This is a genomic window from Paracoccus salipaludis, assembly GCF_002287065.1.
In the GTDB taxonomy this organism is placed as follows: Bacteria; Pseudomonadota; Alphaproteobacteria; order Rhodobacterales; family Rhodobacteraceae; genus Paracoccus; species Paracoccus salipaludis.
This window is the reverse complement of record NZ_NSJZ01000009.1, coordinates 55,016-110,235: the sequence shown is the minus strand read 5'-3', so window position 1 is coordinate 110,235 and position 55,220 is coordinate 55,016. Positions and strand designations below refer to the sequence as shown.

Below are 55,220 nucleotides of genomic sequence, written 5' to 3'. Positions count from 1 at the left end.
TGTGGCCGGTCACCTGACGCGCCTGGCCTGCCAGCGCCACCTGGACGATCTGAAGACCGGCGCATCCCGCGGCCTGGTCTGGGACGCTGCGGCCGCGCTGCACGCGGTCGAGTTCTTCAGCCACCTGCGGCATTCGACGGGCGAATGGGCGGGCCAGCCCTTCGATCTGCAGCCCTGGCAGCAGTTCGTGGTGGGCTCGATCTTCGGCTGGAAGCGCGCGGACGGCCTGCGACGGTTCCGAACGGCTTATGTCGAGGTGGCGCGCAAGAATGGCAAGTCGGCGCTGCTGGCCGGGATCGCGCTCTACGCGCTGATCGCCGATGGCGAGGCCGGGGCGCATGTCTATGCCGCGGCCACCACCCGTGACCAGGCGCGGATCGTCTTCGGCGAGGCGGAACGCATGGTCGCGGCCAGCCCGGCGCTGTCGGCCCGCGTGACCCGCACGGTCAACAACCTCGCGGTACTGCCGACCGCCTCGTGGTTCCGGCCACTGTCGGCCGATGCCAGCAAGATGGACGGGCTGAACGTGCACTTCGCCGCCGTGGACGAGGTGCACGAGCATCCGGGTCCCGAGATCATCCAGAAGCTCAACACGGCGACGGGCGCGCGCCGCCAGCCGCTGATCTTCGAGATCACCACCGCCGGGCATGACCGCCACTCGGTCTGTCGCCAGCATCACGAGTTCTCGGTCAAGGTGCTGGAGGGGACGCTGCCCCACGAGACGGCGGATCCGTGGTTTGCCTTCATCGCCACCATCGACGCCGGCGACGACTGGACTGACCCGAAGGTATGGGGGAAGGCCAACCCGAGCCTTGGCGTGACGGTGAAGCCGGATGATCTGAAGCGCCAGATCGACGAGGCGCGCGAGATGCCGGCGCAACAGAACGCGATCCGCCGGCTGCGCCTGAATGAATGGACCGAACAGGTCACCCGCTGGCTCGACACGGAGGTCTGGGCGGAAGGCGGGCTTGCGCCGGAGACCAGCGGCGCCACGATTGCAGCGGACCTGGAGCGGCTCGAAGGCCTGCTTGCGGGACGTGAATGCTATGGCGGTCTCGACCTCGCCCGGGTCAACGACCTCTCGGCCTTCCTGCTGCTGTTTCCGCCGACGCGGGATTCGGCGCTCGGGAGCCTGGCTGACAAGTGGATCGTACTGTCGCGCTTCTGGGTACCGGAGGAGGACATCGGGCGCCGCGCCCGGCGCGACCGGGTGCCCTATGATGTCTGGCGCGACCAGGGGTTCCTGGTGGCCACCCCCGGCAACGCCACCGACTTCGCCTTCATCGAGGCGGAGATCGTCAGCCTCGCCGGCCGGTTCGATCTGCGCGAACTTGCCTACGACCGTACCTTCGCCGGCGAGATCGTCCAGCATCTGCAGGACGAGGGGATCCCCCTTGTCCAGTTCGGCCAGGGGTTCCTGAGCATGGCGGCACCCACAGCGGAACTTGAGCGGCTCGCGGTCTCGCGGTTGCTCTGGCACGGCGGCCATCCGGTGCTGCGCTGGAATGCCTCGAACGTCGCCGTCCGCCATGACCCGGCCGGCAACATCAAGCCGGACAAGGAGCGCTCAAGCGAGCGCATCGACGGGATCGTGGCACTCTGCAACGCGCTTGGCCGGGCCATGATGCGCGACGAGGCGGCCGGTCGCTCGGTCTACCAGGCCCGCGGGCCGATGCTGCTTTGACAGGTTTTTTTGACGCATGTCCCTCTGGTCCCGTCTCTTCGGCGCGCGTGACAGCGCGGCGCCGGCTGGTGCCGTGCATCTGCCGCAGCCGGACCTGCACCCGCAGGCGTCCCTCAGCTCGATGGGCGGCACGGTGGTCCATACCTCCGCCGAGCTGGAGCAGGTCCTCCGCGGCGGGGCTGCCACGGCTGCCGGGGTGAGCGTCTCGCCCGAGACCGCGCTCACGGTGGCCGCCGTCCACGCCTGTGTGCGCATCATCGCGGGCGCGGTCGCCACGCTGCCGCTGCAGTTGCGCCGTCGCATCGACGACCGCACCCGGGAGGATGCCTCTGACGATCCGCTCTGGCACCTGCTGCGGCGCCGACCCAATCGCTGGCAGACACCCTCGCAGTTCCGCCGCATGATGCAGACCCATCTGCTCCTGCGCGGCAATGCCTATGCGATGATCGTCCGCACCCGGGGAGAGGTCCGCGAGCTGATCCCGCTGCAGCCCGACCGGGTGTCCTGTCGCCAGCGGGACGATCTGTCGCTGGAATATGTCTACACCCGCCGCGACGGGACGCGGGTCCGGCTCGGCCAGGGGGAGATTTTCCACCTCGTCGGCATGACGCTCGACGGCATCACCGGCGTCTCGGTCATCGCCCATGCCCGCGAGACCATCGGCCTGTCGCTCGCCATGGAGGAGCACGGCGCCTCGACCTTCCGTAACGGTGCCCGGGTCTCGGGCGTCCTGCGCCATCCCGGGCGACTTGGGCCGGAGGCGGTGGCCAATCTCAAGGCCGGGCTCGACGAGTTCCGCGCCGGCGGTGAGCAGGAGGGCCGGCATCTGATCCTCGAGGAGGGCATGGACTACGCGCGCATGGCGATGACGGCCGAGGATGCGCAATGGATCGAGAGCCGGAAGTTCACCCGCGCCGACATCGCCATGTTCTTCGGGGTTCCGCCGCACATGATCGGCGACACCGAGAAGTCGACGAGCTGGGGCACCGGCATCGAGCAGCAGTCGATCGGCTTTGTCGCCTACACGCTCGAGGATCACCTGACGACCTGGGAGGAGACCATCGCCCGGGACCTGATCACCCCGGGCCGCGACGATCTCTATGCCCGCTTCAACCGGGCGGCGCTGGTCAAGGGCGACATCAAGGCCCGCTGGGAGGCTTACGTCAAAGGTCTGCAATGGGGGGTGTGGAGCCCGAACGAGATCCGCACGCTCGAGGACGAGAACCCGCGTGACGGCGGCGATGTCTATTATCCGCCGCCCAACATGACGGCGCCAGCGACGCCGGACCAGGGCGCTGACAACACGCCGCCACCAACCGAGGAGAGAGGCCCATGACGCTGCGCAGCACGCCCGAGATCAGCCTGTCGCGCCCGCCGAAGCTACAGGCATACGATCCCGATCCGGCCCTGCTGGAGAAGTGGACGCCCGGCCTCCGCGCCAGCTCCGGTCCGGAGACAGCCTACGGCACCAGCACCATCACCGTCCTCGATGTCATCGGCGCCGATGGCCTGACCGGCGAGGGCGTCACCGCCCGACGCGTCGCGGCAGCCCTGCGCGCGATCGACGCCGATACCGTCACCCTAGACATCAACAGCCCCGGCGGCGACTTCTTCGAGGGGGTGGCGATCTACAACCTGCTGCGCGTCGATCCGCGCCAGATCACCGTCCGCATCCTCGGGCTCGCGGCCTCCGCCGCCTCGGTCATCGCCATGGCCGGGGACGAGCTGCGCATCGCCCGTGCGGGCTTCCTGATGGTCCACAATGCCTGGGCGGTGTCGGTCGGCAACCGCCACGATCTGGCAGAGGCGGCCCGGCTGATGGCACCGTTCGACGCCGCCATGGCCGAGGTCTACGCCGCCAAGGCCGGGGTCGATCCGGCAGAAGCGGCCGCCTGGATGGACGCCGAGCGATGGTTCGGGGGCGCCGAGGCCGTGGAAGCCGGGCTGGCCGACGGGCTCCTGGCCGCCGATGTGACCCGGGATGCAGGCGCGCAGCCCGAAGCCCAGAGCGCCTTGCGCCGGATCGACACGCTGCTCGCCCGCCAGAACATTCCCCGGTCGGAACGCCGCGCGCTCCTGGCCGAACTCTGCGGCACGCCGGGCGCTGCCACACACGTCATGCCGCGCGCTGACGACGACTGGACCGCCCTCGCGCGGTCCCTCATCCAGACGCTCACCTGAGAGGCAATCCCATGACCATGATGTCCCACCCTGCGTTCACGCGCGGGATCGTCGCCCTGCGCGCCGACGCCAGCGGCGATCCGAAGCTGATCTTCGCCGAGCTGCAGAAGAGTTTCGAGGCCTTCAAGGCCGAGCACAGTGATCAGCTGGCCGCGCTCCGCAAAGGCCAGGAAGACGTGGTCCGGGCCGAGAAGGTGGACCGCATCAATGCGGCCGTCGGCGAGCTGCAGGCAGCCATGGATGCGCAGGCCGCGCAGATCGCAGCCCTGCGGATCGGTGGCAGCGGGATGGCGGCCGGCCCGGTCGATGCCGCCTACAGCGAGGCCTTCCGCGCCCACTTCCGCAAGGGCGACGTCTCGGCGGCGCTGAACAAGGGCGCTGACGCCGAAGGCGGCTACCTGGCGCCGATCGAATGGGACCGCACTATCACCGACAAGCTGGTCGAGGTCTCGCCCATGCGCCAGATCGCCTCCGTCCAGACGATCTCGGGCGCGGGCTTCCGCAAGCTCTTCTCGGCCCAGGGCTTCGGCTCGGGCTGGGTCGGCGAGACCGCGCCGCGGCCGCAGACCAGCACGCCGACCTTCGGGCATCTCGACTACACCCCGGGCGAGATCTACGCCAACCCGGGCGCCACCCAGCAGATGCTCGACGATGCCGCGATTAACCTCGAGCAGTGGATCGCCAGCGAGATCGAGGCCGAGTTCGCCTACCAGGAGGGCATCGCCTTCGTGGCCGGTGACGGCGTCAACAAGCCGTCCGGGGTCCTGACCTATGCCGAGGGCGGCTCGAAGGCGGCAGCGCACCCTTGGGGTGCGATCCCGACCATCACCGCCGCGAGTGCTACGGTGATCACCGCCGACGAGCTGATCGACCTGGTCTATTCGCTCCCCAGTCAGGCGGCACAGAACGCCCGTCTGGTCGCCAACCGCAACACCCTTGCCGGCATCCGCAAGCTCAAGGACGGCCAGGGCAACTACCTCTGGCAGCCCTCCTTCACTGAAGGCCAGCCGCAGAGCGTGCTGGCCTATCCCGTGACCGAGATGGCGGCCATGCCGGACGTCGCACCCGGAGCCATGCCACTGGCCTTCGGCGACTTCCGCCGCGGCTACCTGATCGTCGACCGCACCGGTGTGCGGGTGCTGCGCGATCCCTTCACCAACAAGCCCTACGTCCACTTCTACACCACCAAGCGCGTGGGCGGCGGACTGCTCAATCCCGAGATGCTGCGGGTCCTCAGGATGGCCGCAGCCTGAGCCAGCGGCCCGGCGTTTGCGCCGGGCCGCCCACCCTTGTCCGAATGGAGGCCATCATGGCTGTGAAGAAGACTGATGCCGCAATGAAAGCCGATGCGGCTGCGACCGAGAACTGCACCCACGGTGTCGCTGATCCTGCGCCGGCGGCAGCGCTGGAGGACGCCTCGGGCGCGATCATCGAACCCGCAATCACCGACGCCGTCGATGTGAGCCACGAGAGCGCCGATGCCAATCCGCGCGCCGGAACCACGGCCGCGCAGAACGCCATTGACTGGAACGACCCCAACCGGGTGCGCCCTGATGAGGGCGACTTCACCGGACAGGGTATCGACCGGGCAGTCTATGGAAAGGCCCCAGACTGATGCGGCTGGTCCTCGTTACCCCGCCGGCCGCACCGCTGATCACGCTGGCCGAGGTCAAGGCGCAGGCGCGTGTCAGTCACGACGACGAGGACCTGCTGATCCAGCACTACATCGATGCGGCCACCGCCTGGCTCGACGGCCCGGCCGGGATCCTCGGCCGCTGCCTCGTCACCCAGACCTGGCGCGCGGAGTTGGCGGCCGTCCCCCGGTCGGTCCGGCTGCCGTTTCCGGACAGCGTGGTCGACAGTGCGATGTTCAGTGATGAAGAAGGGGGCGAGCTGACCCACGAGCTCATCCTGCAGGATCAGCGCCCGCTGCTGCGTCTGAGATCAGGTCTCGGGCGCCCTGCGGTAATTACCTTCACCGCCGGCTATGGCGCCCCCGCCGATGTGCCGGCCGCCATCCGCCAGGCCATGCTGCTGCTCGTCACGCAGTGGTACGAGCATCGACAGGTGACGGGCACAGGCAACGCCTTGCCCTTCGCCGTCGAGGCGCTGCTGGCGCCGTATCGCAGGATCCGGCTGTGAACATGGAGGCGGGGCGGCTCAATCAGCGCGTGACCTTCCAGGCCCATGTCCTGATCGAGACCGACATGGGCGGCGTCATCGAGGGTTGGGAGGATCGATTTACCCCCTGGGCGCATGTCCGCTATCTGCGCGGCTCTGAAGCCGTCATGCAGGCGAGGCTGGTGTCGAAGGCGCCGGTCATCATCACCGTGCGGCAGTCCGCGCAGAGCGTAGGGATCACCTCGGAATGGCGCGCCGTGGTTGGAGGGGTGATCTTCGATCTCAAGGAAGACCCCCGCCCCAGCGAGGATGGCGGGTTTTTCGAGATGCTGGGGGAGGGGTGACCGCGCTAAGGCTCGGTCAGGCGGGAGGCTTGCCGAAAGCCACATCCAAGGTTCTACAACGATCAGGGGGCGTTCGACGCCGCGAACAACCATCTCGTGGCGCCAGTCGGCGGCACCTACCTCTTCCGCGCAACGCTGCTCTACAAGATCAACGCCGGCGCCACGCCGCGCATGCGCGGGCGGCTCGTGCTGAACGGCACGACCGAAATCCGCGGCTCCCTCGGTGAAATCTCCGCCACCCACGTCTCGCTCGCCACTGCGATCTGGCTGCAGACCTTAGTGCCGCTGACTGCGGGCGATACCGTCGAGCTGCAGGGGAACTTCCGGGTCGCGGACGGCTACTTCGCCGCCGATCACACCTCCTTCTGGGGCTGCAAGGTCGGCTGAGCGGCGGAAGGAGGATCCGATGAACCCACCCCGATCCGAGGGCTTCGTGCGCAGGCGCGGCGCGGAGTTCGAGGGTGAACAGGCTTTCCGCGGAAACCGTCCAGTGGACGATTTCGCGGGTGAACGGGACTGCAACGAGAGGTGTGTTGCAGCGAAAGCCTTGGGGACGTAAATTGCAGCAGGTTCAACTACCGCCCACAGAGTCCAAGTATCGCCCGTAACGGAATGCCCCGTCTCCTTTTCTCCGTCCTGTTAATGGCCGCCATCATTCTAGCCGGCGTGCTGCCGCGCGCCGCGATGGTGCACAGCGCGGCGGCGGCACCCGTATCCTGCCATCAGGAAGTGGCGGGACTGCACGAGCAGAACGGACCTGCCAGTCATTGTGGCTTGGACGGCCAGCCCATGTCGGGCGCCTGCGTCATCGCCTGCGTCGGGTCTCTCGCAGACTGGCCGCAGCCTCTGGATGCACTGCCGGCGGATTTCGCCGTATCTGCGCTCTGGTTTCCGTCGGCGGTGGTCCTGCCGGGCCGGCTGACCGACCCGGACGACCGCCCTCCCAGATCCATCTGAACGCCTCCCGAGCGGAGCCGCACAGCGGTTCCTGTCCGAGCGTTGCCCTGCGGGGCTGATGGATTTATTGACATGACACTGACACGCCGCGGCTTTCTGGCCGCATCCGCCGCCATGGCCGCAACAACCGCATGGCCCCGCCTTGCTGCGGCCGGCGAACAACCGCTGTCCCTGACCGCCACGACCCGCGTGATCGAGGTCGATGGCCGCGCCGCCACCGTCATGGGGCTGACGAACGGCGCCGGCCGGCAAGGGCTGATCCTGGATCCGGGACAGCGTTTCCGGGTGGACCTGACCAACGCCCTGGACGAGGACACGATCATCCACTGGCACGGGCAGATCCCGCCCAATGCACAGGATGGCGTGCCGAACCTGCCGCTGCCGCTGATGAAACCGGGCGAAACCCGCAGCTTCGACTATGCGCCGCTGCCCGGCACCTTCTGGATGCACAGCCATGTGCCGCTGCAGGAGATGAGCCTGCTGGCCGCGCCCCTGATCGTGCGCCGACCCGAGGATCTGGCGGCCGATCGGCAGGAGGTCGTGATGTTCCTGCACGACTTCTCGTTCCGTTCGCCCGCCGAGGTGATGGCCGAGCTGGTGGAAGGCGGCGGGCACCACGACATGGCCGCCATGGGCGCGCCCGCGGCCGGGCATGGGGCCATGGCCGGCATGGACCATTCCGGCATGATGATGCCGGGGATGGCGATGGGGGCATCGGGGCATGCCGGCATGGGCGGCATGGCCATGGACCTCAACGACATCGAGTTCGACGCCTATCTGGCCAACGACCGCACGCTGGCGGACCCAGAGGTGGTCGCGGTCGAGCGCGGGGGGCGCGTCCTGCTGCGGGTCATCAACGCGGCGGCCGCCACGTCCTTCTGGATCGACACCGGCGGGATCGCCGCGCGGCTGGTGGCGGTCGACGGGCATCCGGTGGCGCCTGTCAACGGCACGCGCTTCGGGCTGGCCATGGGCCAGAGGCTCGGCCTGGAGATCGACATTCCCGATGCAGGGGCGTTCCCGATCCTCGCCCTGCGCGAAGGCGCACGCGAGCGGACCGGGATCGTCCTTGCCACCCCCGGCGCTTCGGTGCCCCGGATCGAGACGCTGAGCGACAGCGCCAGCGGCGCTTTCGACATGGACCTGGCGCAGGAGGGGCTGCTGCGCGCCGCCCTTGCCGATGCGGATACGTCGCTGGCGGCACGGCCCGCGGATCGCGCGCACATGATCATGCTCGGCGGATCGATGCAGCCCTACCTGTGGACCATCGACGGCCGGACCTGGGGCAACCACATGCCGATCACCGCCCGGACCGGCGAGCGCGTGCACCTGACCTTCCACAACATGTCGATGATGGGGCATCCGATGCACCTGCATGGCCATGTGTTCCAGGTGGTGAACGTCAACGGACGGGTGATTGCCGGCGCGCTCCGGGACACGGTCTATGTGCCGCCGATGGCAATGGTGACGGTGGCGCTCGACGCTGGCGAAGCCGCGCGCTGGATGCTGCACTGCCACCACATGCCGCATCTCTTCACCGGCATGATGACCGAGTTCGCCGTCACGGCCTGAGACAGCCGCCACCGAAGGCAGCCGCTTTCCGGTGGCAAGACAGGTTTACAAGGCGCCCTGTCGGTATGGCTGAAGGCCGACTTGGTCGGCCGTGCCGCCGCAGAGCGGGCGCAGGAAGACAAAGGATGAGATCATGAACAAGGGATTGATCGGCGTGCTGGCTGTTGCCGCCATTGCCGCCGCAGGCTGGTATTGGAGCGAGACCCGCAGCAGCGGCGCCACCAGCCTCGCCACCCGATCCGGCGCGACCGCCCCAGCCCCTGGGGCACCCATGGCGCAGGTCGTCGTGCCGGCGGAGCTTTCCGCACAGGCGCAACAGGGCGAGATCTTTTACACCGCAGCCTGCGCCTCCTGCCACGGCACGGATGCCGCCGGACAGGAGGGAATCGCGCCGCCGCTCGTGCACCGCATCTACGAGCCGTCGCACCACGGCGACATGGCCTTCGTGCTGGCGGCGCGGAACGGCGTGCGGGCACATCACTGGTCCTTCGGCGACATGCCGCCTGTCGAGCAGCCTTTGACGGATGGCGAGCTTGCCGCCATCATCGCCTATGTGCGGGAACTGCAACGGGCGAACGGCATCTCATGATGGGCGGGACAGGGATCAACATCACCGAAGCCGCCCGCGCTTCGGGCCTGAGCGCGAAGACCATTCGCTATTATGAGGAGATCGGCCTCGTGTCCCCGCAGCGGGGCGCGAACGGCTACCGGCATTTTGGCGCGGAGGATGTGCAGCGTCTGACGTTTCTCGGTCGCGCGCGGCGGTTGGATTTCCCGCTCCAGGACTGCCGCGAGCTTCTGACCCTGAGCGCGGACACCAGCCGCAGCAGTGCGGATGTGCGCGAGATCGCTTTGCGTCATCTCGCGCAGGTGGACGAGCGTCTGGCGGAACTCGGCCAGTTGCGTGAGGCCCTGCAGCAGCTTGTCGACAGCTGCGCGGGCGACGCGAGACCGGATTGCGCGATCCTCGACGCGCTGACGGGAGGGCCCCCCGACGCGAGCGGACGCTAGCCGCCGCTCCGCTCGGCCTGGATCGCGCGGATGCGCGGGGGCCACTGCGACTTGATGAAGGCGAGGATGGCGGCGATGTCGCCCTCCGACAGCACCTCACCGAAGCCCGGCATGCCCGAGGTCATCGCCACGCCCATGTCATCCAGCACCGCCTGCCCGCCGCGGCGGATGTAGTCGGTCAGCATGGCGTCGTCATGGTGCCAGGTATGGCCGGTCTCGTCATGCGGCGGGGCGGGCAGCACCCCGTCCGCGCCAGCCGTCTGCCAGTCCGGCTGCCCTTCGAGCCGCGCGCCGTGGCAGGAGGCGCAGTGCTGCGCATAGAGCGCGGCCCCGCGCCGCAGGTCGGGGGCCTTGCCATGAGCCCAGGCTACGACGATCACCAAGGCCACAAGGGCCATCAGGGCAAGGACAAGCGACCAGGCGACGGACCGGCGCAGGAGGATGGGAGGCTCCGGGATCATGCGTGCATGAGTGCCGCCGCCGACGCCGAGGTCAACCCGAGCGCGGATTTCCTCACCCGGTCTTGACCTTCCCGCGCTGGAACCCTCCACATGAGGTGGCATGAGACAAGCCGAGGAAGGTCCCATGCGCTTTCACATTCCCAACATGAGCTGCGGCGGCTGCGCCCGCGGCGTCACCCGCGCCATCGAGTCAGTCGATGCGAAGGCCCGCATCACCATCGACCAGGCCAGCCGGGAGGTCGAGGTCTGGACCGATCTGCCTCGCCAGCAGATCGCCGCCGCGCTTGCGGCCGCAGGCTATCCTGCGGCGCCGACAGCGGCCTGAGCGCGCCCGCGCCAGTGCGGGGCCCACCGATCCCCGCCTGGCCCGGCCCATGTCAAGGAGCAGCCCATGTCCCATGATGTTTCCCCGCGCCCTCTCGCGTCAGCCGAGGGCGTCCACGTCTGCCCCATGCACCCGGAGGTCCGGCAGCCCGGCCCCGGACGTTGCCCGAAATGCGGGATGCATCTGGTGCCCGAGGCGGAAGCCTCCGGGGCGGCCGCCGGTCCCGCGTGTCACGGGCACGAACATCATGGCCATGGCGCATCCGCACACCACGCGCGCGGCCATGACACGGCCGCCCGTTCCGAGCCGGGAAAGACCTATGATCACGTGCCGCCCGGCTGGAGGGGAGCGGTCTATACCTGTCCCATGCACCCCGAGGTGCGGCAGACCGAGGCCGGCTCCTGCCCGATCTGCGGCATGGGACTGGAACTCGAATCCGCCGCCATGGTGGATGACGGTCCCAATCCCGAGCTTGTCGATTTCACCCGCCGCTTCTGGGTCGGCGCCGCGCTGACCGTGCCGCTGCTGATCCTGACCATGGGGCCGCTGGTCGGCCTTGGCGGCGTGCGGGGCATCTTCGGCGAGCGGGCGACGCTGTGGATCGAACTGGTCCTGGGAACGCCCGTGGTGCTGTGGTGCGGCTGGCCGTTCCTGGTGCGCGGCTGGCGATCGTTCCGCAGCGGCAATCTGAACATGTTCAGCCTGATCGCCATGGGGGTCATGGCAGCCTGGCTGTTCAGCGTGGCCGCGGTGCTGGCGCCGCAGATCTTTCCGGCGGGCTTTCGGGACGCCGAGGGACATGTCGGCGTCTATTTCGAGGCGGCGGCCGTGATCGTGACGCTGGTCCTGCTGGGGCAGATCATGGAGTTGCGCGCGCGCGAAGGCACCGGCCGGGCCATCCGCGCCCTGCTCGATCTGGCGCCCGAGACCGCGCGCCTCATCCGCCCCGACGGCACCGAGGCCGAGGTGCCGCTCGATGCGGTGCAGGTGGGCGACCGGTTGCGGGTCCGCCCGGGCGACAAGGTTCCCGTGGACGGCACCGTCGTGGACGGCCGCTCGTCCGTCGACGAAAGCATGATTACCGGCGAGCCGCTGCCGGTCGAGAAGGTGTCGGGCGATGCGGTCACCGGGGCCACGATCAACGGCACCGGATCGCTGGTGATCGAGGCCACCCGCGTGGGCGCCGACACCATGCTGAGCCAGATCGTCCAGATGGTCTCGAACGCGCAACGCTCGCGCGCCCCGATCCAGAAATACGCCGACAAGGTGGCGGGCCTGTTCGTGCCGGCGGTAATCGGGATCGCGGTCTTGGCCTTCATCGCCTGGGCAATCTGGGGGCCCGCACCCTCGCTGTCCTATGGCCTGGTCGCCGCCGTGGCGGTGCTGATCATCGCCTGCCCCTGCGCCTTGGGTCTGGCCACGCCGATGTCGATCATGACGGCGACCGGGCGCGGCGCGCAGGCCGGGGTGCTGATCAAGAACGCCGAGGCGCTGGAACGCTTCGAGACGGTCGATACCCTGATCGTGGACAAGACCGGCACGCTGACCGAGGGCCGGCCGCGCCTTGTCGCCGTGCTGCCCGAACCGGGACATGACGAGGGTGCGATCCTGCGCCTTGCCGCCTCGCTCGAACGCGGGTCCGAGCATCCGCTGGCCGAGGCGATCGTGCGCGGCGCCGAGGAGCGTGGCGTGGAGATGGTCGAGGCCGGAGAGTTCGAGGCCGTCACCGGCCAGGGGGTGCGCGGCATCGTGGACGGGAAGCCAGTGGCACTTGGCAACATCCGGCTGCTGACCGACATGGGGCTGGATGTCGGCGCCCTGACCGCGCGGGCCGATGCGCGGCGGGACGAAGGCGAGACGGTGATGTTCGTCGTGGTGGATGGCGCTGTCGCCGGCATGGTCGCGGTCGCGGACCCGGTGAAGGAGACGACGCCCGCAGCCCTGAAAGCACTGCATGAACTGGGTTTCCGCATCATCATGGCGACCGGCGACAACGAGCGCACGGCCAAGGCCGTCGCGGCGCGCCTCGGCATCGACGAGATCCGCGCCGATGTGCTGCCCCAGGACAAGGCGCGGATCATCGCCGAACTGCAGGCCGCCGGACGCAAGGTGGCGATGGCGGGCGACGGGGTGAACGACGCGCCCGCGCTGGCGCAGGCCGATGTCGGCATCGCCATGGGCACCGGGGCCGACGTGGCGATCGAAAGCGCCGGGATCACGCTGGTCAGGGGCAACCTCGACGGCATCGTCCGGGCGCGGCGGCTGGCGCAGGCGACGATGAAGAACATCCGCCAGAACCTGTTCTTCGCGCTGATCTACAACGCGGCCGGGGTTCCGATCGCGGCCGGGCTGCTGTTTCCGTTCTTCGGCATCCTCATCAGCCCGATGTTCGCCGCCTTCGCCATGAGCGCATCCTCGATCTCGGTCGTGCTGAACGCCCTGCGGCTGAGAACGGTGCGGGTGTGACCCGGCATCACGCAGCCGCCCGCATCTGTCTTCGCGAGGGAAATCGCGCCGCCCCTCGCGGATGAAACCCGGCGCAGCAAACAGGAAAGGCGAACTCCATGCCCCATCAATCCGCCGACATGAAGGCCTGCATCGAGGCCTGTCTGGACTGCCACAAGACCTGCCTTGGCATGGCGATGAACCATTGCCTCGAAGTGGGCGGCAAGCATCTTGAGCCGGAGCACTTCCGGCTGATGATCGCCTGCGCCGAAATCTGCCAGGCCTCGGCCAACGTGATGCTGACCGGCAGCGACATCCACAAGCGTCTCTGCGCCGTCTGCGCCGAGATCTGCGAACAATGCGCCGCAAGCTGCGAGCAGGTCGGCGACATGCAGGACTGCGTAGACGCCTGCCGGCGTTGCGCGGAAAGCTGCCGGAAAATGGCGGCTTGAAATCAACTGGCGCGTGCCAGCGTCACCGCCCGCCGCAGCTTGGAGCTTCGGCGGGCGGAAGAAACCGGTATGGGTGCTGCAAGCACCTGCCGATCACGCCGAAAGTGTTGCAGGCAGAGTGGAGGGCAGCACGCGCACTGTCGCCCCGTGCCGTGCGCGCCGATACAGGTCGATGGCGTCCTGGTCCAGAAGCCGGACGCAGCCCGAGGACACAGCCTTGCCCAGGTATTCCGGCTCGCAGGCGCCGTGGATGCGGTAAAGCGTATCCTCGCCGTTCTGGAACAGATACAGCGCCCGCGCGCCCAGCGGATTGCCCGGTCCCGGCGCCATGCCGCCATTGGCGACCGAATAGGGTTCCAGTTCCGGCCGGCGCGCGATCATCTCGTCGGGCACTTTCCAGCGCGGCCATTTGCGGCGGAACTGCAGGCGCGCGTCGCCGGACCACGCAAAGGCATCACGGCCGGTCCCCGCGCCATAGCGCATCGCGCGGGTCTTGCTTTCGACGAGATGCAGCAGGCCCGCGTCGGGATCGACGATGATCGTGCCGGGGGCCTCATTCGGGAAGGGATTGGCGACCTCCTGCCGCCACAGATGCGGCGGCACCACGCCCGGCGGCACGGCCGGGATGGGATAGGGTTCGTCCGTAACGGCGCCGTAGAAGTCCGGCATCGGCAGAAAGGGAACGGCCGGCGCGGCCGGCTTCGGCGGCGCAGGCGGGGCGACCGGCGCCATCAGGGGGCGGGCGCAGGCGGACAGGAGCCCTGCGGTCCCCGCCAGGGCGAAGCTGCGTCGATTCATCATGTTGGGCGATCCTTCTGGAAGCTGGGGAAGTGCGCGCAAGCGGCGCGGCGGCGCGGCTCAGCAAGACCATGGAGGGCGGTAGATGGGCGATGGACTCTGCCCCGCTCCGGCATGGCTGCGATCAATGCAGCGGCCTTCCCGTGCAGGATCGCGGTCGCAGGGTTCGCTCGCGGCAGGCAACAGGTATTCGGGGTGACAGGGCGTGCCCGGCAGCGCCGTAGGGCACTCCGCCTCTGCTGGCGCAGGGATCAACGCAACCTTGACGTGTGGCCCGGCCCGGGAGGGGCCAGCGAGGGCCTGGCGGGCCGCCAACTCCTGAGTTCCGGCGACAGGTGGCGCCTTGATGCTGGCAGAGGCGCCCCATGGAAGCATCAGGAGCACGAGAGCGATCACCGCCATGGTTCGAAACAGCTGCATCGGGTAAAGGTGCCAAGCCCTTGCCCGCGGGTCGAGATCGCACCCGGCAACGTCATGACAAACTGTCGTGAGCCGCCACAACCCCTGGAAATTGTCACCAAGCAGCGGCGACTCTTCACCGGAAGACATCATGTCGCGGGCGATTGCGGTTCATCTGGTCTTTCAACCCTCGCGCCTGACACAAAGCGGTGGAATAATGGCGCTCATGAAGCTGGTGAGAGTCTGGAACAGGTCCACCGTCTGCCGGCGCAGCCCTGCCGCCGACCCTTGTTGCTGTGCTCTGACCGACCGGGAACCCAAGGGCCAGGCCGGCGCCACATGGCGGAAGGGTTGCTTGAACGGTCGTGCGGCACTGGTCGGATCGTCGATGGTTCCGCTGCGGCGGGCGGCAGCCATGCTTCTGATGCTGGCATTTGCGGTCTTTGCTTTGCAGGCGGCGTTTCAGCCCGTCTTGGCCGCGCACATGACCCATGCCGGCCAGACCGTTGCCATAGCGGACCAGGCCTGCGCGCAGCTTCATGCGGCTGGGGACAAGGACTCGCCAGATGCCGCCGGGACGGGTTGTTCCGACGATCCCGGATCACCCCTTCCGCATGATTGTTGCATTCAGCTTTGCACCTTTGTGGCTGTTCTCCCTGCGATGTCTTCGGTCGAGCCGTCATGGGAGGATGACGTCCCCTCGTCCGTCTGGCCGCATCGTTTCGGACGCGCACTCGACCGGATATTGAGGCCTCCGCGCCTGTTTGCAGCCCTCTGACGGCGCTTGCGACCGGTCGGGACTTGTGCCCACCGGCCGCTTTGCCGAGATGAAGAGCGCCGCATTCGCCCATCAACATCCACAAGGAAGCCGTGCGCGACACAGAACGCCGCTTCCCGTCCGAATACGAGTTGAATCTAGATGAAACGAACTGCAATCGCTTTTTCCGTCAGCCTCGTGACGGCGCTGCCTGCCGCGGCGCTGGCCCAGGCCGGGCATGATGCCCACCACGATCCGCAGCCACCTGCGCAGGCGGATCAGGCTCCCGCAGCCTCGGCAGGACCGATGGTCATGCCGGGCATGCCCGAGCAATGCCGGACCATGATGCAGGGCATGCCCTCCGAATGCATGAACGCCATGCAGCAGATGATGCAGAGCGGCATGATGCAGGGGATGATGGCTGCGCCGGATGCGGCCCATGCCGGCGAGACCCTTCCCGATTTCACCCGCGCCTATGTGGACGCCATGGACGCGATGCACGGGCCGATGATGGAAGGCGTCATGGCCGACGATCCCGACACGGCCTTCGTGCGGGGCATGATCCCGCACCATCAGGGCGCCATCGCCATGGCGAAGATCGTGCAGCAATATGGGGACGATCCCGAAACAAGGGGATGGGCCGCCCGGATCGTCGAAGCGCAGGAAGGCGAGATCGCCGAAATGCAGGCATGGCTGGACAGGAAGGCCAGCCCGAAGCCCGTGGACTTCGGCAAGACGGGGGGGACCGTCTGGTCGGCGGACGAGGGCGGCAACGGTCTCAGCGCCATCGACCTGAACTCCGGGGCGGTGACCACGGTGCCGCTGCCCGTATCGCCCCACAATGTCGATCTGACGCCGGACGGTCGTTTTCTGCTGGCGGTCGGCTCGCCTGCCGCAGACGATCACGCGGCAGGCGGTCATGGCCATGCCGATGACGGCGGGGCGGAGGGTCTTCTGGTGATCCTCGATCCGGCGGACAGGTCGCGGCCCGCTGCCACGGTCGGGGTCGGATCGCACCCGGCGCATGTCGTGGCCGACGGCCAAGGGCGGGCCTTTGTCTCGCTGTCGGGCGGCGACGAGGTCGCGGTCGTCGATCTGGCGCGGACCGAGGTCATCGGCCGCGTCGGGACCGGCGCCTCTCCGCATGGGCTTCGGCTCAGCCCGGACGGTGCCGAGCTTTACGTCGCCAATGTCGAGGACGGCTCCGTGTCCGTCATCGACACGGCAAGCCTGACGGAAACGGCACGCCTTCCGGTGGGCACGGCGCCGGTCCAGGTCGGGTTCACCCCCGACGGCGGCAAGGTGTATGTCTCGCTGCGCGACGAAAACCGCGTGGCCGTGATCGGCACCGCCACGCGTGAGGTTCTGGGCAAGATCGAGGTCGGACCGGGTCCGATCCAAATCATGGTGACCCCGGACGGCAGGCACGTCTATGTGGCCAACCAGGGGCCGGAGGGTGCGCCGAACGATACGGTTTCCGTGATCGATACCGCGACAGGACAAGTCGCCAAGACCCTGAAAACCGGACCTGGCGCGCATGGCGTGTCAGTCTCGGCGGACGGGGCGCTGGTGTTCGTGACCAACACGGCGGACGACAGCGTTTCGGTCATCGACGTGCGGCAGCAGAACGTCATTGGAACGGTGCCGGTGGGCGATGGTCCCAACGGCACCGTCTACGCAAGCCCGAACTGATCGGATCCGGAAAGGTGGAGCCGGGCGTTTCCGGCTCCACCCGCTCGCTGCACCGGAGCACGGCCTCGAAGCAGACACCGCTGCTGAAAGCTACGGAAGGCTCTCACTGCGCGGGGGGCTGCAGCGCCTTCTCGACCGCCTCGCCCACAGCGACATCATCCGGGCGCAGGGGCGGCAGGTCCGGGGCGGCATCAGGGATCGGGTTTGCATCGAGATCGGCGATCAGCGCCCGCATCTCGGCGATCTCCTGCATCTGCGCCTCGATGATGTTGTCGGCCAGCGCGCGCACGCGCGGGTCGCGGATATGGGCGCGCGAACTCGTCAGCACGGCGATCGAGTGATGCGGGATCATCGCCTTCATGTAGGACACGTCCCCCACGGTCGCCTGGCTGCGCACGAACCACAGCGCGCCGGCCGCCACAACCGCCGCCGCGGCCAGGATGGCCCAATTACGCCCCTTCTTGTCATACATGCCCCACATGAAGCCCATCATGATCACCGCCATGACGCCGCCCATCATCAGCGCCATCCAGGCGCGCGTCTGGCTCCAGGCGACATGGGCAAGCTCGTAGGTGTTGAGATACATCAGCCCGTACATGACCACCGTCGAGGTCAGGATCATCAGGCCGAAGCGGGCATAGGACATCGGGCTCTCCTTTTGTGTTCTGCGCGCAGCGAATTTCAACCGGTTGCCGAGGGAGAGGTTCCCCCACTGGAGATACTGCCAATATCTGACCGCGTCTGGCATGTGGATGATTGCACAGCGGCTTTTTGAAAATAAAGTCTACCGCATTCGACAATTGAAGACGCGTGCGTCGGAATGAAGAAGCTGCTTGTTGAAACCGAAGCCTGAGGCGATCATGGCAGAGAATGCGCCGCCCGGCTCGGCGGGCGAGGTCTTCCGCGTCTTCCTGAAGCTCGGTCTCACCTCCTTTGGCGGGCCCGTCGCCCATCTCGGCCATTTCCATGACGAGTTTATCACCCGCCGCAAGTGGATCGAAGAGGCAGGTTATGCTGACCTGGTCGCGCTCTGCCAGTTCCTGCCCGGTCCGGCCAGCAGCCAGGTCGGCTTCGCGATGGGTCTGCTGCGCGGCGGTCCGATCGGAGCACTCGCGGCGTGGGCGGCCTTCACCCTGCCGTCTGCCCTGCTCCTGGTGCTGTTCGCCTTCGGCGCATCGGCCTTCGGGGGGCCGGTCGGGGTGGGCATCGTACATGGCCTCAAGATCGTGGCCGTTGCCGTCGTCGCGCAAGCCGTCTGGGGGATGGCCCGGACGCTCGCGCCCGATCGGCAGCGGGCCAGCATCGCCGTTGCGGCGGTGCTGGTCGTGGTCTTCGCCGCCGGATCTGTGGGACAGATCGCGGCCATCGTCATGGGCGGGCTCGCGGGTCTGTGGCTCTGCCGCGGCGCCGCTGCGCCGGTCGCGGGGCATTTAACCTTCGTTGTCCCGAAGCGGGTCGGCGTCATTTCACTCGCGCTGTTCTTCCTGCTTCTGCTTCTGCTGCCGGTCTTATGCGGGGCAGCGTCGTCGCAAGACCTCGCACTCTTCGACGCCTTCTATCGGGCGGGCGCGCTGGTTTTCGGCGGTGGCCATGTGGTTCTGCCTCTGCTGGAGGCCGAGGTGGTCCGGCCCGGCTGGGTCAGCGAGGACGCGTTTCTGGCTGGCTATGGCGCGGCGCAGGCGGTCCCGGGGCCGCTCTTCACCTTCGCCGCCTACCTGGGCGCTGTCATGGGACCGGAGCCGAACGGCGTTGGCGCCGCCGCGATCGCGCTTCTCGCCATCTTCCTGCCCGGCTTCCTGCTGCTCATCGGCGCGCTGCCATTCTGGGACGCCTTCCGGACCCGACCACTCGCGCAATCGGCGATGCGCGGGGCGAATGCGGCGGTCGTCGGCATCCTTGGCGCCGCGCTCTACGATCCGGTCTGGACAAGCGCGATCTTCGACCCGCGCGACTTCGGCCTCGCGCTGACCGGCTTTGTCCTGCTCGCCGTCTGGAAGGCGCCGCCGTGGCTGGTGGTGGTGCTGACCGCATCGGGTGGCGCAGTGCTCGGTCTACTTTGACGGGTTCGAGTTGGCCGGTCTCGTCAGGGTACCGATCAGTGGCCCCGTCTCGCACGCCGAGCCGTGTGTATCGCCGCTGTCCTGCAAGGGCAGAAGGCGGGAACTCAAGTGTTCCAGGTGCGCGGCGCGGCGCCGGACGGGCTGGTCCTGTTCCGGAAGAAATTCTCGCGACATCAGCTGACACGTCCATAGCGCAGCATCCGTCATGCCTTGCTTGGCAAGTCCTACCGACGTCCGTCAGCCAGTTGGATGTCAGGCGCATCTGCACCGGTTGACGCGCTGAAGCGCGATAGCATGTAATAAAATCAGAGTGTTGTGAACGTGAGAAGGTTCGATATCAGGCCCATACCCTCCGCCACTTGCCTTCGTGAAAGCATTCTCCCGATCCGGCTCTGGCCGGATTTTCCCGTTATTTTCGGGGGTTATGCGGGTGGGGCTGAGCACTGGTCCCGGCGCCAGGTGGCCCGGAAGCGGTCTCTCAGGGCCGATATTCTCCGGACCTCATGACTGCGCCGATTTGGTGAACACCCTAACAAGTAGTTGAAATTCATAAGTATTCCCGCAGAAGGCTTCAAATACTTCGATCCCAGGGGCGAGTGTAGCGACGGGACAGAAGTCGAACTTCGCCAGGTTCACCCTCGGCCACACGCAAGTTACGCAGATCGGCCCGCGCGCAGCCTCTTACACTGTCACCAGGAACATCGCTAGATCTCCATCAGCCGACCCCGATACCAACCTTATCAAGCGCCGCAGCGAGCTTTGCCGCGACATCCGGGGGCGCGAACTCACCGTCAGCGAACTCCACAGCTACCCGGAACCGAAGCGTGAGGTTACCCGCCACGGCCAGCACGTCGCCCATGCCTTCCACGAGCTCAGTAAGCTGGCTGCTGTCGAGTACGGCTTCGCGGAACGCCGCCTTCGGCCTGGGTCCCGGAGCCTGGTCTTCCGCAAATTCTTGTTGCTTCGCGTCGCCCTTGGCTTTTGGCGCTTCAGGCAAGCCGATCTGGACGGCAGCGGCTTCATGCGGCTGGCAAGGCCAAGCCACACCGCCTGGGATCAGTCGGATACCCGGATCGTGTCGAGGTGGAGGTCACGGACATACATGTCGCGGGGGCGTGGTCCGGGGGTTTGGCGGCTTCGAGGATCGGGTCCGGGCGGGCCATGGTGGACCTCGTCGCCGCGGCTGTGGGGCAGCGGGAAGCTTTCGCCGCGCTGACCCACGCTCCCGAGTTCCTGCGACAGGTCGGTGATCCTGTGCACCACCAGATGCACGACCTCGCCCTCGCGCTGGACCCGCGCATTCACGGCGATCATGGAGGCGGATAGGACAATGCGCCGGTGGGCCTCGAATACCTTCGTCCAGACCACCAGGTTGGCGATGCCGGTCTCGTCCTCCAGGGTGATGAACATCACCCCCTTGGCGGATCCGGGCCGCTGGCGGACCAGCACGATGCCCGCGGTCTCTATCCAGCGGCCGTTGCGGGCGTTCATGGCTTCGGAACAAGGGATGATCCCGCGCTTGTGCAGGTCCCCGCGCAGGAATGCCACCGGATGGTCGCGCAGGGAGAGGCCGGTGCGGCTGTAGTCCTCGACCACCTCGCGCCCTCGCGGCATCGGACGCAGGGCCACCGCCGGCTCCTCCGCCTCGCGCGCCGCCGCGGCGGCAAAGAGGGGCAGCTCGGTTTCCCCCAGTCCCTTGATGACCCAAAGCGCCTCGCGGCGGGCGAGCCCGAGGCCGGGCTTGAAGCCGTCGGCCTCGGCGATGCGGGTCAGGGCGGCCACCGGCACGCCCGCGCGGCGCCAGAGGTCCTCGACGGAGGCGAAGGGTTGGTCGGCGCGGGCAGCAATGAGGGCGGCGGCGTGGGCATTGGCGAGGCCCTTCACCATGCGCAGGCCGAGGCGGACGGCGAAGCGGGACTCGTCGCCGGTCGGCTCCAGCGTGCAGTCCCAGTGGGAAGCGTTGACGCAGAGGGGCCGCACCTCGACGCCGTGGTCGCGGGCATCGCGCACGATCTGCGCGGGTGCGTAGAACCCCATGGGCTGGCTGTTCAGGAGCGCCGCGCAGAAGACGTCGGGGTGCCAGCACTTCAGCCAGGCCGAGGCATAGGCGATCAGCGCGAAGCTTGCCGCGTGGCTTTCCGGAAAGCCGTAGGAACCGAAGCCCTCGAGCTGGCGGAAGGTGCGCTCGGCGAAGTCGGGATCGTAGTTGCGTTCGATCATCCCGCCGACGAGCTTGTCGCGGAAAGCCGAGACCCCGCCGGTGAACTTGAAGGTCGCCATGGACTTGCGGAGCAGATCCGCCTCGCCTGGGGTGAAGCCCGCGCAGACGATGGCGACGCGCATGGCCTGCTCCTGGAACAAGGGCACGCCGAGGGTCTTGCCGAGAACCTTCTCCAGCTCGGGCGTGGGATACTCGACCGGCTCCAGCCCCGCACGCCTGCGCAGGTAGGGGTGGACCATGTCGCCCTGGATCGGGCCGGGGCGGACGATGGCGACCTGGACGACGAGGTCGTAGAAGGTGCGGGGGCGCAGGCGCGGCAGCATCGCCATCTGCGCCCGGCTCTCGATCTGGAAGGTGCCGAGCGTGTCGGCGCGCCGGATCATGGCGTAGGTGCGTGGGTCCTCCTGCGGGATCGTCGCCAGGTCGTGACGGATGCCCTTGTGATCGGCCAAGAGATCCAGCCCGCGGCGCATGCAGCTGAGCATCCCCAGGGCGAGCACGTCGACCTTCATGAAGCGGAGCGCGTCGATGTCGTCCTTGTCCCACTCGATGATCTGGCGGTCGGCCATCGCGGCAGGCTCGATGGGGATCAGGTCGTCCAGGCGGTCGTGGGTCAGCACGAAGCCGCCGGGATGCTGGCTCAGGTGCCGCGGCACGCCGTGCAACTGGGCCGCCAGTTCCATGGTCAGGCGGATGCGGCGGTCACTCGGATCGAGGTTCAGCTCGCGGATTTGGGCGTCGGTGACGCCCTCCGCCGACCAGGCCCATAGTTGCGAGGACAAGGCGCGGATCAGGTCCTCAGGCAGGCTCAGGGCCTTGCCGACGTCCCTCAGCGCGCCCTTGGCGCGGTAGCGGATCACGGTGGCGCAGAGGGCGGCGCGGTCGCGGCCGTAGTGGGCGTAGACCCACTGGATCACTTCCTCGCGGCGCTCGTGCTCGAAGTCGACGTCGATGTCCGGCGGCTCGTGCCGCTCCTCGGAGATGAAGCGCTCGAAAAGGAGGTCGTTGCGGCCGGGGTCGATGGACGTGATGCCCAGGACATAGCACACCGCCGAGTTCGCCGCCGATCCGCGTCCCTGGCAGAGGATACCGCGGGAGCGGGCGAAGCGGACGATGCTGTGGACAGTCAGGAAGTAAGGCGCATAGGCAAGCTTGCCGATCAGGCGCAGCTCGTGCCCCAGGGTGGCCGCCACCTCGTCGGGGACGCCCTCCGGGTAGCGCCAGGCCGCACCCTCCCAGGTCAGCCGCTCCAGCGTCTCCTGCGGGTTGAGCCGCGGGTCGTCCCGTTCCTCGGGATACTGGTAGGCCAGCTCGTCCAGCGAGAAGCGGCAGCGGCCGGCGATTTCGAGCGTGCGGGCGAGAGCCTCGGGATAGCGCGCGAAGAGCCGGTGCATCTCGGCCGGCGGCTTCAGGTATCGGTCGGCATGGCGCTCGCGGCGAAGGCCGAGGGCCTCGACGGTGGTGTTGTGGCGGATGGCGGTGACCACGTCCTGAAGGATGCGGCGGCCGGGTTCGTGAAAGAGGACGTCGTTGGTCACCAGTGTCGCCACCTTCATGCGGGCGGCCAGCGCCGCCAGCTCGTGCAGCCGCAGCTGGTCGTTGGGCCTCCGGCGCAGGGTCAGGGCCAGGTAGGCCCTGTTCCCGAAGGCCTCGCGCAGGCGGCGCAGGCGCATCCCGCAGACCTCGTCTGCCAGGTCCGGCACCAGGACGGCGATCAGCCCCTCGGCATGGGCTTCCAGGTCCGGCCAGTCGAGCCGGCAGCGGCCCTTGCCGGCCCGACCCTTGCCGAGCGTGAGCAGCCGGCAGAGCCGGGCATAGGCGGCGCGGTCCATGGGGTAGACCAGCGCGGACATCCCGCAGGCCAGGTCGAGCCGGCAGCCGACGATGAGCCGCACGCCGGTGGCCTTCGCCGCCTCGTGCGCCCGCACGATCCCGGCGAGGGAGTTGCGGTCCACCACGGCCAGGGCCTCGATGCCCATGGCGGCGGCCGTGGCGAACAGCTCCTCGGCCGAGGAGGCCCCGCGCAGGAAGGAGAACTGCGAGGTCACCTGCAGTTCGGCATAACGGCTCATCCGAAAACCCCGTGCAGGAACCAGCGGTGCGACCCGGTGGCCGCGTCCTCGCCGTCGCCCGCGCGGTAGATCCAGTAGCGCTCGCCCGCCTCGTCCTCGACCCGGAAATAGTCGCGCACGGCGGCCCTCTCGGCATCGCGTGTCCACCATTCCCCGAAGATCCGCTCCGGCCCGTCGGCTCGCCGCACGCGCCGCCGCACGCCCTTCCAGGAGAACCAGGCCGGAGGATGGTCGGGCAGCAGCGCCATGGTCTCGATCGGCTGGGGACGGGGCAGGAGGCGCGCCGGGCGGGGCCAGTGGCCCGGCCAGCCGTCGCCCGCGTCCTCGGCCAGGGCCGGGATGCGGCGCATGGACCGTTCGGGCACATCGCTGGGGACTGACGCGATGCGGTAGACGGCCCCGGCGCCGACGCGGTTCGCCAGGGTGTCGATCAGACCGGCCAGGTCGGGCGCAGGCTCCTCCAGCAGGCTCGCCGCCTGCCGGGCCTCCAGCGGCTCGGCCAGGGTGGCCGCCAGCACCATGATCTCGATGCCACAGCCCGGATCAATGGTCTCGATGCGCGCGCAGAGGAGCCGGGTCAGAGGCTTCGCGTCGCGGACCGGCCGGGCGAGGCCGACCCGGACAGTCTGCAGGTCGTTGTTAATCCGGTGGCAGAAGAGGTCGAGCCGGCGGGCGCCGAGGCCGCGTTCTTCCATCTGCGCGCACAAGGTTAGGACGAGCTTGCCGATATACCTGGCGATGGTCTCGGGGGCGGCGATGGGTTCGGCGAAGACGCGGCGGACCTCGACGAGGCCTTCCGGGCGGACAGGTTCGATGGGTTCGGCGGTCGCACCCAGGGCCTGGTCGAGCCGGCGGCAGAGGTCCAGGCCGAAGCGGCGGGTGAGTGGCGCCCGTGGCTGCCCCAGCAGGTCGCCGATGCGGGTGAAGCCCAGGGTGCGCAACCCGGCGACCGTGGCCGGCGGCAGCCGCAGCGCCTGGAGGGGCAGGGGCGCCAGGACGCCCTCGGCGGCGCCGGGGGCCGCGATGAGGGTCGGGGCGGCGCCGTGGCGCGCCAAGGCGTGGGCCGCGCCCCAGGTCTCCGCGACCGCCGCACGGGCGGTGACACCCGACATCACCAGGCGTCCCACCAACGCCTCCAGCATTGCCTCCTCGCCGCCCTGCAGGTGGTCGGCGCCGGTGGCGTCGAGGACAATTCCGTCGGGCGGATCGGCGGCTACGATAGGCGAGACGCGCTGCATGACCCAGACCGCCAGGCGCTCGAGGCTGGCAGCATCGGCCGCGGGGTCGGCGGGCACGACGACGAGGCCGGGCACCAGGGCCTGCGCAGAGGCGATCGGCATGCCGGCATGCAGGCCCAGACCCTGCGCGGCGGCGTCGGCCGCCGTTACCACCCGGCGGTTGCCCACCCGGCCGGCCACGACCATGGGCGCCTCATCCGGCGGCGCTGCGTCCCCGGCCGTGCGCCGCAGCCGGTCCGTCGGCCAGTTCGGCAGGTAGACCGAGACGACCCGCCCCATCGCATGCCTCCAGTTCCATCTCGAAGCTCTCGCCCGCCCGCGCCCGGATCAGCTCGACAAGCCAGCGCGGGCGTCCCACGCCCGGCACCGGCAAGGGTGCGGAGGGCAGAACGGAGACCCGCCAGCGGGTCATGGCCGCCGTGGGCTGGCCGAAGTCCGACGCTTCCGCCTGACGCCGCCAGCGCCGCAGGGCGACGCCCAGCGTGCCGCCTTCGCGGGCCGCCAGGTGCAGCCGCCTGGAGGCGGTCATCGGCAGGCGTGGCGCCTCAGCCACGACCGCCGCCAAGCCGCCGTGCCGCAGCCCTTCCTCCATGCAGGCAAGCACGTCCCGTTCGTCCCCCGCCTCGACATGGATGACCCGGCAGGGCGGCAGGCCCGCCTGCGCCAACCCAGGCGCGAAGAGGTCGGCCTGGACCACGCACCAGAGCACCTGGCCGGGGAGCCTGGCCGCGATCCCGGCGGCAAAGCAGGCCGCGGCCGCGCCGTCTACCGCACCGTTGCCACCCCCCGCCACCTCATGCAGGCAGCCCAGCGCCAAGCCGCCTCCCGGTAGGCGTTGGTCGAGATGAGGAAGGCCGAAAGGAAGAACTCCTGATGCCCGCCCGCCCGCACCCTCGAGCCGGGCAATCTGCGCGCGCAAGTCGGCGAGGGCTGAAGGGGGAGGGGACATGGGAAGGGAGGCTCCAGCAGGTTAAAGGAACAACATCAATGTTCTTGTTTTGTTCCATTTTTAGCGAAGCCTTGTCAATCAGGTACCTGAAATGCCTCATTCTGACCTCTCCAGCCTCTCGTCTGCACACAGGCTTGGACGTGTTCGCGCCGTCACTCCGCCGTGCCGAAGAGTGCAGACTGTTCTTCCGTGTCTTGGAAGCTCGCAAGGCATCGCCGAAACGCTGTCAGGTCCCGATAGAGAAGGCGGGTGTCCTCGACCTCATGGGTGACGAGGATCCCGCTTCCCTCGGCAATCGCGCCGGCCAGCATGAGGTTGTCGAACATGTCGAAGTTCTCGAGCACCAGTCCGTCGGGGCCGCGGTACTCGCCAGCCGGATCCTGCGTAATCTGACCCTGGTAGTGCTGGTCACGGATGCGCTCAAAGTGCGGCGTGGCCCTGTTCGTATAGGCCGCGATCTTCGCGCCGCGTGCTGCCATGTAGCCCAGCTCGAAGGCGGTGCCGGGATCGGCCCCGACGCCCCGGAAGGGCGTGAGATTAGCGATGATGAGATCGCAGCCGTCCATCAGGCGCAGGTTCGCCCGGTAGATCGCCAGGCCCTTGTCGAAGGGACTGCCTGCCGCAAGGCTCTCGTTGTCGAGCGGCGTCACGGGGTCGAACCCGGCCACGCGTGCAAGGTCTGCCTTCTCTTTCAAGACCTTGAGGGCATCTGGCAGGAATACCTCCGGCCCGGCAAGATAAACACGTGGTGCGGAGTGATCGGGCATGAAGAGGTACCTGCCTTGATTGCGCTCTTGCTCACACCACCAGCCATTCCGCTTGGACAGGCTGCTCTTTCGAAGCAACATGGCGCTCACAGAATGAAAGTCGTCAATGCGTAGTTGCAGGCCAGCCAGATAACCAGCCCGATGCTTTACCCTCAAGTCCTTCATTCGAGAGACCCGGCGAAAGCCCCACATGTTCTTTGCCTGCATCCCGCTACTTTCCCTTGCGTGCAGACCTGCTGCTTCGGACATCTCGACAAGGCCGCCATGACCCGCGTAGCGTGTTCCAGAAGTTTCAAGGATATATTCGCTCAATGACCAGATTCCGCAGGAGCATTTGCCTTGAGCAGCTGACGCCCAAGGCGCTTGAAGATAACCCATGGTTTCGCGAACTGCTCCTGCGATGGCACCCTTCCGGGAAACCTTCCGAGAGGGCTCCGGAGGGACGGGTCACGTCGCTTCGTGTCGGCATCCGGGACGGCTACCTGACCTTCTACTGCGCAGGTCAGCAGATCGCCTATGTGAAATGCTCCGAAAGGCAGTTCTTCGAGAAGGCGCATTACTAGTATCTGGGCTTGGAAAAGCCGGCCGGCGATCCAAACATCCGCGTTCCCGTCGTGGCAGCCGAGCTGACCAGAGCGATGCTGTCAGAACGGATTCATTGTTCGTTCGAAAAGAAAGGGAACGGGAAGGTATTCGTGGACGAACTGGCTGGCGCAAACTCGAACGTCTTCGATCTCGAGTTAGCCTTGTCGTACTCCTCCCCTCAACGGCCGAGGCCAGTCGCGCTACGCATGGATCTCGCAGCACTCGAGCCGGAGGGGGACGGCTGGCGGATCGCCCTGTGGGAGGCCAAGCGGGCGCGAGACGGCAGGGTCAAGGCAAGGGGCGTGCCGCTGACCGTCGAGCAGCACCGCAACTATGCCGAATGGCTGCATCAGGGCACGAACGCCAGGACTTCATCGCGGCAACCCGCGAAAGTTGTCGGGCGCTGGTGCGTCTGCGCGAACTGGCAACTATTGCCGGCAACGACGATAGCGGTCCGCTGAGTGGCGGGATCGTGGCAGTGGGTAGAGATCCTGAGGTGAGGCTGACCCTTGATCGCAACGTCCGCTATGTCATAGATGCCCGTGACGACAAGCGCGGCAGCCTCGTCGGAAATGGTCACGACATCAAGCTGCGTGAGGTCGCAGGCACGGTGCAGGTCATCGCGCACGACCAGTCGTTTGCCCTCCAAAGCCCGTGACGGTCTCGGTTACGGTTCACCGTGGGACAGCCGAGATCGGCGGAACCTGCATCGAGATCCGTGCCTCCTCGGGAGAGCGCCTGATCCTCGATGCCGGCCGGCCGCTGGACGCACCGCCATCCGCACGGGGGCTGCTGCCGCAATCTCTTGACCGGTTAGGCAGCGCGACGGTGCTGATCTGCCACCCCCACCAGAACCACTGGGGTTTGATCAGCGAACTGTCTGCAGGATGGGGGGTCATCACCGGCGAGGCATCGGCGAAGCTGATCGCCATCACGGCACGTCTGGGTCGCCATGACCTTGGCCGATACCTTTCGACCTGGGCCAGCGGCAGATCCTTCGTGCGGGGTGCATTCCGCGTCCCCCCATCCTGACCGATCATTCGGGCTTTGACGCCTACATGCTCCTGGTCGAGGTCGAGGGGCGGCGCATCCTCTATAGCGGCGACTTCCAATTGCACGGGCGGAAGTAGGTGCTCGTCGAGCGGCTGATGCACTCTCCGCCTGCTAACCTGGACATGCTGATCATCGAGGGCGCCAATCTTGGGATCGACAAGCCCACGATCTCAGAGGCGGAGCTGGAAGACCAGTTCGTGGAGTTGGGCGGTCGAACACCGGGCCGCCTCTTCGTGACCTGGTCGGGGCAGATCATCGACCGGACGGTGACTCTCTACCGTGCGGCAAGGCAGTGCGGGCGCACCCTTGTCATCGACCTCTACACCGCCGACGTGCTGGAGGCTGTGGCCGATGGCACGCGCCTTCCCGGCCCGGCTTCCCCAAACTGGCCGTTGTTCTGACCCGGTCGCTGCGCAGGCACTATGATCTGCTCGGACGAGGGGATTCACGACGGTGTAGGCCGGGCTGGTGATCAGGTCCTGGGCCTTCAGGAGGCGGTACACCGACGCCTCGGAGACGAAGTACCGCTGCTCGCCGGTGAAGCGCACGGCCAACTCGCGGGGCGAGAGCTCCGGCTGCTCCAGAGCCAGTGCGATGACCCTGGCCCGGACCTCGTCCGGGATGCGATTCCAGATCTGGCTTGGCCGGGAGGGGCGGTCCTCCAGCGCCTCGGGTCCGCCCCTCTGGTAGAGGTCGTACCACCTGTAGAAGGTCGCTCCCGGGATCCCGAGCTTCTCCAGGGTGCGCCGGACCGGCAGGCGGGACTGCTCCACGAGGCGGATGATCTCGGCCTTGTCGGCTGCGGGGTACCTCGTCCCCAGCCCCGCTCATGCTTTTTTTGAGCAGGCGGTTCTCCAGGGTGAGATCCGCCACGACCTTCTTGAGCGCGCTGGCCTCGCGGCGCAGCTCCTTCACCTCGTCCGACGTGGCCGCCCGGGCGCTGTCGCCCGCCAGGCGGCGCTTGCCGGCTTCCAGGAACTCCTTGGACCAGCCGTAGTACATCGAGCTGCTGATGCCTTCGCGCCGGCACAGCTCGGCGATGCTGTCCTCGCCGCGCAGGCCCTCCAGCACGATGCGGATCTTTTCCCCGGCGGAGAACTGGCGGCGCGCCGCGCGCCGGATGTCCTTCAGGACGGCCCCTGCGGGCGCCTTCTTCGTTGCCCCGGATGTCTGCTTCATCTTCGCTCCTTGGCGGCTACGATGAACCAGTCATCCTCCTCTCATGAAATGCACCGGTCTGTCTCATGGGCGCTGATCCGGGACACTGGTAGCAGAACGGCCCCTTTCTGGGCCGCTCGGACTTGTTTCATTTTGGTCCTTATTGAACCAGCGGCCTGCCGTGCTGGGCATGACGCATGGCCAGCCGTCGGGCAGTCCGGCCTGACGCAAGCACGCGCGCGCCCGCCGCGGCGTAGTCACGATCCCGGAGTTCAGGGAACACCGTGAAGATCTCGTGCTGCGCCGCCTTGCCGACGGCCTTGAGAGCTTCAGGGCCGGTATAAAGAGACTCGGTTTCGGCGCCGTTCGAGAATACGACCTCGTGCCGGTCGAACAGGATGTGGAAATACTCCACGCTTTCCATGTCCTCGGCGACGTCGATGCCGTCGAGCACCACCAACTGCTTGGCTGCGACCAGGACCTCGTCCGCGCCGAACATCTTCCGGGCAATCTTCGAGCGCACAAGGATGCGATGCTGGGGCGAGACAATCAGGTCAGACGACGGCGTGTTCGCACCTAGAGCACCGGCACGAATACGGATCGGACGCAGCTTGGGATTTCTTGCCAATCCTGCGGCGGCCACCTTGCGGGAACCCATCCAGCGGATCAGCTTCGCCCCGTTGTCGCGCGTCACCACCTTGTCGCCGACCGCAAGGGTCTCGATGGCAAGTTCGCCGCCTTCCGTCAGGATCAGGGTGCCCGATGCAAAGCAGGGGAAAACATCATCGTCCTCAAGGACAAGGTCACCCCCGGGGTCATAGGCGACATTCACGATTGCGGTGTTGAGAGTCGTGTTGACCGCGTCGAGAACGTCACCGAGCAGTGGCCCAAGCAAATCTGTTTCTTCGAGTTAGGACAGGGGAAGATTGATCGTTGTGAGCGGCTGTCCCAGGAGGGTGCCCGTAGGGTCAGGACCCATTGATCTGCCTGCTGCTGCGTGATTCAGGCTCCGCAAGGAGACTGGCAGATGAGCAACCGTTTCTGGCTGACCGATGAGCAGGTGGCGCGGCTCCGGCCCTTCTTTCCGAAGAGCCATGGCAAGCCGCGTGTTGATGATCGGCGTGTGGCTCTAGTGGCATAATCTTCATCAACCGCAACGGGTTACGATGGCGGGACGCTCCCCGAGAGTATGGTCCCGCGAAGACGCTTTACAACCATTGGAAGCGGTGGGGCGATATGGGCGTCTTTGCTCGTATCATGGAGGGGTTGGCCGCGGAGGCCTCCGAACCGAAGACGATCATGATTGATGCCACCTACCTCAAGGCGCACCGCACGGCGACCAGCCTATGGTCGAAAAAAGGGGGCGCGGCCGACTGATCGGTCGGACCAAGGGTGGCATGAACACCAAGCTGCATGCCGTCACCGATGCCCATGGGCGGCCGATCCGGTTCTTCATGAGCGCAGGCCAGGTCAGCGACTACACTGGCGCCGCGGCCTTGCTGGGAGGTTTACCCTCAGCGGAATGGTTGCTGGCCGACCGGGGCCATGATGCCGACTGGTTCAGAAATGCCCTGAGAGACAAAGGGATTGTCCCCTGCATCCCGGGGCGAAAGTCTCGTGGACGGCCCGTAAAATATGACACGCGCCGCTACAAACGCCGCAACAGGATCGAGATCATGTTCGGCCGCCTGAAAGACTGGCGCCGCATCGCCACTCGATACGACCGATGCCCAGAAACCTTCTTCTCCGCAATCGCCCTCGCAGCCACCGTCCTGTTTTGGCCCTGAAGATCAATGGGTCTGGAGCCTAGTGCGACTGCACCTCATCCCTTGAAAAGGAGCAAGGACTCCCTTGGCGAAAAGGGAAACGGCAGCGGGGTTTCTGTGCGGATTGGCCCGGCGCGGCCGGCGGGGGTGTCTAAAACCCCTGTATTTGTGGCGCACCCGACAGGATTCGAACCTGTGACCTCTGCCTTCGGAGGGCAGCACTCTATCCAGCTGAGCTACGGGTGCAGTGAGGTCCGTTTAGTGCAAGGCTTTCCTTCTCGCAAGCCCCGATGAACGACAGGGCGATCGGCGGGTGCTTGCAATTCCCGCCGTTTGACCCTATGTGGCGCGCACTTCACAGGCGAGGGCGGGCCGAGGACGGGAGACATCCGTTCCGGTCCACCGGTTGGGGGCACTGCCCCTGAGATCCCTTGCTCAGGCGCAAACCGGAAAGGAATGGACATGGCGCTTCCCGAATACTCCATGCGTCAGCTGCTGGAAGCTGGCGTTCACTACGGTCACCAGACCCAGCGCTGGAACCCGCGGATGGCCGAATACATCTACGGCGACCGCAACGGCATCCACATCATCGACCTGACGCAGACCGTCCCGCTGCTGGACCGCGCGCTTCAGGTGATCCGCGATACCGTCGCCAAGGGCGGCCGCGTGCTGTTCGTCGGCACCAAGCGCCAGGCGCAGCGCGCCGTGGCCGATGCCGCCGAGAAATCCGCGCAGTTCTACATGAACCACCGCTGGCTGGGCGGCACGCTGACCAACTGGAAGACCGTCTCGCAGTCGATCCAGCGCCTCAAGCAGATCGACGAGGCCATGGCGGCGGGCGCCGAGGGCCTGACCAAGAAAGAGCGTCTCGGGATGGAGCGCGAGCAGGCCAAGCTGCAGGCCAGCCTCGGCGGCATCCGCGACATGGGCGGCCTGCCGGACCTGCTGTTCGTGATCGACGTGAACAAGGAAGACCTGGCCGTCCAGGAAGCCAACAAGCTGGGCATCCCGGTCGTCGCCATCGTCGACACCAACTGCTCGCCCAAGGGCATCGACTACGTGATCCCGGGCAACGACGACGCGGCCCGCGCCATTGCGCTGTATTGCGACCTGGTCGCCCGCGCCGCGCTGGACGGCATGACCGCCCAGATGGGCGCCGCCGGCGTGGACCTGGGCGCGCTGACCGACGCCCCGGCCGAGGAGTTCGACGGCATCGACGCGGAAGAGCCCGCGGCCGAGCAGACCGCCGACGCCTGACGTCCGCCATCACCAGACCTTCATCAGGCGGGGATATGCCCCGCCTGTCCTGTTCCAAGACAAGGGAGACACCCACATGGCTATCTCGGCCGCGATGGTGAAAGAGCTGCGCGAATCGACCGGCGCGGGCATGATGGACGCCAAGAAGGCGCTCGAGGAAACCTCGGGCGACATGGAAGCCGCTGTTGACTGGCTGCGCACTAAGGGCTTGGCGAAGGCCGCCAAGAAATCCGGCCGCATCGCCGCCGAGGGCCTGGTCGCCGTCGCCGTGCAGGACGGCAAGGGTGTCGCCGTCGAGGTGAACTCGGAAACCGACTTCGTCGGCAAGAACGCCGAGTTCCAGGGCATGGTCCGCGACATCGCCCAGGTCGCGCTGAGCGTCGACTCGACCGAGGCGCTGGCCGCGGCTCCGCTGAACGGCAAGCCCGTCAGCGAGGTCCTGACCGACGCCATCGCCAAGATCGGCGAGAACATGACCCTGCGCCGCCAGGTCACCGTGACGGGCGAGAACGTCATCTCCTACGTCCACAACGCCGCTGCCCCCAACATGGGCAAGATCGGCGTCCTGGTCGCGCTGAAGGGCGATGCCGCCAAGGCGCAGGAGATCGGCAAGCAGATCGCCATGCACATCGCCGCGACCTCGCCCGCCTCGCTGTCCGAGGCCGACCTGGACCCGGCGCTGGTCGAGCGCGAGAAGTCGGTCCTGACCGAGCAGGCGCGTGAATCGGGCAAGCCGGAAGCCGTCATCGAGAAGATGATCCAGGGCCGCATGTCCAAGTTCTTCGAGGAAGTGACCCTGCTGGGCCAGAAGTTCGTCATCAACCCCGACGTCACCGTGGCCCAGGCCGCGAAGGATGCGGGCGTCGAAGTGACCGCCTACGCCCGTGTCGCCGTCGGCGAGGGCATCGAGAAGAAAGAGGAAGACTTTGCCGCCGAGGTCGCCAAGACCCTCAAGGGCGCCTGAGTTTCCCTCAGCATGACGGAAAGGCCGGTCCTTCGGGGCCGGCCTTTTTCATTGGCGGGTTGCCCCGAACGACCCTGCGACAAAAGGCTGAGGATTTTTTGCGGTGATTGACAACCGGCGGCCTCGCCTCGACCCTGCAGCCTCATGCCAATGGAGGAGAAACGCATGACCTGGTCGAAGCCCAAGGCACGCGAAGTGAAATGCGGAATGGAAATCAACATGTACGGTCCCGCCGAGGATGACCGCGACGCCCGCGACGTCCTCTGACTCGACTGCGGGATGAAGCTCACGATACTTGGGGCAGCCGCCGGTGGGGGGCTGCCCCAATGGAATTGCGGCTGCGCGAACTGCAATGACGCGCGCGCGGGCCGCATCGCGGGGATGACGCAGTCCTCGGTCGCCGTCACTTCGGGCGGGCAGGCCGTGGTCCTGAACGCCTCGCCCGACATCCGCGCGCAGCTCGAGGCCTGCGGCCTGCATCCGCCCGCGCTGCGCGGCAGTCCGGTGAATTCCGTGGTGCTGACCAACGGCGACGTGGACCATGTCGCGGGGCTGCTGAGCCTGCGCGAAGGCACGCCCTTCACGATCCACGCCACGCCCACGACGCTGGAGATCCTGGACCAGCCCATCTTCCGCGTGCTGAACCCCGATCACGTCGGCAAGGCCCCGATCGCGCTGGACGAGCCGTTCGAGCCGCTGCCGGGCCTTCGCGTCACGGCCTTCGCCGTTCCGGGCAAGGTCGCGCTGTATCTCGAGGAAGGCGAGCCCGACACCGCCCTGATGGGCGAGCAGACCGTCGGCCTGATGCTCGAAGCCGTCGGCCGCCGCGTCTTCTATATCCCCGGCTGCGCCAAGGTGACGGATGACCTGCTGGCGCGTCTCGAGGGCGCCGACCTGCTGCTGTTCGACGGCACGGTCTGGGCCGACGACGACATGGCGCGCAGCGGGACGGGCGCCAAGACCGGGGCGCGCATGGGCCACCTGGCCATGTCGGGCCCTGAGGGCAGCATCGCGCGGCTGTCGGGCCTGACCGGCACCCGCCGCATCTTCGTCCACATCAACAACACAAACCCCGTGCTGCAACCCGGATCGCCCGAGCGCGCCCAGCTTGAGGCGGCGGGCTGGGAACTCGCCCGCGACGGGATGGAGATCATCCTTTGAACGACGCCACACCGGACCGTTCCGCCTTCGAAGCCCGCCTGCGCCGCATCGGCGCCGAGCGTTACCACGACAAGCATCCCTTTCACGCGCTGCTGCACGGGGGTGGTTGCACCATCGACCAGGTGCGCGCTTGGGTCATCAACCGCTACTACTACCAGTCCCGCATCCCCATGAAGGACGCAGCCTTCATGAGCCGGGTCGAGGACCCCCGGCTGCGCCGCGCCTGGCGGTCGCGGATCGAGGATCACGACGGCACCGCCGACCAGCCCGGCGGCATCTGGCGTTGGCTGCGGCTGGCCGAGGGCGTCGGGCTCGACCCCGACTATGTGGCCTCGACCCGCGGCGTCCTGCCCGCCACGCGCTTCGCGGTGGACGCCTATGTCCGCTATGTGCGCGAACAGCCGCTGCTGGCGGCGGTGGCCTCCTCGCTGACGGAACTGTTCGCGCCCGCGATCCACGAACAGCGCATCGCGGGGCTGCTGGCGCATTACGATTTCGCCAATCCCCAGACGATCAGCTATTTCCAGCACCGGCTGACCGAGGCCCCCAAGGACGTTGCCTTCGGGCTTGCCTGGGTGCTTGAGAACGCCCGGACGGACGAGCAGCAGGACATGGCCGCCGCCGCGCTGACCTTCAAGACCGACGTGCTGTGGGCGCAACTCGACGCGCTGCACTCGGCCTATATCGCGCCGGGCCGCATCCCGCCGGGCGGCTGGCGCCCCGGCGAGGGGCTGCTGGAGGGTAGGGGATGACACCCGCGGACCGCCCCTTCCTGCCGCGAGGGGTGCGGTTGCACCAGGATCGCGTGCGGGGCGTGCCGGTCCTGCTGGGGCCGGAAACCGCGCTGATGCTGGACCCCGTGGGACAGGCGGTGCTGGCCGAGGTGGACGGACGCCGCGACATCGCCGCGATCAGCGAAGCCCTTGCGGAACGCTATGCCGCGCCGGTCGAGATGATCCAGTCCGACGTGATCGAGTTCCTGGACGACATGGCCGCGCGGCGGCTGGTGGAGGTCGCATGACCGCAGTGCATCCCGCTCCTGTTTCTGCACGCCAGGTCCGGCCCCCGCCCGAGGCTCCGCTGGCCATGCTGGCGGAACTGACGCACCGCTGCCCCCTGGCCTGCCCTTATTGCTCGAACCCGCTGGAACTGACCGGGCGCGAGCGTGAACTGACCGCCGAGCAATGGGCCGGGGTCTTCCGGCAGGCGGCGGGCCTCGGCGTCCTTCAACTGCATCTTTCGGGTGGAGAGCCTGCCTCGCGGCCCGACCTTGTGCAGATCGTGACGGCGGCGCGCGAGGCGGGGCTTTACACGAACCTCATCACCTCGGGGATCGGGCTGACGGGCAGGCGGCTGGAGGAGTTGGACGCCGCCGGGCTGGACCATGTGCAACTGTCGCTGCAGGGGGTGAACGCCGGGATCGCGGATCATGTCGGCGGCTACAAGGGCGGCTTCGACCGCAAGATGATGGTCGCGGCCGAGATCGCCCGCATCGGCTTTCCCCTGACGATCAACGCGGTGATGCACCGCCACAACCTTGGCGACCTGGCCCAGACCATCGCACTGGCGCACCGGCTTGGCGCGCGACGGATCGAGATCGCCTGCGTCCAGTTCCAGGGCTGGGCGCTGCGGAACCGCGCCGCCCTGCAGCCCACGCGCGAGCAGGTCGAGGACGCCAAGCGCATCGTGGCGCAGGCGCGGGTGGACTATGCGGGCAGGCTTTCCATCGACTTCGTGCCACCGGACTACTTTGCGGATTTCCCCAAGGCCTGCATGAACGGCTGGGGCTCGACCGGGCTGAACATCGCCCCCGACGGCAAGGTGCTGCCCTGCCACGCGGCCGAGATCATCCCGGGGCTTCAGTTCCAGAACGTCCTGACGACCCCGCTGGCCGAGATCTGGAACGACGGCCCGGCCTTCAACGCCTTTCGCGGCACCGACTGGATGCCCGAACTGTGCCGGGCCTGCGACCGGCGCGACATCGATCATGGCGGCTGCCGCTGCCAGGCGATGGCACTTGCGGGGGACGCGCGGGCGACCGATCCCGTCTGCCGCCGCTCGCCCCATCGCGCGGCGCTGGACGCGCTGATCGCGGCCGAAACCGGCGTGGCCCCGCCGCCCTTCGAATACCGCCGGATGCCGCACTAGCGCAGGCGGCGCGTGGCAACCAGCAGGCGCGCGTGGCCGAGGGTGAACAGCCCGAAGGCCACGATCCAGCACAGCCCGGCCGCCTTGATAAGGGCATCGTACGCCACGAAATCCGCCGCTGCTCGGGCCACGGCCGCCAGCATGATGGCGACGAAGCCGAGGGTCGCGAGCGGGTCGGCGTCGGTGTCCGCGCCCGTATGGCTGCGGGTGGCGCGGGTCATCACGGCCAGCATCTCGCCCCCGATCGCGCCGATGGCAAGGACGTGCAGCGCGGCGGCGGGATTCATCCAGCCTAAAGCGGCGGCACTGATGGCGGCGAAGCCGAGGGCGATCATCAGATAGCCCCCGTGCAGCGTCAGGACCATCGGCTCGGAAACGTGCCAGCCCTTCCAGCGCGCCAGCCGCAGCAGGTTCAGCGCCGCCGCTGGGGCGGCTGCCATGGCAACCGCTGTGCTCTGGGGCAAGGCCACCCACAGCGCCAGCGCCCCCGAGGACAGCGCCACCGTCAGCGCATCAAGCTGGTCCGTCGGGGCGGGCCGCGCCCTGCGTCCGTTCTTCGCCAGCCAGTTGTGGGTGAAGCTGGGGGTGACCCGCCCGCCCACGATCAGGATCAGAACCACGAAGCCCGCCACGGCCGCCCGCGCGGCAAGCCTCGGGTCGCTTCCGCCCAGAACCGCCGCATGAAATCCGATGTTGGCAAGGGCGATCAGCGCCATGAGCCCGACGATCTTGAGGTCGCGCCATTTCCGGCCCGCGACGATCTCGATCAGAAACACCCCGGCCATCAGCGGCAGGAAAAGGGCATCGATCGCAACCGCAAGCCACAGCGCGTCCAGCGGACAGGCCAGCATCAGCCGCCCGGCCAGCCACAGTGCCGCCAGCGCGGCCAGCGGCGGACCGGACACCGGCATCCGCCCCGTCCAGTTCGGCACCGCCGTCATCAGGAACCCCGCCAAGGCCGCCGAGGCGAAGCCGAACAGCATCTCGTGCATGTGCCAGTTGGCCGCGCCATAGGCACCGCCCGGCTGCGGCCCGCCCGCCAGCGCCCGGACCCAGAGTGCCATTGCCGCGGTGGCCCAGACCCCCGCGCCCAGGAAGAAGGGCCGGAAGCCGTAGGAAAACAGCACCGGTCCGGTCCGTGCCAGCCCACGCAGGATGCCGCCCGCAGGGCGCGTGCGTTTTCCAGCCATGTCGGTCAGTCTGCCGCGCGGACACGCGAAAGCGGCCCCGAAGGACCGCTCCTGCGATCTGCCGCAAGGACTCAGCGGGTGACCTTGGCCAGTTGCGCGTCCAGCCGCTCGCGCGCGCGCTTGGGCAGCTTGCCCTCGGCCAGCGCGTCATAGTTCGAGGCGTCGCCACCGGCCTGGATCACCGCGACCATCCCCATGGGCGTGTGGGGGGTGCAGCGGACGCCATAAAGGCCCGGCGCGGACACGGTCAGGACATACTCCTCGTTCACCTTGGATTTGAACTCCTCGACGCCCTCGGGCAGCATGCCCTTGATCGAGGAAACGTCGTGGCTCTTGTCCGTGGGCACGAAGGTGATGGTGTCGCCGACCTCGGCCTGAACGAAGGCGGGCTGGAAGACCATCGGACCCTCCTCGCCCTTGTTCAGCATCTCGACGCGGTGGTCGGCGGCCATGACCGGAGCGGCGAACAGGGCCAGCGCCAGCGCGACGGGAATGGAGCGTTTCATTCGTCTTGTCTCCTTCACACGGGGGAATCACCCGTTGCGAAGGACCATAAGACTTCGGCGCAGGCCGTTGATTGCGCTGCCGCAAACTAGCCGTCGGAACCCGCAAGCTGCTTCAGCGCATCCAGGTCCGCGATCACGACCTTGCGCCGGCCGCGTCCCAGCACCCCCTGGGATTCCCAGGCGGCCATGATGCGGGACACGGTGTGCAGGGTGTTGCCGCTCATGTCGGCAATGTCCTGGCGGGTCAGGGGATAGGGCAGCTCGATCCCGCCCTCGGCGTCGATGGCGTTCTCGCCCGCTTCGGACCGCAGCCGCAGCAGCAGGTTGGCCACGCGGCGGGCGGCCTCCTCGGTCGTCATCTCGCGCAGACGGACATGGGCCTCGTCCAGCTTGCGCCCGATCGCCTGCACGATCGACAGCGTGACCGAGGGCGCCGCGCCCAGAACCGCCTTCCAGCGGTTGCGCGGCCAGACCAGCGCCACGCTGTCCACGATGGCTTCGCAACTGCCGGGATATTCGTCGCGCTGCAGGGCGGGGGCGAAGCCGAAAAATTCGCCAGGGTGGACGATGCGGACGATCAGCTTCTGCCCGTCGGCCGTCACCTGCGTGACCTTCAGCCAGCCCTGCCTGAGCAGGAAGAAGCGGTCGGCCGGGTCGCCCTGCTGGAACAACGGATCGCCCTGCGCCAGGCGGACGGTGGTGGTGCCCGACAGGATCGTGCGGACTTCCTCGGGGCTGAGCCCCTCGAAAGGGCCGAGGTCACTGGTCTGGACGTCGGGCATGGAGTGGCCGCAGCCTCGTCGCTGGGAACTGACGCGCCCCTTGTAGCCTGAGCGGAAAGGGAAAGTAACCATGCCACCGGGTCGCGGGCTCAGGCACGGATCCGCGATGCGTCCCAGGGCGGGTCCCACGTCAGCTTGACCTGCGCGACCCGGACGCCGGGAACCGACAGCACCGCGTGCTCGACGCCGATGGACAGCAGCCCGGTCATGGGGCAGCCGCGCGTCGTGGTGGTCATCGTGACCTCGACCTCGGCTCCGTTGATCCGCGTGTCGTAGATCAGCCCCATCGCCGGCAGGCTGAGGCCCGTTTCGGGGTCGGTGACGGATTCCAGTGCTTCGGCCACCGCGCGGCGCAGGATGTCAGGCATCCGCCCCCCTGCGCACCAGAAGCCGATAGCCGCTGGCGTCGGCGGCGTGGTTGCCGACCCAGGCGTGCCCGCGCGCCCTGAGTTGCGGCAGCAGGAACAGCGGCTCGCGGTCCAGAAGCGCAAAGACCACCTCGCCCGGCCGGGCGGTTTCCAGGGCGGCAAGGATGCGCGTCATCGGCTCGGGCGGCTCAAGTCCCGTCAGGTCCAGAAGCTGCAGGGGGGCAGGCCAGTCCGCGGCCTCGAGCGAGCTTCCCGCCGACAGCGCACCGGGGGGCGGACTGAAATCGACCTGCCACACGTCGCCGCCCAGAGGGTGCTCGGCAAAGGAAAAGCCGCGCTGGCGCAGGACGCCGATCAGCGGCACGGGCCGGAAGGGCGCGATCAGGCGCAGCGTCTGGTCGGGGCCGAGCGCGTCGGCGGCCTGCATGATGGCCGCGAAGGGCTCTTGCCCCTTGGCGAGCATCGGGCGCACGTCCAGGGTGACGATCATGCTCATCTGGTCCTCCGGTCGGGTTCACAGGGTGATCTGAAGGATGCGGGGTGGCGCGGACAAGGGGTCGGGCGGCAGGTGGGCCAGCCGCCGGACAGCCCAGGTCTCATGCGCGATGATGCCTGCGCCAGCCAGCAGAAGAAGCGCGGCACCTTGGGCGGGCCGTGCAAGGCCAAAGGCCAGCGCGGCGGCAAGGACGGCCGCGCCCAGTGCCCAGAGGGCAAGGCCCGAGGCGATGCGGCGGGCGTCGGTCAGGGCGGCCGTGGGCGGGACGGGGGCGCGGCCCATCCGGGGGCCGAAGACCTCGATCCAGGTCAGGAAACCGATGATCTTCGGGATGAAGGCCAGCGTCAGCCCCGACAGCCAGCCCAGCAGCAGCAGCGCGCCGCCGGCCAGCGTCAGCGCCTGCGATCCGGCAAGCGCAGCCGCGACCAGCACCATCGCCGCAGGTCCGAGGGTGGCCGCGGCCCACAGCCCGCCGCGCAGCGAGATGTCGGGCTTCTTCAGCTTGCGCTGCCTGTTCATGCGCGCGCCCGTTCCGAGATACAGCGCCACCGCCGCGAGAGAAGCCACCAGCATGGGCCGGGGACCAGCCGCAGGCAAGGCAAGCGCGGCCAGCGTCGCGGCAGCCGCAAGCGCCGTCAGCGCGCCCAGGCTTCGGCGCGGCGGCTGGGGGGCAAGGCCGAACATGGCGAGGAACTGGAAGGAGACGGCCATCGCACCCAGCGTGAACCACAGTCCCAGCCCGAGGAAGCCGTGCAGCAGCCGCAGCGAGGGACCGGGCGCCAGCGGGACGAGGCCTGCGCGTCCCAGGGCGAAGGCCACGCCAAGCGCCACGGTGGCGGCCATGCCAGCCAGCGACAGCGCCAGCAGGAGGGCCATCGGCACGCGGGCGAGCGCCCTGGCCACGCAGGGCGCCAGCATCGCCAGCGCCATCGCCGCCGCCATGGCCAGCAGCACGGCCGCCAGCGTGAACGCGCCCGGCCAGGCGTGCCAGAAGCCCAGCGCCAGCGACAGGGCTCCGCCGCTCCAGAACCCAAGCGCCACGGGCGACAGCCATGCCAGCGTCACCGGCACGGCGGTCAGCACCGGCACGAACTGCAGCGAGGCGCCGATCATCAGCGTCCCGATCCAACCCACGGCCAGAAGGTGCAGGATGGCCCGGCTTTCGCCCGCCTCCCAGGCGGCACGGGGCACACCGTGGCCCATGGCCATCAGGATCAGGGCCAGGAACAGCATCCCCAGGCCCGCCGCGAACCAGGCGGGCGTCCAGCGGGCCATGCGGATTTCACCCGGCACGGCCGGCCTCAGCCGAACAGGTTTTCGCGGCCCTGCGCGTCCAGCGCGCGGACCTGGATGCCGGGCAGGGCGGCCACGACATCGCGGATTGCGGGCGCCGGGGCCAGTGCGAGTCCCGTGGACAGCGCGTCGGCCAGCCCGGCTTGCGGCGCGGTCACGGCGACCCGCCGCCATTCTGCGCGCGGCGCGCCCGAGGACGGGTCGATCAGGTGCGGCAGCCGGCCCTCTGCGTCGAAGGTGAAGCCCGAAGGCTCGGTCACGGCGAGGGCGCGGTCCGCAAGCTCGACCTCTCCGCCACCCGACAGGCCGACGCGCCAGGGGACGCCGGCGCTGCGCCCACCGATGGCGCTGATCTCGCCCATGTTCACCAGCGTGTTCACCGCGCCTTCCGCCCGCAGCAGCGCGGCGATGCGGTCCGAGATATGGCCCTGCGCGATGCCGTTCAAGGTCAGCTGCATTCCCCAAGGCAGGACGACAAGGTCCTCGCCCACCGTCACGCGCTTGAAGCCGATCAGGCCGCGCGCCCGCGCAAGGGCCTCGGCATCGGCACCCGCCGCATAGGCGCGCCATAACGGCTGCACGGTGGGGTCGAAGCGGCCCCCGGTCGCCTCATGCGCCGCCTGCGCAAGCCGCAGCGCCGCGACCATCTCGGGCGAAGGGGCCGCAAGCGCGCCTGTCCGGTTCAGATGGGACAGTTCGGAATCCGCGCGGTAAAGCGTGAAGATGCCCTCCAGCCGCCGCAGCTCGGATTCCACCCGGCGCAGGATGTCGGCGGCCCGCGCGGGATCGGGGTGGTTCAGGATCAGCGTGGCCTCGGCCCCCATCGCCTGGCCGCGCCATGTGACGGGGCGGGGTGCGGCGAGGGCAGGGCCGCCCGCCACGGCCACACCCATGGCAGCGGCGATGGTGATGAAGCGGCGGCGGTCAATGCGCGGCATGGGCCTGCTCCTCGGGCTCATGGGCGGCCTCGTCGCCCCCGCCCAGTACCTGCTCGGGCGTCAGTTCGGCATAGGCCGCGACCGCGCCGCCGTGCCGGGCGGTGAAGGTTTCCGCGGCCTCGCGGGTTGAGAACGGCACGATCTCGGACCCGCCCATGCCGCCCCGCGCCTCCGAGCCCTCGACATAGAAGGCCTGCCGCGCCTCGACCCAGTTGTCGGCGCCCGGATCGGCCCAGCTTGCCGCGCGGCCCATGTCCGAGACATAGACGGCGGCGTAATCCTTGGGTTCGTCCGGCATCATGGTGAAGGCCAGCGTGTCGCGTGCCGAGGAGAACCAGAAGGGATCGTGCCCCTCGGCCAGGATCACCTGCCCCTTGGGACCCTCGTGCTCGGACAGGTTCATGCCGCAATAACGGCCGACCGCGTCCGCCGTCAGCGCCACCGGCGGGGCCGAGGCCACGGTCTCCTCGCGGCAGCCAGCCAGCGACAGGGCCAGAAGCGCGGCAAGGGCAAGGCGTTTCATCAGAGGTTCCTTCGCGAAAAGACGGCCATCGCAAGGCCAAGCGGCAGGGCGCACCACAGGGCCAGCGCGCCGACCAGAAGGCCCGGGGTCAGGGCCGAGTTGTCGAAGACCCCGCCCATGCCCGACAGCATCGCGGACGAGCCCTCGCCCAGCGTCAGCAGCCGGTAGGCGTCGGTCGGGTTCAGCACCAGCGCGAGGTCCATCAGCCAGCCGGGGATCGCATGGCCGCCCTGCGCGACCAGCGCCGCCAGCAGCGCCATATCGTAGATCGCCACGAACAGCAGCCACAGTCCGATCGAGATCCCCGCGGCGGTCGAGCTTTCCTGCACCGAGGCCGAGGCCAGCAGCCCCAGCGACAGGAACACCGCACCCAGCAGGATCGAGGCGCCCGTCATGGCTCCGAAGGCCTGCCAGCCCTCGGTCCCGTGCTGCCAGACGACGAAGCCGGCGGCGAAGGTGAAGCCGATAATGGTGGCGAACCCCATGATGCCAAGCTGGCCGAGGAACTTGCCCGCGATCACCTGCCAGCGCGCCAGCGGATGGCTGAGCAGCAGCAGCAGCGTCCCGCCCTCGGCCTCGCGCGTGATGGCGTTGTGCGAGATCAGCAGCGCGATCAGGGGGACGAGGAAGATCGTCAGGCTCGCCAGACCCACCACCACGACGTCCAGCGCCCCGGTCGAGGTCGAACCGGTCGGGGCCGAGCCAAGCGCCGCGATGGCCGAGGCGAGCGCCGCCATCAGCAGGGTGGTCGAGACGACCCAGCGGTTGCGAAGGCCCTCGGCCAGTTCCCGGCGGGCGATGGTCAGGACGGGCGAGGTCGGCATGGCGCTGCGGGTCGCGGCGGGCATGGCGAGGGTTGTCGTTCCGGTGGTCATGCGGCCTCCCGGCGCAGGAAATGCGCGTAGATGTCGTCAAGGCTGGGATCTTCCAGCGTGATGTCGCGGGCGCCTGCCTCAAGCGCCGCGCGCAGGGCGGCGGGCTTCTCGGCCTCGGACAGCTTGACCTGCCAATGGTCGCCGATGCGCGCCGCGCCCTGGGGCGTTCCGTCGGCGCGGAAGCGCAGGACCGAGGGCAGCCCGGCCAGCCGGCGCAGCTCCTCCATTGTGCCGTCGGCGATCAGGCGGCCGCGGTTCATGACAAGGACGCGGCCTGCCTGGCCTTCCAGTTCGGTCAGCGCGTGCGAGGACAGAAGCACCGTCGCGCCCTCGCGCGCGAGATCGGCCACGATCCCGTAAAGCTCGCGCCGCAGCGCCGGGTCCAGGCCCGAGGTCGGCTCGTCCAGCAGCAGAAGGCGCGGCTGGCCCAGGATCGCCTGCGCGAGGCCCAGCCGCTGCCGCATCCCCTTGGAATAGCCGCGCACCGGGCGGTCGGCGGCATCCGCCAGACCGACGCGGTCAAACAGCGCCTCATGGCCCTGCGCGGGCAGGCCCTTGAGGCGGGCATAGAAGGCCAGCGTCTCGCGCGCGGTGAAGCTGGGGTGGAACTGGACGCTTTCGGGCAGGTATCCCAGGGCTTGCCGGGCATGGCGCCCCTGCGCGGGATCGGCGCCCAGCACCTGAAGCAACCCTGCGTCGGGCCGGACAAGTCCAAGCATCATCTTGATCTGCGTCGTCTTTCCCGCGCCGTTATGACCGACCAGCGCCACCACTTCGCCGGGCGACAGGTGATAGCTGAGGTCGTGGACCACCTGGCGCCCCCCATAGGACTTGCGCACGCCGTCCAGGATCACCGTTGCATTGTTCATGGCAGCGGCCTTTCGGAATGGGGGAACATCAGGGGCGCGCTGTCGATGACGCCGCCCGGCAGCACGGCGGGGAAGCGGCTCTGGGCGAAGCGCAGGATCTGCACGGCAGGGCTGGTCATCAGCATCCGCGCCTGCGGGGCGGTCCACATGACCTTGTCCACCATGTCGTTCGGCCGATAGACCGAATCCGCCAGCCCGTCCCCGTTCAGGTCGAAGGCGGCATTGTCGGACCAGTAGTTGCCCACGCCGTCCTCGGACCATTCGAGGGTCCGCGTGCCCACGTATTTCACCTGCACCCGGTTTCCGACGAAATCGTTGCGCGACACCCGGTTGCCCTCGGCCCCGGCGGTGAAATGGATGCCGGTGCCGCAGCCCTCGAAATGGTTGCCTGTGAATGTGTTCTTGTTCGCGTTGTAGATGAAGACGCATTTCTGCGGCGCGACATGGTCGCTGCCCGGCTCGGCGGCGGGCACGCCTTCCTCGCTGGACTGCCCCATGTCCCGCCAGCGGTCGGGCGAGGCGGGATGGCCGATTACCACGTTGCCGGTCAGGACCGAGCGGTTGGCCGAGTTGAACAGGAAGCCGTAGTCGCGGTCGTTCTCGCTGCGGTTGCCGGTCACGCGCAGCCGGTTTGAGAACATGATCGCGTAACCCATGCTGTTGTCACGGGAATCGTTGTCGATCACCTCGCTGTCGGCGGTGTTCATGTAGTGGATGGCGAAGCGCGTGTTCCGCATCCGGTTGGCGCGGAAGACGTTCTTCTTGGACACCGTGACGAAGATGCCGTCGCGGCCGCGCGTGATGTCGTTTTCCTCGATCACGGCGCTGGGGGCGTTCCAGACGGTGACGCCGTTGCCAAGCTCGGCCTGCCGGCCCAGCCGCCCCACGATGGTGTTGCGCGCGACCAGCGAGTCCCTGGCGCCCTGCACGCGCACGCCATGCAGGTTGTCGGTCAGGCGGTTGCCCTCGACCCGCGCCCGCGCGGCCTTCTTTGTCAGGAACACGCCGGAATCCATCCGGTTCAGGTCGGCGCCCGAGCCGGTAATCTCCAGCCCCGTGACGACGCTGTCGGGGGCATCGACCTCGATGACGTGGCCCCTGCGGCCGCCGTCAACCACCGCGCCGGCCTCGCCCCTGAGGGTCAGGGGCTTGCCGAGGACGAGGGGGCCGGACCACCGGCCCTCCCGCAGGACGATCTCGTCGCCTGCCGCCGCCCCGGCCAGCGCGTCCGCCAGTTCGGCGTCCGAGCCGGGCCGCCAGGTGGCGGCTGCCAGCGGCGCGGCCCAGAGGGTCGCGGCCGTCAGCATCAGGGCAAGGCGGGGAAGGCGGGTCATGCCGAGGCGGGCTCCACCAGCATGCGGCCCTTCATCTCCATGTGCATCGCATGGCAGAACCACGAGCAGTAGTACCAGTAGACGCCGGGCCGGTCGGCCTTGAACGTCACCGAGGCCGTGGCCTGGGGCGCCACCTCCATGTTGATGCCGTAGTTGATGATCGAGAAGCCGTGGGTCAGGTCCTCGATCTCGTCGATGTTGGTGACATAGACCGTCACCTCGTCGCCCTGCTTCACGGTGAAGCTGTCCAGTCCGAAGGCCGGCGCCGAGGAGGTCATGTAGACGCGGACCTTGTTGGGGTCTGCCGCGTCGCGGATCACCTCGCTGTCCATGGTCAGGTCGATGCCGTCGGCCTCGGCCTGCTTCACCGCATCCGCGAAGAAGGGGTCCGCCCGGTCCCAGACATGGACGGGGTTGATCTTCGAGGCATGGACGATGGTTGCGTCATGGGGTTCCGCGAAGGTCGGGTTGTCGTGGACGATCCGCATCTCGTCGCCCGAAATGTCGATCAGTTGGTCGCATTCGGGCTTCAGCGGACCCACGTTCAGGAAGCGGTCCTTCGAGAACTTGTTGAGCGAAATGAGCCACTTGCCATCCGCTTCCTTGGTCTGGCCCATGGACGTGTGGTTGTGGCCCGGCTGATAGTGGACATCCAGCTTCTGCCGGATCGGGTCCACCTGCTCGCCGTTATGGGCGCGGATGGCGTCCTCGATGTTCCACTTGCAGACCTGGCTGTCGATGAACAGCGTCGTGTAGGCGTTGCCCCGCCCGTCATAGGCGGTGTGCAGCGGGCCGAGGCCCAGTTCCGGTTCCGCCACCACGCAGTCGCGCCCGCCGATCTTGCCCGCGAACAGGTCGTCGAAGCGGCGCACGTCGAACACCGTGACCGTCGGCGACAGCTTTCCGTTGGCGACGATGTGGATGCCGTCCGGCGCGGTGTTGATGCCGTGCGGACCGTTCGAGACGGGGATGTAGCGCGTCAGCTTGTTGTTCTCGCCCCGGCCGTCCAGCACGCGCACGCCGTTCAGCACCTGGCCTTCGCCCGCGGCCACCGCCTCCTCGATGGCCTTGAGGTTGAAGACGGTCAGCCAGTCCTGCTCCTTTTCCATCATCTCGGGCAGGGTGACGCCCTTTTCCGAGTTGTAGCAGGTCGCGAAGGCGTACTTGCCCTGGTAGTCGGCGTCCACGTTGTCGAGGTTGCCCTCGACGATGATCTGCCAGGCGACCCCCATCGTGTCGCCGTCGATCGCCGAGAAGATCGACTGGTACTGCGCCGGATCGTCCAGCACCGAGCCGTCGTTGGGCAGCGGCACCCCGTCCTCGCCATTGGCGAAGACATAGCCGGTGCGCGGGTATTTCTGCACGCGCAGCCCGTGGACCGTGTGCTGGTTCGGCAACTGGATGATCTTGTCGCATTTCATCACGTCCAGCCGGACGCGGGCGACGCGGGTGTTGGCCTTGTCGTTGATGAAGAAGTAGCGCCCGTCATAGGTCCCGTCGGTGAAGGACGGGTGCGGGTGGTGGGCGTCGCCATTCATGTAGATCCCGCCCCTGTTCGCCATGAACTCGCGGCTTTCGGGGGTCATGCCGTCGCGCAGGACCTTCAGCGACTCGTTGGTCTGGCCCCAGCCGGTGGCGCTTTCGCGGTTGAAGATCGGGATGCGCATCAGTTCGCGCATGGACGGCAGGCCCACGACGCGGACCTCGCCCGAATGGCCGCCCGAGACGAAGACGTAGTATTCGTCAAGTTCGCCCGGCCCCACGTGCGAGGACTGGCCCCCGGCGTCGCCCTGCGCGGCGGCCCGGGTGGCGGCGCCGCCCATGGCCAGCCCCGCGCCCGCGCCCAGCAGGGCGCGCGGGGCCACGGTGCCCGCGCCGGCGGCCAGCGCCATCGTGCTGCCCAGCAGCTGGCGGCGGTTCAGCCCCGTTCTGGTTTCTTCGGTCATCTCAAGCTCCTTGAGGGTTTGGAGTGGTGGGTTCCGCCGCCTGTTCCGCAAGGCGCCTCTGCGCCCGGAAGGCCGGGGGCTCCTTGCTGGCGGGGTCAGGGGTGGTGGTCCGGGCGACGGGCGTTCCGGCGATGGCGCCGGTCGCGGGCTTGGCCGCCTTCCTGCCGCCCAGGTCGGGCATCTTCGGACCGGAGCTGCGGGCGAGTTTCTCGCGCCGCGCCTTGACGGTCATCATGTGCGGGCAGCGGGTGTCGTCGTGGTAAAGCACCTGGCAGTGCATGCAGTAGATGCATTCGTTGACGTTGATGTTGCCCTCGGGGTGGATCGCTTGGACCGGGCATTCGTTGGCGCAGCGGTGGCAGGGCGAGCCGCATTCCGGCCAGCGCTTGAGCCACTGGAACATCCGCATCCGTCCCGGGATCGCCAGCGCCGCGCCCAGCGGGCAGACATAGCGGCAATAGAAGCGCTCGATCACCAGCGTGGGCAGCAGGCAAATCAGCGCAAACAGCACGAACCACCATTCGCGCATGAAGTTCAGGATGATCGCGGTCTTGAAGGGCTCGACCTCGGCATAAACCTCGGCGCGCGCCAGCGAATACAGCGACAGGCCGAAGAGGCCGAGGAAGATCATGTATTTCAGCGGCCACAGCCGCTCGTGCAGGCCCCAGGGCACCGTGACCTGCGGGATGCGCAGCTTGCGGGCGACGGTGTTGGACAGCTCCTGCAGCGCGCCGAAGGGGCAGAGCCAGCCGCAGAACGGCCCCCGTCCCCAGAACAGCAGGCCCGCCGCCACCGCGCACCACAGGATGAAGACCAGGGGCGCGGTCAGGAAGTATTCCCACGAGAAGCTGCCCGACAGCAGCGAGTTGAAGAAGGTCAGGACGTTCACGACCGAAAGCTGCGCGTGAACCATCCAGCCCAGCCAGACGAGGGTGAAGGTCAGGTAGGCCCGGCGGACCCAGGTGAACAGCACGGGGCGGCGCACCAGCAGGTCCTGGAAGAAGAAGATCAGCGTCAGCACGCCCAGCGCCGCGGCCGTCACCGCGACGTTGACGCGGTTCATGTCCCAGATCGTCTTCCACAGCGCGGGGCCGTCGTCCTCGGACAGGGGCTCGCCCACGGTGGTCTGGGTGGCGGGCTCGGGGGCAGGCTGCGCCACCGGCTCAGGCTGGGGCGCGGGCAGCATGTACTGCTCGGGCAACTGGTAGCCGAGGTTGAAGGGCAGCGTCGCCTTGTCGCGTCCCTCGGTGGTCCGCTGGACCAGCAGTTGCAGCTCGAAGGGCTTGGTCACGTCGAGACTGGCGCCCTCGGGGACGACGAACAGCGCGATCTCGCGCAGGCGCGGGGCGCCCTTGGCGGCCAGCGCAGGCAGGCGGGTGTGGTCGCGGTCGTGGAAGCGGATGCCCTGTCCGTCCTGCAACAGCTCGATGCGGTCGAAGATGCCGCCGCGCACATAGCCCGAGCCCTTGAAGGAATAGGCCCCGTCGCCCGCGACGAGGATCGCCGCCTGGCCGGGCTTCAGCCGCTGGGCCAGGCGCTCATAGCCCTGCGGACCCAGCAGGCCGATGCCGATGGCGGGCACCGACACGGGCGCCATGTAAAGCTGGATGAAGCTGTCCTCGGGGGTCTTCGTCTCCGGGTGGGCAGCGGCCTGGGGCTGGCCCGCGGCCTCGAAGGCCCCGCTGACCTCGCCCACGGTCATCACCAGCGAGCGGACCGAGCCGTCGCCGACCAGCGTTTCCCACTCGGCGGGGGCGGTCGCGGCGGGGTCCAGCTGGCGCTGCACCTCGGGCGCGACCGTGGCAGGGTCCACCCCGCCCAGCCGCCCCGAGCGGATCAGTTGCACGGCCGAGCGCACGACGCTGTCGCCCATCACCAGAACGGTGACGGTCGCGCCCGCCACGATGTCCACCTGCGGCGGGCGCGCCTCTCCGGCCGCGACGCGGCCCAGGTCGGCGCCGATCAGGCCGTTGATCGCCTGCAGCACCCGCTCCTCGGGGATGCCGATCAGGACGATGGGCTCGTGATGCTCGATCAGGCTGAGGCCCTGGACGATGCCCTGAGGGTCGATGCCGACAAGGATATGGATGGGCTTGCCCGAATAGCCGGTCGAGGCGGTGAAGTCCGAGGCGAGATAGGCATAGCCCAGCGTTTCGGTCCCGCGCATCACCGGCACGATGGCCGGGCTGCCCTGCGGCGCGCCGTAGGCATCGGCGCCCTGGAACAGCTCGGACGCGGGGGTCCGGGCCAGCGCCTCCTCCAGCGTCGCGGCCTGGACCGCCGGGGCGGATCCCAGCACCGCCCCCACGAGAATCGTCAGGCGGAGAAGGCACAGAAGGGCAGGGCGAAAGGACATCACGGGCTCCGGCCGGGTCTTGGCCTTCCGCTTTTCGCCTGTTCGCGGGCGCCGGACGTTGCGGTGGGGCAATGTCCGGCGAAAGATGCGCCGGGCTCAGACCGTGGCGGCGGCGCGGCGGATCTGGCGCTGCCTGCGCAGGAAGGCCGCGCCGAAGATCGCCGTCAGGATCAGGATGACCGTCGGGGCGGGCGCGCTGTCCAGGAAGAAGCTGGCATAGACCCCCGCCAGCATCGCCGCCATGCAGACCGTCACCGCCACGGCCAGCATCCGCCCGAAGCTGCGCGCCAGCAGGAAGGCGATGGCGCCCGGGGCGATCAGCAGGCCGACGGCCAGGATCAGCCCGGTTGCGGTCAGGGTGGCCACGATGGTCAGCGACAGGATCGTGAGCAACCCGTAATGCAGCAGCCCGACCCGCAGCCCCGAGGCCCTGGCCTGCGCGGGATCGAAGGCGTGCAGCATCAGGTCCTTCCATTTCAGGACCAGCGCCACCGTCACGACGGCCGAGATCAGGCCTGCCGTCCACAGGTCGCCCTGCTGCACGCCCAGCATGTTTCCGAACAGGATGTGGTCCAGGTGCACGTCCGAGGTGATCGCCGTGTAAAGCACGATCCCCAGTCCGAACATGCCCGAGAACACCACGCCCATCACCGTGTCCTGCTTGACGCGGCTGTTCTCGGTCAAAAAGCCCGTGGCCACGGCGGTCAGCATTCCCGCGCCGAAGGCCCCGAGGATCAGCGGCAGCCCCAGGATATAGGCCAGCACGATCCCCGGCAGGACCGCGTGGCTGACCGCGTCGCCCATCAGCGCCCAGCCCTTCAGCACCAGAAAGCAGGACAGCAGCGCCGTCGGCACCGACACGATCAGCGCGATCAGGAAGGCGCTGCGCAAGAATTCGAACTGGAAGGGCGAAAACAGCGTCTCGATCACGGGGCGGCCTCGTCCCTCAGGGCCGCTGCGGCCTTCGCGCGCGAAGCCAGCAGCCCGTGCCTGGGCGCCCAGACGAAGGCCGCCAGAAACACCAGCGTCTGCAGGCAGACGATGACCCCCCCCGTCGCGCCATCAAGGAAATAGCTGACATAGGCCCCGACGAAGCTCGTCACGGTCCCGATGGCGACCGACAGCGCGATCAGCCGGGGAAAGCGGTCGCAAAGCAGATAGGCCGTGGCGCCCGGCGTCACCACCATGGCAATGACCAGGAAGGCCCCGACCGTCTGCATCGCCGCCACCACGCAGGCCGACAGCAGGACGAAGAAGACCCCCTTCAGCAGCCCCGGCCTCAGCCCGATGGACCGCGCGTGGGTTTCGTCGAAGAAGACGACCATCAGGTCCTTCCACTTCGCCAGCAGCACGGCCAGCGAGACGAAGCCGATGATGGCCAGTTGCACAGTGTCGGCGGGCGTGATCGCCAGGATGTTGCCCATGGTGATCGTCTGGACAGAGATCGCGACCGGGTTCAGCGAGACCATGAACAGCCCCAGCCCGAAGAAGCCGGTGAAGATCAGCCCGATCACCACGTCGGGCTTCAGCCCGGATCGGTCCGACAGGAACAGCATCGCCGCCGCCGCGAGCCCGCCCGACAGGAAGGCCCCCAGCGCGAAGGGCAGACCCAGCATGTAGGCGCCCGCGACCCCCGGCACGACCGAATGCGACAGCGCGTCCCCGATCAGCGACCAGCCCTTGAGCATCAGGTAGGCCGACAGGAAGGCGCAGACGCCCCCCACCAGCGCCGAGACCCACATGGCCGTGGTCATGTAGTTGTAGCCGAAGGGCTCCAGCAGGATCATGCGCCGCCCTCGGGCTCGCGCGTGCGGGTGCGGTTGCCATAGCGCACCAGCGGGCGTTCGTCGTCGGTCAGGATGGTGACGTGGCGCGGGTCGTCGTCGTCGTGCAGCACGTCCCCGCCCAGAGTGAAATGCCGCAGGACGCCGCCGAAGGCGCGTTCCAGGTTTTCGCGCGTGAAGGTCGTCTCGGTCGGGCCGTGGGCCAGCACCGTGCCCTTGACCAGCACCACGCGGTCGCAGAACTCGGGCACGGACCCGAGGTTGTGGGTGGACACCAGCATCACGCGCCCCTCGTCCCGCAGCTCGCGCAGAAGGGCGATGATCTGGTCCTCGGTGCCCACGTCCACGCCGGTGAAGGGCTCGTCCAGCAGGATCACGCGGCCGTCCTGCGCCAGTGCGCGGGCCAGGAAGACGCGCTTGCGCTGCCCGCCCGAAAGCTCTCCGATCTGGCGGTGGCGCAGGTCGGACATGCCGACGCGCGCCAGTGCCGCATCCACGGCGGCGCGGTCGGCACCCGAGGGGCGGCGCAGAAAGCCCATGTGCCCGTAGCGGCCCATCATCACCACGTCCTCGACCAGCACGGGAAAGGACCAGTCCACCTCCTCGGACTGCGGCACATAGGCGACGAGGTTGCGCCGCAGCGCCTCGCGCACCGTCAGCCCCAGCAGCCGGATCTCGCCCGAGGCGACGGGGACGAAGCCCATGATCGCCTTGAACAGCGTGGACTTGCCCGCCCCGTTCACCCCCACCAGCGCCGTGACCGTCCCCTGCGGGATCTCGAAGCTGGCATGGCGCAGCGCCGTGTGGCCGTTGCGATAGGTCACCGTCACGTCGCGTGCGGCGATTCCCTGACCGGTGGCGGGGGGTGGGGCAAGCATGGGTCAGTCCTGTTCCGCAATCCCTGCGGCCAGGCCGTCCGCGATCGTGCGGGTGGTGACGCGCATCAGGTCCAGATAGCTCGGCACGGGCCCATCCGGTTCCGACAGGCTGTCCACGTAAAGCACGCCGCCGTAATGCGCGCCCGTTTCGCGGGCAACCTGCTGGGCCGGGGCCTGGCTGACGGTGCTTTCGCAGAAGACGGCAGGGATGTCGTTGTCGCGCACCGTGTCGATGACGGTCCGGACCTGCCGGGGCGTTCCCATCTGGTCGGCGTTGATCGGCCACAGGTAAAGCTCGCGCAAGCCAAGATCGCGGGCGAGATAGCTGAAGGCGCCCTCGCAGGTGACAAGCCAGCGCTGGGCCTCGGGAATTTGGGCGATCTCGGCGCGCAGGGGCTCCAGCGCAGCGGCCAGTTCGGCCTTGTAGGCTTCGGCGTTGGCCCTGTAGGTCGCGGCGTTCGCCGGGTCGGCCCCGGCCATGGCGGCAGCGATGTTGTCCACGTAGATGCGCGCGTTTTCCAGCCCCATCCAGGCATGGGGGTTGGGCTTGCCCTCGTAGTCGCCGCCCGAGATCGGCAGCGGCTTTATCCCCTCGCTGACCGTGGCCGAGGGCACGTCCTTCAGGTTCCCCAGGAACTGCTCGAACCAGCGTTCCAGGTTCAGCCCGTTCCACAGGATCAGGTCGGCGTCCTGCGCGCCCACGATGTCGCGCGGCGTCGGCTGGTAGCCATGCACCTCGGCGCCGGGCCGGGTGATGGACACGACCTCGGCCGCGTCGCCCGCCACCTCGCGCGCCATGTCGGCGATCACGGTGAAGGTCGTCGCCACCTTCATCCGGTCCTGCGCCTGCGCCGAACCGGCAGCCAGCGCCAGGGTTGCGGCGAGAAGACCAGCCACGTGGAAAGTCATGTTCACTCCTCTGCAGACTCTCCTCAACGTAAATGCAACGCATTCTCATCTGTCAAGTTCCTTGCGAACCATTCTCATTTTCTTGCCCCGACCGGGGGTCCGGGCTACATTCCGGCCATTGGCAGCAGGAAAGGCAGAATGAGCGCCCATACGACCGATTTTGCCCAGGCGCTGCGGGATGCAGGGCTGCGCGTGACGCCGCAGCGGCTGGCGCTGCTGGCGATCCTGATGGATTCGGCTGACCATCCGAATGCCGACGAGCTGCTGGCGCGGGCGCGGGCTCTGGACGACTCCGTCTCGCTGGCCACGGTCTACCGGACGCTCTCGGCCCTGGAAGAGGCGGGGCTCATCCGCAAGCTGACCCTGGAAAGCGAGCCCTCGCGCTACGAGATCACGCCCGCCGCCGAACACGATCATGTCGTGGACATCGACACCGGCGAGGTCATCGAGATCGCAAACGACGACATCGCCCGCCTGCGCCGCGAAACGCTGGAACAGCTGGGCTACGAGATCGTCAGCCAGCACACCCTGATCCGCGCCCGCCGGATGCGGAAAAGCTGAGCCTTCCCGGCGTCCTTCTTCTTCGGAGAAATATCCCACGGGGGTCCGGGGGTGAAACCCCCGGTCCGGCCGCGCCCGAAGGCGCAACTTCAGACCAGCGGCACCCCGTCGAAGCGCGCGACGGCCACCCCAGCCCCGGTCAGTGCCGCGCGAACGGCCCGCGCGATCTCCACCGCGCCGGGCGTGTCGCCATGCAGGCAGATCGTGTCGATCCGGGCGGGGATCGGCGTGCCGTCCTCGGGCAGGATCGCGCCTGCCCTGACCATGCGCAGCACGCGGTGCGCCGCAAGCGCGGGATCGTGGATCACCGCGCCGGGCAGGCGGCGGTCCACCAGCGTCGCATCGGGGTTGTAGGCGCGGTCCGCGAAGATCTCGCAGGCGACCCGTGCGCCCAGCCTGCCTGCCGCGGCCTGCTGCGCCGTCCCCGCCAGCACCACCAGGATGAGGTCGGGCGCGACCGACAGCGCGCCTTCGAAGCAGGCGGCGGCCAGCGTCTCGTCGCGGGCGGCCATGTTGGCCAGCGCCCCGTGCAGCTTGAGGTGGCGGACCTCGCCGCCCGCCGCCCGCGCCATGGCCTGCGCCGCGCCAAGCTGCCAGCGGACGAGGTTCGCGGCGCTGGGCAGGGGCATCTGCATCTCGCGCCGTCCGAAGCCCTGCAGGTCGGGAAAGCCCGGATGCGCGCCGATGCCCACGCCGCTGCGCACCGCCCGCGCCATCGTCTGCGCCATCACGTCCCAGTCGCCCGCATGGACCCCGCAGGCGATGTTGGCCGACGAGATCACCTCCAGCAGCGCCTCGTCGCTGCCCATGGGCCATGGGCCGAAGCTTTCGCCAAGGTCCGCGTTCAGGTCCACCGACAGGGTCATGATGCATCCTCCTGATGACGGGCGCTGACCACGCCGCCGATGAGATTGTAGCTGAGCAGGTCCGCCATCGCCGCCGGATCGCGCAGCCTTGGCCGCAGGCGTCCGCGCAGCGATGCCAGCGCGCGGGCGTGGTCCGCCATGGCCGCCC

At 68.3% G+C, this 55,220-nt stretch carries 59 protein-coding genes, 1 tRNA gene and 2 pseudogenes (2 of these 62 running past the window's edge); 31 read left to right on the top strand and 31 right to left on the bottom strand.

Annotated features, from left to right (window positions below):
- The 11 genes from CK240_RS11685 to cueR all read left to right on the top strand — a co-directional run.
- Positions 1-1,684 carry the 3' portion of a terminase large subunit gene (locus CK240_RS11685; protein WP_095640516.1) on the top strand. The gene continues 38 nt to the left of window position 1, outside the view, so 1,684 of the gene's 1,722 nt are visible here — the last part of the coding sequence; the start codon falls outside the window, past its left edge; its stop codon occupies positions 1,682-1,684.
- A gap of 16 nt (positions 1,685-1,700) precedes the next feature.
- Positions 1,701-3,020: a phage portal protein gene (locus tag CK240_RS11680; protein WP_095640515.1), complete on the top strand. Its 1,320-nt coding sequence runs from the start codon at positions 1,701-1,703 to the stop codon at positions 3,018-3,020.
- Positions 3,017-3,865, top strand: coding sequence for a head maturation protease, ClpP-related (locus CK240_RS11675; RefSeq protein ID WP_095640514.1), 849 nt, complete (start codon positions 3,017-3,019; stop codon positions 3,863-3,865). Before CK240_RS11680 ends, CK240_RS11675 begins: the two co-directional genes overlap by 4 nt.
- 11 nt (positions 3,866-3,876) lie before the next feature.
- Positions 3,877-5,118, top strand: coding sequence for a phage major capsid protein (locus CK240_RS11670; protein WP_095640513.1), 1,242 nt, complete (start codon positions 3,877-3,879; stop codon positions 5,116-5,118).
- Between the two features lie 56 nt (positions 5,119-5,174).
- On the top strand, positions 5,175-5,480 hold the full coding sequence (locus CK240_RS11665) for a hypothetical protein (protein ID WP_135058832.1): 306 nt from the start codon (positions 5,175-5,177) through the stop codon (positions 5,478-5,480).
- Positions 5,480-6,007 (top strand): head-tail connector protein, encoded by a 528-nt coding sequence (locus CK240_RS11660; protein ID WP_095640511.1) that lies wholly within the window; start codon positions 5,480-5,482, stop codon positions 6,005-6,007. Before CK240_RS11665 ends, CK240_RS11660 begins: the two co-directional genes overlap by 1 nt.
- A gap of 2 nt (positions 6,008-6,009) precedes the next feature.
- Complete coding sequence (locus CK240_RS11655; RefSeq protein WP_095640510.1) at positions 6,010-6,330, top strand: phage head closure protein; 321 nt, start codon at positions 6,010-6,012, stop codon at positions 6,328-6,330.
- 96 nt (positions 6,331-6,426) lie between these two features.
- Positions 6,427-6,717, top strand: a complete 291-nt coding sequence (locus CK240_RS11650; RefSeq protein ID WP_095640509.1) for a hypothetical protein — start codon at positions 6,427-6,429, stop codon at positions 6,715-6,717.
- A 642-nt stretch (positions 6,718-7,359) separates the two neighbouring features.
- Complete coding sequence (locus CK240_RS11640) at positions 7,360-8,859, top strand: multicopper oxidase family protein (protein WP_095640507.1); 1,500 nt, start codon at positions 7,360-7,362, stop codon at positions 8,857-8,859.
- Positions 8,860-8,992: 133 nt separating this feature from the next.
- Entirely contained in the window at positions 8,993-9,448 is a 456-nt protein-coding gene (locus CK240_RS11635) for a c-type cytochrome (protein ID WP_095640506.1), read from the top strand.
- 14 nt (positions 9,449-9,462) lie between these two features.
- Entirely contained in the window at positions 9,463-9,870 is a 408-nt protein-coding gene (gene cueR, locus CK240_RS11630; protein WP_095640529.1) for a Cu(I)-responsive transcriptional regulator, read from the top strand.
- On the opposite strand, the gene CK240_RS11625 is transcribed toward cueR, so the two are convergent.
- The gene (locus CK240_RS11625; protein WP_420818626.1) at positions 9,867-10,331 is read right to left on the bottom strand and encodes a c-type cytochrome; all 465 of its coding nucleotides are present in this window, start codon (positions 10,329-10,331) and stop codon (positions 9,867-9,869) included. The two genes, cueR and CK240_RS11625, sit on opposite strands and share 4 nt — an antisense overlap.
- A 124-nt stretch (positions 10,332-10,455) precedes the next feature.
- Here CK240_RS11625 and CK240_RS11620 point away from each other — a divergent pair, with 124 nt between their 5' ends.
- The 3 genes from CK240_RS11620 to CK240_RS11610 all read left to right on the top strand — a co-directional run bounded on the left by CK240_RS11620 (position 10,456) and on the right by CK240_RS11610 (position 13,553).
- Positions 10,456-10,656: a heavy-metal-associated domain-containing protein gene (locus CK240_RS11620; RefSeq protein ID WP_095640505.1), complete on the top strand. Its 201-nt coding sequence runs from the start codon at positions 10,456-10,458 to the stop codon at positions 10,654-10,656.
- Between the two features lie 126 nt (positions 10,657-10,782).
- Positions 10,783-13,122 carry a copper-transporting P-type ATPase gene (locus CK240_RS11615; protein ID WP_420818627.1) on the top strand — a complete coding sequence of 780 codons (2,340 nt, stop codon included), beginning with the start codon at positions 10,783-10,785 and terminating at the stop codon, positions 13,120-13,122.
- A gap of 98 nt (positions 13,123-13,220) precedes the next feature.
- Positions 13,221-13,553 carry a four-helix bundle copper-binding protein gene (locus tag CK240_RS11610; protein WP_095640503.1) on the top strand — a complete coding sequence of 111 codons (333 nt, stop codon included), beginning with the start codon at positions 13,221-13,223 and terminating at the stop codon, positions 13,551-13,553.
- Positions 13,554-13,646: 93 nt separating this feature from the next.
- On the opposite strand, the gene CK240_RS11605 is transcribed toward CK240_RS11610, so the two are convergent.
- Together CK240_RS11605 and CK240_RS18980 are read right to left on the bottom strand one after the other, a co-directional pair.
- Entirely contained in the window at positions 13,647-14,354 is a 708-nt protein-coding gene (locus CK240_RS11605) for a L,D-transpeptidase (RefSeq protein WP_095640502.1), read from the bottom strand.
- Between the two features lie 579 nt (positions 14,355-14,933).
- Entirely contained in the window at positions 14,934-15,167 is a 234-nt protein-coding gene (locus tag CK240_RS18980) for a hypothetical protein (protein WP_205957818.1), read from the bottom strand.
- On the opposite strand from CK240_RS18980, the gene CK240_RS18975 reads away from it, so the two are divergent.
- Complete coding sequence (locus tag CK240_RS18975) at positions 15,166-15,528, top strand: DUF2946 family protein (RefSeq protein WP_205957817.1); 363 nt, start codon at positions 15,166-15,168, stop codon at positions 15,526-15,528. The genes CK240_RS18980 and CK240_RS18975 overlap by 2 nt on opposite strands.
- Before the next feature lie 141 nt (positions 15,529-15,669).
- Positions 15,670-17,199 carry a CopM family metallochaperone gene (gene copM / locus CK240_RS11600; RefSeq protein WP_095640501.1) on the top strand — a complete coding sequence of 510 codons (1,530 nt, stop codon included), beginning with the start codon at positions 15,670-15,672 and terminating at the stop codon, positions 17,197-17,199.
- A gap of 103 nt (positions 17,200-17,302) precedes the next feature.
- Here copM and CK240_RS11595 read toward each other — a convergent pair whose 3' ends face one another.
- Positions 17,303-17,845: a DUF305 domain-containing protein gene (locus CK240_RS11595; protein ID WP_095640500.1), complete on the bottom strand. Its 543-nt coding sequence runs from the start codon at positions 17,843-17,845 to the stop codon at positions 17,303-17,305.
- Positions 17,846-18,059: 214 nt separating this feature from the next.
- On the opposite strand from CK240_RS11595, the gene chrA reads away from it, so the two are divergent.
- Positions 18,060-19,259 carry a chromate efflux transporter gene (gene chrA / locus CK240_RS11590; protein WP_095640527.1) on the top strand — a complete coding sequence of 400 codons (1,200 nt, stop codon included), beginning with the start codon at positions 18,060-18,062 and terminating at the stop codon, positions 19,257-19,259.
- Positions 19,260-19,974: 715 nt separating this feature from the next.
- Here chrA and CK240_RS11585 read toward each other — a convergent pair.
- From CK240_RS11585 to CK240_RS11565, 5 genes are all read right to left on the bottom strand, one after another.
- The gene (locus CK240_RS11585) at positions 19,975-20,256 is read right to left on the bottom strand and encodes a hypothetical protein (protein ID WP_095640499.1); all 282 of its coding nucleotides are present in this window, start codon (positions 20,254-20,256) and stop codon (positions 19,975-19,977) included.
- A gap of 59 nt (positions 20,257-20,315) precedes the next feature.
- Complete coding sequence (locus CK240_RS11580) at positions 20,316-23,552, bottom strand: error-prone DNA polymerase (protein ID WP_095640498.1); 3,237 nt, start codon at positions 23,550-23,552, stop codon at positions 20,316-20,318.
- Positions 23,549-25,069 (bottom strand): DUF6504 family protein, encoded by a 1,521-nt coding sequence (locus CK240_RS11575; RefSeq protein ID WP_095640497.1) that lies wholly within the window; start codon positions 25,067-25,069, stop codon positions 23,549-23,551. Before CK240_RS11575 ends, CK240_RS11580 begins: the two co-directional genes overlap by 4 nt.
- Positions 24,984-25,607 carry an ImuA family protein gene (locus tag CK240_RS11570; RefSeq protein ID WP_240517389.1) on the bottom strand — a complete coding sequence of 208 codons (624 nt, stop codon included), beginning with the start codon at positions 25,605-25,607 and terminating at the stop codon, positions 24,984-24,986. Before CK240_RS11570 ends, CK240_RS11575 begins: the two co-directional genes overlap by 86 nt.
- Before the next feature lie 284 nt (positions 25,608-25,891).
- Positions 25,892-26,818, bottom strand: a complete 927-nt coding sequence (locus CK240_RS11565; RefSeq protein WP_205957816.1) for a nucleoside 2-deoxyribosyltransferase — start codon at positions 26,816-26,818, stop codon at positions 25,892-25,894.
- Here CK240_RS11565 and CK240_RS11560 point away from each other — a divergent pair.
- From CK240_RS11560 to CK240_RS18690, 5 genes are all read left to right on the top strand, one after another.
- Positions 26,818-27,069: a hypothetical protein gene (locus CK240_RS11560; protein ID WP_095640495.1), complete on the top strand. Its 252-nt coding sequence runs from the start codon at positions 26,818-26,820 to the stop codon at positions 27,067-27,069. The genes CK240_RS11565 and CK240_RS11560 overlap by 1 nt on opposite strands.
- A gap of 9 nt (positions 27,070-27,078) precedes the next feature.
- Positions 27,079-27,552: a hypothetical protein gene (locus CK240_RS18275; RefSeq protein ID WP_135058830.1), complete on the top strand. Its 474-nt coding sequence runs from the start codon at positions 27,079-27,081 to the stop codon at positions 27,550-27,552.
- 35 nt (positions 27,553-27,587) lie between these two features.
- A complete protein-coding gene (locus tag CK240_RS18695) occupies positions 27,588-27,749 on the top strand; it encodes a hypothetical protein (RefSeq protein WP_167650029.1) in 162 nt (53 codons plus the stop codon).
- Positions 27,746-28,123 carry an MBL fold metallo-hydrolase gene (locus tag CK240_RS18270; protein ID WP_135058829.1) on the top strand — a complete coding sequence of 126 codons (378 nt, stop codon included), beginning with the start codon at positions 27,746-27,748 and terminating at the stop codon, positions 28,121-28,123. The genes CK240_RS18695 and CK240_RS18270 overlap by 4 nt, the downstream gene beginning before the upstream one ends.
- Positions 28,124-28,266: 143 nt before the next feature.
- The gene (locus CK240_RS18690; RefSeq protein ID WP_167650024.1) at positions 28,267-28,545 is read left to right on the top strand and encodes a hypothetical protein; all 279 of its coding nucleotides are present in this window, start codon (positions 28,267-28,269) and stop codon (positions 28,543-28,545) included.
- A 45-nt stretch (positions 28,546-28,590) separates the two neighbouring features.
- On the opposite strand, the pseudogene CK240_RS11550 reads toward CK240_RS18690, so the two are convergent.
- Positions 28,591-29,323 (bottom strand): annotated as a pseudogene (locus CK240_RS11550) (transposase); the annotation flags it as partial.
- A 139-nt stretch (positions 29,324-29,462) separates the two neighbouring features.
- Positions 29,463-30,197: a Hint domain-containing protein gene (locus CK240_RS11545; protein WP_167650028.1), complete on the bottom strand. Its 735-nt coding sequence runs from the start codon at positions 30,195-30,197 to the stop codon at positions 29,463-29,465.
- Between the two features lie 132 nt (positions 30,198-30,329).
- Between CK240_RS11545 and CK240_RS11540 the strand changes: the two are divergent.
- Positions 30,330-31,089: pseudogene (locus CK240_RS11540) on the top strand (IS5 family transposase).
- A 148-nt stretch (positions 31,090-31,237) separates the two neighbouring features.
- On the opposite strand, the gene CK240_RS11535 reads toward CK240_RS11540, so the two are convergent.
- Positions 31,238-31,314: transfer RNA gene (locus CK240_RS11535), tRNA-Arg, on the bottom strand.
- 210 nt (positions 31,315-31,524) lie between these two features.
- Between CK240_RS11535 and rpsB the strand changes: the two genes are divergently transcribed.
- The 7 genes from rpsB to pqqE all read left to right on the top strand — a co-directional run bounded on the left by rpsB (position 31,525) and on the right by pqqE (position 36,598).
- Positions 31,525-32,325 (top strand): 30S ribosomal protein S2, encoded by an 801-nt coding sequence (gene rpsB / locus CK240_RS11530; protein ID WP_095640493.1) that lies wholly within the window; start codon positions 31,525-31,527, stop codon positions 32,323-32,325.
- 76 nt (positions 32,326-32,401) lie between these two features.
- A complete protein-coding gene (gene tsf, locus CK240_RS11525; protein WP_095640492.1) occupies positions 32,402-33,289 on the top strand; it encodes a translation elongation factor Ts in 888 nt (295 codons plus the stop codon).
- A gap of 165 nt (positions 33,290-33,454) precedes the next feature.
- Positions 33,455-33,556, top strand: a complete 102-nt coding sequence (gene pqqA / locus CK240_RS11520; RefSeq protein ID WP_090753227.1) for a pyrroloquinoline quinone precursor peptide PqqA — start codon at positions 33,455-33,457, stop codon at positions 33,554-33,556.
- 12 nt (positions 33,557-33,568) lie between these two features.
- Positions 33,569-34,450 carry a pyrroloquinoline quinone biosynthesis protein PqqB gene (gene pqqB, locus CK240_RS11515; protein ID WP_095640491.1) on the top strand — a complete coding sequence of 294 codons (882 nt, stop codon included), beginning with the start codon at positions 33,569-33,571 and terminating at the stop codon, positions 34,448-34,450.
- Entirely contained in the window at positions 34,447-35,202 is a 756-nt protein-coding gene (pqqC, locus tag CK240_RS11510; protein ID WP_095640490.1) for a pyrroloquinoline-quinone synthase PqqC, read from the top strand. The genes pqqB and pqqC overlap by 4 nt, the downstream gene beginning before the upstream one ends.
- The gene (gene pqqD, locus CK240_RS11505; protein WP_095640489.1) at positions 35,199-35,471 is read left to right on the top strand and encodes a pyrroloquinoline quinone biosynthesis peptide chaperone PqqD; all 273 of its coding nucleotides are present in this window, start codon (positions 35,199-35,201) and stop codon (positions 35,469-35,471) included. Before pqqC ends, pqqD begins: the two co-directional genes overlap by 4 nt.
- On the top strand, positions 35,468-36,598 hold the full coding sequence (gene pqqE, locus CK240_RS11500) for a pyrroloquinoline quinone biosynthesis protein PqqE (protein ID WP_095640488.1): 1,131 nt from the start codon (positions 35,468-35,470) through the stop codon (positions 36,596-36,598). Before pqqD ends, pqqE begins: the two co-directional genes overlap by 4 nt.
- Here pqqE and CK240_RS11495 read toward each other — a convergent pair.
- The 17 genes from CK240_RS11495 to CK240_RS11415 form a co-directional block, all read right to left on the bottom strand.
- Entirely contained in the window at positions 36,595-37,788 is a 1,194-nt protein-coding gene (locus tag CK240_RS11495) for an NnrS family protein (RefSeq protein ID WP_095640487.1), read from the bottom strand. The two genes, pqqE and CK240_RS11495, sit on opposite strands and share 4 nt — an antisense overlap.
- 71 nt (positions 37,789-37,859) lie before the next feature.
- A complete protein-coding gene (locus CK240_RS11490) occupies positions 37,860-38,294 on the bottom strand; it encodes a pseudoazurin (protein ID WP_095640486.1) in 435 nt (144 codons plus the stop codon).
- Positions 38,295-38,380: 86 nt separating this feature from the next.
- Complete coding sequence (locus CK240_RS11485; protein WP_095640485.1) at positions 38,381-39,076, bottom strand: Crp/Fnr family transcriptional regulator; 696 nt, start codon at positions 39,074-39,076, stop codon at positions 38,381-38,383.
- A gap of 89 nt (positions 39,077-39,165) precedes the next feature.
- Positions 39,166-39,444, bottom strand: a complete 279-nt coding sequence (locus CK240_RS11480) for a metal-sulfur cluster assembly factor (RefSeq protein ID WP_095640484.1) — start codon at positions 39,442-39,444, stop codon at positions 39,166-39,168.
- Positions 39,437-39,940 (bottom strand): DUF2249 domain-containing protein, encoded by a 504-nt coding sequence (locus tag CK240_RS11475; protein ID WP_095640483.1) that lies wholly within the window; start codon positions 39,938-39,940, stop codon positions 39,437-39,439. Before CK240_RS11475 ends, CK240_RS11480 begins: the two co-directional genes overlap by 8 nt.
- Before the next feature lie 18 nt (positions 39,941-39,958).
- Positions 39,959-41,215 (bottom strand): hypothetical protein, encoded by a 1,257-nt coding sequence (locus tag CK240_RS11470; RefSeq protein WP_095640482.1) that lies wholly within the window; start codon positions 41,213-41,215, stop codon positions 39,959-39,961.
- A gap of 26 nt (positions 41,216-41,241) precedes the next feature.
- Positions 41,242-42,171 carry an FAD:protein FMN transferase gene (locus tag CK240_RS11465; RefSeq protein WP_095640481.1) on the bottom strand — a complete coding sequence of 310 codons (930 nt, stop codon included), beginning with the start codon at positions 42,169-42,171 and terminating at the stop codon, positions 41,242-41,244.
- On the bottom strand, positions 42,158-42,694 hold the full coding sequence (locus tag CK240_RS11460) for a nitrous oxide reductase accessory protein NosL (protein ID WP_095640480.1): 537 nt from the start codon (positions 42,692-42,694) through the stop codon (positions 42,158-42,160). Before CK240_RS11460 ends, CK240_RS11465 begins: the two co-directional genes overlap by 14 nt.
- Complete coding sequence (locus tag CK240_RS11455) at positions 42,694-43,569, bottom strand: ABC transporter permease subunit (RefSeq protein ID WP_240517388.1); 876 nt, start codon at positions 43,567-43,569, stop codon at positions 42,694-42,696. The genes CK240_RS11460 and CK240_RS11455 overlap by 1 nt, the downstream gene beginning before the upstream one ends.
- A complete protein-coding gene (locus tag CK240_RS11450; protein ID WP_095640479.1) occupies positions 43,566-44,438 on the bottom strand; it encodes an ABC transporter ATP-binding protein in 873 nt (290 codons plus the stop codon). Before CK240_RS11450 ends, CK240_RS11455 begins: the two co-directional genes overlap by 4 nt.
- A complete protein-coding gene (locus tag CK240_RS11445; RefSeq protein ID WP_095640478.1) occupies positions 44,435-45,772 on the bottom strand; it encodes a nitrous oxide reductase family maturation protein NosD in 1,338 nt (445 codons plus the stop codon). Before CK240_RS11445 ends, CK240_RS11450 begins: the two co-directional genes overlap by 4 nt.
- Entirely contained in the window at positions 45,769-47,718 is a 1,950-nt protein-coding gene (gene nosZ, locus CK240_RS11440) for a TAT-dependent nitrous-oxide reductase (protein ID WP_095640477.1), read from the bottom strand. The genes CK240_RS11445 and nosZ overlap by 4 nt, the downstream gene beginning before the upstream one ends.
- A 1-nt stretch (position 47,719) precedes the next feature.
- On the bottom strand, positions 47,720-50,074 hold the full coding sequence (locus CK240_RS11435) for a NosR/NirI family protein (RefSeq protein ID WP_095640476.1): 2,355 nt from the start codon (positions 50,072-50,074) through the stop codon (positions 47,720-47,722).
- Positions 50,075-50,170: 96 nt separating this feature from the next.
- Positions 50,171-51,004, bottom strand: a complete 834-nt coding sequence (locus tag CK240_RS11430; protein WP_095640475.1) for a metal ABC transporter permease — start codon at positions 51,002-51,004, stop codon at positions 50,171-50,173.
- A complete protein-coding gene (locus CK240_RS11425; RefSeq protein WP_095640474.1) occupies positions 51,001-51,861 on the bottom strand; it encodes a metal ABC transporter permease in 861 nt (286 codons plus the stop codon). Before CK240_RS11425 ends, CK240_RS11430 begins: the two co-directional genes overlap by 4 nt.
- Positions 51,858-52,736 carry a manganese/iron ABC transporter ATP-binding protein gene (locus tag CK240_RS11420; RefSeq protein ID WP_095640473.1) on the bottom strand — a complete coding sequence of 293 codons (879 nt, stop codon included), beginning with the start codon at positions 52,734-52,736 and terminating at the stop codon, positions 51,858-51,860. Before CK240_RS11420 ends, CK240_RS11425 begins: the two co-directional genes overlap by 4 nt.
- Before the next feature lie 3 nt (positions 52,737-52,739).
- On the bottom strand, positions 52,740-53,645 hold the full coding sequence (locus CK240_RS11415) for a metal ABC transporter substrate-binding protein (RefSeq protein ID WP_095640472.1): 906 nt from the start codon (positions 53,643-53,645) through the stop codon (positions 52,740-52,742).
- Between the two features lie 138 nt (positions 53,646-53,783).
- Here CK240_RS11415 and CK240_RS11410 point away from each other — a divergent pair, with 138 nt between their 5' ends.
- Positions 53,784-54,206 (top strand): Fur family transcriptional regulator, encoded by a 423-nt coding sequence (locus CK240_RS11410; protein ID WP_095640471.1) that lies wholly within the window; start codon positions 53,784-53,786, stop codon positions 54,204-54,206.
- A gap of 89 nt (positions 54,207-54,295) precedes the next feature.
- Here CK240_RS11410 and CK240_RS11405 read toward each other — a convergent pair whose 3' ends face one another.
- Both CK240_RS11405 and CK240_RS11400 read right to left on the bottom strand, forming a co-directional pair.
- Positions 54,296-55,072: a LamB/YcsF family protein gene (locus CK240_RS11405; protein WP_095640470.1), complete on the bottom strand. Its 777-nt coding sequence runs from the start codon at positions 55,070-55,072 to the stop codon at positions 54,296-54,298.
- Positions 55,069-55,220, bottom strand: partial view of a 5-oxoprolinase subunit C family protein gene (locus tag CK240_RS11400; protein ID WP_095640469.1) — the 3' portion only. The gene runs 877 nt beyond the window's last position; the window shows 152 of its 1,029 coding nt (coding positions 878-1,029); its start codon lies off the right edge, out of view; it ends in the stop codon at positions 55,069-55,071. Before CK240_RS11400 ends, CK240_RS11405 begins: the two co-directional genes overlap by 4 nt.

Coding starts and splice junctions, on each gene's coding strand:
- nosZ (WP_095640477.1), bottom strand. CDS start 47,718: ATGACCGAAGAAACCAGAACGGGGCTGAACCGCCGCCAGCTGCTGGGC.
- CK240_RS11620 (WP_095640505.1), top strand. CDS start 10,456: ATGCGCTTTCACATTCCCAACATGAGCTGCGGCGGCTGCGCCCGCGGC.
- tsf (WP_095640492.1), top strand. CDS start 32,402: ATGGCTATCTCGGCCGCGATGGTGAAAGAGCTGCGCGAATCGACCGGC.
- copM (WP_095640501.1), top strand. CDS start 15,670: ATGAAACGAACTGCAATCGCTTTTTCCGTCAGCCTCGTGACGGCGCTG.
- CK240_RS11495 (WP_095640487.1), bottom strand. CDS start 37,788: ATGGCTGGAAAACGCACGCGCCCTGCGGGCGGCATCCTGCGTGGGCTG.
- CK240_RS11425 (WP_095640474.1), bottom strand. CDS start 51,861: ATGATCCTGCTGGAGCCCTTCGGCTACAACTACATGACCACGGCCATG.
- CK240_RS11670 (WP_095640513.1), top strand. CDS start 3,877: ATGACCATGATGTCCCACCCTGCGTTCACGCGCGGGATCGTCGCCCTG.
- CK240_RS11680 (WP_095640515.1), top strand. CDS start 1,701: ATGTCCCTCTGGTCCCGTCTCTTCGGCGCGCGTGACAGCGCGGCGCCG.
- pqqE (WP_095640488.1), top strand. CDS start 35,468: ATGACCGCAGTGCATCCCGCTCCTGTTTCTGCACGCCAGGTCCGGCCC.
- rpsB (WP_095640493.1), top strand. CDS start 31,525: ATGGACATGGCGCTTCCCGAATACTCCATGCGTCAGCTGCTGGAAGCT.
- pqqA (WP_090753227.1), top strand. CDS start 33,455: ATGACCTGGTCGAAGCCCAAGGCACGCGAAGTGAAATGCGGAATGGAA.
- CK240_RS11660 (WP_095640511.1), top strand. CDS start 5,480: ATGCGGCTGGTCCTCGTTACCCCGCCGGCCGCACCGCTGATCACGCTG.
- CK240_RS18975 (WP_205957817.1), top strand. CDS start 15,166: ATGCTTCTGATGCTGGCATTTGCGGTCTTTGCTTTGCAGGCGGCGTTT.
- CK240_RS11410 (WP_095640471.1), top strand. CDS start 53,784: ATGAGCGCCCATACGACCGATTTTGCCCAGGCGCTGCGGGATGCAGGG.
- CK240_RS11580 (WP_095640498.1), bottom strand. CDS start 23,552: ATGAGCCGTTATGCCGAACTGCAGGTGACCTCGCAGTTCTCCTTCCTG.
- CK240_RS11445 (WP_095640478.1), bottom strand. CDS start 45,772: ATGACCCGCCTTCCCCGCCTTGCCCTGATGCTGACGGCCGCGACCCTC.
- CK240_RS11405 (WP_095640470.1), bottom strand. CDS start 55,072: ATGACCCTGTCGGTGGACCTGAACGCGGACCTTGGCGAAAGCTTCGGC.
- CK240_RS18690 (WP_167650024.1), top strand. CDS start 28,267: ATGCTGATCATCGAGGGCGCCAATCTTGGGATCGACAAGCCCACGATC.
- CK240_RS11455 (WP_240517388.1), bottom strand. CDS start 43,569: ATGACCACCGGAACGACAACCCTCGCCATGCCCGCCGCGACCCGCAGC.
- CK240_RS11640 (WP_095640507.1), top strand. CDS start 7,360: ATGACACTGACACGCCGCGGCTTTCTGGCCGCATCCGCCGCCATGGCC.
- CK240_RS11575 (WP_095640497.1), bottom strand. CDS start 25,069: ATGGGGCGGGTCGTCTCGGTCTACCTGCCGAACTGGCCGACGGACCGG.
- CK240_RS11615 (WP_420818627.1), top strand. CDS start 10,783: ATGCACCCGGAGGTCCGGCAGCCCGGCCCCGGACGTTGCCCGAAATGC.
- CK240_RS11560 (WP_095640495.1), top strand. CDS start 26,818: ATGACCAGATTCCGCAGGAGCATTTGCCTTGAGCAGCTGACGCCCAAG.
- CK240_RS11605 (WP_095640502.1), bottom strand. CDS start 14,354: ATGATGAATCGACGCAGCTTCGCCCTGGCGGGGACCGCAGGGCTCCTG.
- CK240_RS11460 (WP_095640480.1), bottom strand. CDS start 42,694: ATGAAACGCCTTGCCCTTGCCGCGCTTCTGGCCCTGTCGCTGGCTGGC.
- CK240_RS11675 (WP_095640514.1), top strand. CDS start 3,017: ATGACGCTGCGCAGCACGCCCGAGATCAGCCTGTCGCGCCCGCCGAAG.
- CK240_RS11480 (WP_095640484.1), bottom strand. CDS start 39,444: ATGCCTGACATCCTGCGCCGCGCGGTGGCCGAAGCACTGGAATCCGTC.
- CK240_RS11450 (WP_095640479.1), bottom strand. CDS start 44,438: ATGAACAATGCAACGGTGATCCTGGACGGCGTGCGCAAGTCCTATGGG.
- CK240_RS11655 (WP_095640510.1), top strand. CDS start 6,010: ATGGAGGCGGGGCGGCTCAATCAGCGCGTGACCTTCCAGGCCCATGTC.
- CK240_RS11435 (WP_095640476.1), bottom strand. CDS start 50,074: ATGTCCTTTCGCCCTGCCCTTCTGTGCCTTCTCCGCCTGACGATTCTC.
- CK240_RS11665 (WP_135058832.1), top strand. CDS start 5,175: ATGGCTGTGAAGAAGACTGATGCCGCAATGAAAGCCGATGCGGCTGCG.
- CK240_RS11485 (WP_095640485.1), bottom strand. CDS start 39,076: ATGCCCGACGTCCAGACCAGTGACCTCGGCCCTTTCGAGGGGCTCAGC.
- CK240_RS11415 (WP_095640472.1), bottom strand. CDS start 53,645: ATGACTTTCCACGTGGCTGGTCTTCTCGCCGCAACCCTGGCGCTGGCT.
- CK240_RS11420 (WP_095640473.1), bottom strand. CDS start 52,736: ATGCTTGCCCCACCCCCCGCCACCGGTCAGGGAATCGCCGCACGCGAC.
- CK240_RS11490 (WP_095640486.1), bottom strand. CDS start 38,294: ATGAAACGCTCCATTCCCGTCGCGCTGGCGCTGGCCCTGTTCGCCGCT.
- chrA (WP_095640527.1), top strand. CDS start 18,060: ATGGCAGAGAATGCGCCGCCCGGCTCGGCGGGCGAGGTCTTCCGCGTC.
- pqqB (WP_095640491.1), top strand. CDS start 33,569: ATGAAGCTCACGATACTTGGGGCAGCCGCCGGTGGGGGGCTGCCCCAA.
- CK240_RS11625 (WP_420818626.1), bottom strand. CDS start 10,331: ATGATCCCGGAGCCTCCCATCCTCCTGCGCCGGTCCGTCGCCTGGTCG.
- CK240_RS11635 (WP_095640506.1), top strand. CDS start 8,993: ATGAACAAGGGATTGATCGGCGTGCTGGCTGTTGCCGCCATTGCCGCC.
- CK240_RS18980 (WP_205957818.1), bottom strand. CDS start 15,167: ATGGCTGCCGCCCGCCGCAGCGGAACCATCGACGATCCGACCAGTGCC.
- CK240_RS11595 (WP_095640500.1), bottom strand. CDS start 17,845: ATGTCCTATGCCCGCTTCGGCCTGATGATCCTGACCTCGACGGTGGTC.
- pqqD (WP_095640489.1), top strand. CDS start 35,199: ATGACACCCGCGGACCGCCCCTTCCTGCCGCGAGGGGTGCGGTTGCAC.
- CK240_RS11465 (WP_095640481.1), bottom strand. CDS start 42,171: ATGCCGCGCATTGACCGCCGCCGCTTCATCACCATCGCCGCTGCCATG.
- CK240_RS11475 (WP_095640483.1), bottom strand. CDS start 39,940: ATGAGCATGATCGTCACCCTGGACGTGCGCCCGATGCTCGCCAAGGGG.
- CK240_RS11470 (WP_095640482.1), bottom strand. CDS start 41,215: ATGGCCCGCTGGACGCCCGCCTGGTTCGCGGCGGGCCTGGGGATGCTG.
- CK240_RS11610 (WP_095640503.1), top strand. CDS start 13,221: ATGCCCCATCAATCCGCCGACATGAAGGCCTGCATCGAGGCCTGTCTG.